General features: G+C 57.5%; 57 protein-coding genes, 1 tRNA gene and 1 pseudogene (1 of these 59 running past the window's edge). 16 read left to right on the top strand and 43 right to left on the bottom strand.

Features of this window, described 5'->3' with window-relative positions:
- The 7 genes and pseudogenes from THS5294_RS03215 to THS5294_RS03190 form a co-directional block, all read right to left on the bottom strand.
- A partial coding sequence (locus THS5294_RS03215; RefSeq protein ID WP_233486391.1) for an IS5 family transposase occupies positions 1–810 on the bottom strand: 810 nt, incomplete at its 3' end.
- 83 nt (positions 811–893) lie between these two features.
- Positions 894–1,613, bottom strand: a complete 720-nt coding sequence (locus THS5294_RS03210) for a tyrosine-type recombinase/integrase (RefSeq protein ID WP_233486395.1) — start codon at positions 1,611–1,613, stop codon at positions 894–896.
- Between the two features lie 33 nt (positions 1,614–1,646).
- Positions 1,647–1,883, bottom strand: a pseudogene (locus tag THS5294_RS18785) (integrase arm-type DNA-binding domain-containing protein); the annotation flags it as partial.
- A 121-nt stretch (positions 1,884–2,004) separates the two neighbouring features.
- A tRNA-Arg gene (locus THS5294_RS03205) sits at positions 2,005–2,081 on the bottom strand.
- A gap of 47 nt (positions 2,082–2,128) precedes the next feature.
- Positions 2,129–3,523: a sensor histidine kinase gene (locus THS5294_RS03200; protein WP_058122583.1), complete on the bottom strand. Its 1,395-nt coding sequence runs from the start codon at positions 3,521–3,523 to the stop codon at positions 2,129–2,131.
- Between the two features lie 103 nt (positions 3,524–3,626).
- The gene (locus tag THS5294_RS03195; RefSeq protein WP_058122592.1) at positions 3,627–5,045 is read right to left on the bottom strand and encodes a dihydrolipoyl dehydrogenase family protein; all 1,419 of its coding nucleotides are present in this window, start codon (positions 5,043–5,045) and stop codon (positions 3,627–3,629) included.
- A gap of 47 nt (positions 5,046–5,092) precedes the next feature.
- Complete coding sequence (locus THS5294_RS03190) at positions 5,093–5,842, bottom strand: TVP38/TMEM64 family protein (RefSeq protein WP_058122582.1); 750 nt, start codon at positions 5,840–5,842, stop codon at positions 5,093–5,095.
- A gap of 317 nt (positions 5,843–6,159) precedes the next feature.
- Between THS5294_RS03190 and rpmH the strand changes: the two genes are divergently transcribed.
- The 8 genes from rpmH (at position 6,160) to yihA (ending at position 12,870) form a co-directional block, all read left to right on the top strand.
- The gene (gene rpmH, locus THS5294_RS03185) at positions 6,160–6,294 is read left to right on the top strand and encodes a 50S ribosomal protein L34 (protein WP_026757035.1); all 135 of its coding nucleotides are present in this window, start codon (positions 6,160–6,162) and stop codon (positions 6,292–6,294) included.
- Between the two features lie 13 nt (positions 6,295–6,307).
- Positions 6,308–6,691 (top strand): ribonuclease P protein component, encoded by a 384-nt coding sequence (rnpA, locus tag THS5294_RS03180; RefSeq protein WP_058122581.1) that lies wholly within the window; start codon positions 6,308–6,310, stop codon positions 6,689–6,691.
- Entirely contained in the window at positions 6,688–6,909 is a 222-nt protein-coding gene (gene yidD, locus THS5294_RS17880; protein WP_072936706.1) for a membrane protein insertion efficiency factor YidD, read from the top strand. The genes rnpA and yidD overlap by 4 nt, the downstream gene beginning before the upstream one ends.
- Before the next feature lie 111 nt (positions 6,910–7,020).
- On the top strand, positions 7,021–7,887 hold the full coding sequence (gene ttcA / locus THS5294_RS03175) for a tRNA 2-thiocytidine(32) synthetase TtcA (protein WP_058122580.1): 867 nt from the start codon (positions 7,021–7,023) through the stop codon (positions 7,885–7,887).
- A gap of 61 nt (positions 7,888–7,948) precedes the next feature.
- Positions 7,949–9,484 carry a GGDEF domain-containing phosphodiesterase gene (locus tag THS5294_RS03170; protein ID WP_058122579.1) on the top strand — a complete coding sequence of 512 codons (1,536 nt, stop codon included), beginning with the start codon at positions 7,949–7,951 and terminating at the stop codon, positions 9,482–9,484.
- 142 nt (positions 9,485–9,626) lie between these two features.
- Positions 9,627–11,474 (top strand): membrane protein insertase YidC, encoded by a 1,848-nt coding sequence (yidC, locus tag THS5294_RS03165; protein ID WP_058122578.1) that lies wholly within the window; start codon positions 9,627–9,629, stop codon positions 11,472–11,474.
- 2 nt (positions 11,475–11,476) lie between these two features.
- On the top strand, positions 11,477–12,217 hold the full coding sequence (locus tag THS5294_RS03160) for an MOSC domain-containing protein (RefSeq protein WP_058122577.1): 741 nt from the start codon (positions 11,477–11,479) through the stop codon (positions 12,215–12,217).
- Positions 12,217–12,870, top strand: a complete 654-nt coding sequence (gene yihA / locus THS5294_RS03155; protein WP_058122576.1) for a ribosome biogenesis GTP-binding protein YihA/YsxC — start codon at positions 12,217–12,219, stop codon at positions 12,868–12,870. The genes THS5294_RS03160 and yihA overlap by 1 nt, the downstream gene beginning before the upstream one ends.
- Here the strand turns inward: yihA and THS5294_RS03150 are convergent, their stop codons facing one another.
- Complete coding sequence (locus THS5294_RS03150; protein WP_038008575.1) at positions 12,871–13,599, bottom strand: SDR family NAD(P)-dependent oxidoreductase; 729 nt, start codon at positions 13,597–13,599, stop codon at positions 12,871–12,873.
- 112 nt (positions 13,600–13,711) lie between these two features.
- Here THS5294_RS03150 and argB point away from each other — a divergent pair, with 112 nt between their 5' ends.
- The 3 genes from argB (at position 13,712) to THS5294_RS03135 (ending at position 16,766) form a co-directional block, all read left to right on the top strand.
- Entirely contained in the window at positions 13,712–14,578 is an 867-nt protein-coding gene (gene argB, locus THS5294_RS03145) for an acetylglutamate kinase (protein WP_058122575.1), read from the top strand.
- A gap of 50 nt (positions 14,579–14,628) precedes the next feature.
- Positions 14,629–15,423, top strand: a complete 795-nt coding sequence (locus THS5294_RS03140; RefSeq protein ID WP_058122574.1) for a sterol desaturase family protein — start codon at positions 14,629–14,631, stop codon at positions 15,421–15,423.
- A gap of 872 nt (positions 15,424–16,295) precedes the next feature.
- Positions 16,296–16,766, top strand: coding sequence for a SixA phosphatase family protein (locus tag THS5294_RS03135; protein WP_072936705.1), 471 nt, complete (start codon positions 16,296–16,298; stop codon positions 16,764–16,766).
- 72 nt (positions 16,767–16,838) lie between these two features.
- Here the strand turns inward: THS5294_RS03135 and THS5294_RS03130 are convergent, their stop codons facing one another.
- From THS5294_RS03130 to THS5294_RS03080, 11 genes are all read right to left on the bottom strand, one after another.
- Entirely contained in the window at positions 16,839–17,618 is a 780-nt protein-coding gene (locus THS5294_RS03130; RefSeq protein ID WP_038008582.1) for an amino acid ABC transporter ATP-binding protein, read from the bottom strand.
- 12 nt (positions 17,619–17,630) lie between these two features.
- Positions 17,631–18,923 (bottom strand): amino acid ABC transporter permease, encoded by a 1,293-nt coding sequence (locus tag THS5294_RS03125; protein ID WP_058122572.1) that lies wholly within the window; start codon positions 18,921–18,923, stop codon positions 17,631–17,633.
- A 1-nt stretch (position 18,924) separates the two neighbouring features.
- Complete coding sequence (locus THS5294_RS03120; RefSeq protein WP_038008586.1) at positions 18,925–20,151, bottom strand: amino acid ABC transporter permease; 1,227 nt, start codon at positions 20,149–20,151, stop codon at positions 18,925–18,927.
- Between the two features lie 136 nt (positions 20,152–20,287).
- On the bottom strand, positions 20,288–21,295 hold the full coding sequence (locus THS5294_RS03115) for an amino acid ABC transporter substrate-binding protein (RefSeq protein WP_038008589.1): 1,008 nt from the start codon (positions 21,293–21,295) through the stop codon (positions 20,288–20,290).
- Between the two features lie 252 nt (positions 21,296–21,547).
- The gene (locus tag THS5294_RS03110; RefSeq protein WP_058122571.1) at positions 21,548–22,258 is read right to left on the bottom strand and encodes an ATP12 family chaperone protein; all 711 of its coding nucleotides are present in this window, start codon (positions 22,256–22,258) and stop codon (positions 21,548–21,550) included.
- Between the two features lie 40 nt (positions 22,259–22,298).
- Entirely contained in the window at positions 22,299–22,994 is a 696-nt protein-coding gene (locus tag THS5294_RS03105; RefSeq protein ID WP_233486390.1) for an HAD-IA family hydrolase, read from the bottom strand.
- Entirely contained in the window at positions 22,963–24,006 is a 1,044-nt protein-coding gene (locus tag THS5294_RS03100) for an RluA family pseudouridine synthase (RefSeq protein ID WP_038008593.1), read from the bottom strand. Before THS5294_RS03100 ends, THS5294_RS03105 begins: the two co-directional genes overlap by 32 nt.
- Complete coding sequence (gene crcB / locus THS5294_RS03095) at positions 24,003–24,392, bottom strand: fluoride efflux transporter CrcB (RefSeq protein WP_058122569.1); 390 nt, start codon at positions 24,390–24,392, stop codon at positions 24,003–24,005. The genes THS5294_RS03100 and crcB overlap by 4 nt, the downstream gene beginning before the upstream one ends.
- A 31-nt stretch (positions 24,393–24,423) precedes the next feature.
- Positions 24,424–25,746: a replication-associated recombination protein A gene (locus THS5294_RS03090; RefSeq protein ID WP_058122568.1), complete on the bottom strand. Its 1,323-nt coding sequence runs from the start codon at positions 25,744–25,746 to the stop codon at positions 24,424–24,426.
- Between the two features lie 42 nt (positions 25,747–25,788).
- Positions 25,789–26,376: an acyl-homoserine-lactone synthase gene (locus tag THS5294_RS03085; RefSeq protein ID WP_058122567.1), complete on the bottom strand. Its 588-nt coding sequence runs from the start codon at positions 26,374–26,376 to the stop codon at positions 25,789–25,791.
- A gap of 42 nt (positions 26,377–26,418) precedes the next feature.
- Complete coding sequence (locus THS5294_RS03080) at positions 26,419–27,033, bottom strand: helix-turn-helix transcriptional regulator (protein ID WP_058122566.1); 615 nt, start codon at positions 27,031–27,033, stop codon at positions 26,419–26,421.
- Between the two features lie 68 nt (positions 27,034–27,101).
- Here THS5294_RS03080 and THS5294_RS18310 point away from each other — a divergent pair, with 68 nt between their 5' ends.
- On the top strand, positions 27,102–27,275 hold the full coding sequence (locus tag THS5294_RS18310) for a hypothetical protein (RefSeq protein ID WP_158508573.1): 174 nt from the start codon (positions 27,102–27,104) through the stop codon (positions 27,273–27,275).
- 93 nt (positions 27,276–27,368) lie between these two features.
- On the opposite strand, the gene rplQ is transcribed toward THS5294_RS18310, so the two are convergent.
- The 7 genes from rplQ to rplO all read right to left on the bottom strand — a co-directional run bounded on the left by rplQ (position 27,369) and on the right by rplO (position 32,641).
- A complete protein-coding gene (gene rplQ / locus THS5294_RS03075) occupies positions 27,369–27,785 on the bottom strand; it encodes a 50S ribosomal protein L17 (RefSeq protein ID WP_038008600.1) in 417 nt (138 codons plus the stop codon).
- 140 nt (positions 27,786–27,925) lie between these two features.
- Complete coding sequence (locus THS5294_RS03070; protein ID WP_038008601.1) at positions 27,926–28,942, bottom strand: DNA-directed RNA polymerase subunit alpha; 1,017 nt, start codon at positions 28,940–28,942, stop codon at positions 27,926–27,928.
- A gap of 120 nt (positions 28,943–29,062) precedes the next feature.
- A complete protein-coding gene (rpsK, locus tag THS5294_RS03065; RefSeq protein WP_038008602.1) occupies positions 29,063–29,455 on the bottom strand; it encodes a 30S ribosomal protein S11 in 393 nt (130 codons plus the stop codon).
- A 15-nt stretch (positions 29,456–29,470) separates the two neighbouring features.
- Entirely contained in the window at positions 29,471–29,839 is a 369-nt protein-coding gene (rpsM, locus tag THS5294_RS03060) for a 30S ribosomal protein S13 (protein ID WP_038008604.1), read from the bottom strand.
- A 226-nt stretch (positions 29,840–30,065) separates the two neighbouring features.
- A complete protein-coding gene (locus THS5294_RS03055; protein WP_058122565.1) occupies positions 30,066–30,710 on the bottom strand; it encodes an adenylate kinase in 645 nt (214 codons plus the stop codon).
- Positions 30,707–32,065, bottom strand: a complete 1,359-nt coding sequence (secY, locus tag THS5294_RS03050; RefSeq protein WP_038008606.1) for a preprotein translocase subunit SecY — start codon at positions 32,063–32,065, stop codon at positions 30,707–30,709. The genes THS5294_RS03055 and secY overlap by 4 nt, the downstream gene beginning before the upstream one ends.
- Positions 32,066–32,173: 108 nt before the next feature.
- The gene (gene rplO / locus THS5294_RS03045; RefSeq protein WP_038008608.1) at positions 32,174–32,641 is read right to left on the bottom strand and encodes a 50S ribosomal protein L15; all 468 of its coding nucleotides are present in this window, start codon (positions 32,639–32,641) and stop codon (positions 32,174–32,176) included.
- 340 nt (positions 32,642–32,981) lie between these two features.
- Between rplO and THS5294_RS03040 the strand changes: the two genes are divergently transcribed.
- Positions 32,982–33,641, top strand: a complete 660-nt coding sequence (locus tag THS5294_RS03040) for a hypothetical protein (protein WP_038008609.1) — start codon at positions 32,982–32,984, stop codon at positions 33,639–33,641.
- Positions 33,642–33,729: 88 nt separating this feature from the next.
- On the opposite strand, the gene rpmD is transcribed toward THS5294_RS03040, so the two are convergent.
- The 11 genes from rpmD to rpmC all read right to left on the bottom strand — a co-directional run bounded on the left by rpmD (position 33,730) and on the right by rpmC (position 38,019).
- Entirely contained in the window at positions 33,730–33,915 is a 186-nt protein-coding gene (rpmD, locus tag THS5294_RS03035) for a 50S ribosomal protein L30 (RefSeq protein WP_038008610.1), read from the bottom strand.
- Between the two features lie 3 nt (positions 33,916–33,918).
- Entirely contained in the window at positions 33,919–34,503 is a 585-nt protein-coding gene (rpsE, locus tag THS5294_RS03030; RefSeq protein WP_038008611.1) for a 30S ribosomal protein S5, read from the bottom strand.
- Between the two features lie 104 nt (positions 34,504–34,607).
- Positions 34,608–34,967, bottom strand: a complete 360-nt coding sequence (gene rplR / locus THS5294_RS03025) for a 50S ribosomal protein L18 (protein WP_038008612.1) — start codon at positions 34,965–34,967, stop codon at positions 34,608–34,610.
- 11 nt (positions 34,968–34,978) lie between these two features.
- Entirely contained in the window at positions 34,979–35,512 is a 534-nt protein-coding gene (gene rplF / locus THS5294_RS03020; protein WP_038008614.1) for a 50S ribosomal protein L6, read from the bottom strand.
- Positions 35,513–35,524: 12 nt separating this feature from the next.
- Positions 35,525–35,917: a 30S ribosomal protein S8 gene (rpsH, locus tag THS5294_RS03015; protein ID WP_038008615.1), complete on the bottom strand. Its 393-nt coding sequence runs from the start codon at positions 35,915–35,917 to the stop codon at positions 35,525–35,527.
- Positions 35,918–35,932: 15 nt separating this feature from the next.
- Complete coding sequence (rpsN, locus tag THS5294_RS03010; protein WP_038008616.1) at positions 35,933–36,238, bottom strand: 30S ribosomal protein S14; 306 nt, start codon at positions 36,236–36,238, stop codon at positions 35,933–35,935.
- Between the two features lie 13 nt (positions 36,239–36,251).
- Entirely contained in the window at positions 36,252–36,815 is a 564-nt protein-coding gene (gene rplE / locus THS5294_RS03005) for a 50S ribosomal protein L5 (RefSeq protein WP_038008617.1), read from the bottom strand.
- Positions 36,815–37,120, bottom strand: coding sequence for a 50S ribosomal protein L24 (gene rplX, locus THS5294_RS03000; protein ID WP_058122564.1), 306 nt, complete (start codon positions 37,118–37,120; stop codon positions 36,815–36,817). The genes rplE and rplX overlap by 1 nt, the downstream gene beginning before the upstream one ends.
- Before the next feature lies 1 nt (position 37,121).
- Positions 37,122–37,490: a 50S ribosomal protein L14 gene (rplN, locus tag THS5294_RS02995; RefSeq protein ID WP_038008619.1), complete on the bottom strand. Its 369-nt coding sequence runs from the start codon at positions 37,488–37,490 to the stop codon at positions 37,122–37,124.
- Between the two features lie 78 nt (positions 37,491–37,568).
- The gene (gene rpsQ / locus THS5294_RS02990) at positions 37,569–37,799 is read right to left on the bottom strand and encodes a 30S ribosomal protein S17 (RefSeq protein WP_038008620.1); all 231 of its coding nucleotides are present in this window, start codon (positions 37,797–37,799) and stop codon (positions 37,569–37,571) included.
- A gap of 13 nt (positions 37,800–37,812) precedes the next feature.
- Positions 37,813–38,019 (bottom strand): 50S ribosomal protein L29, encoded by a 207-nt coding sequence (gene rpmC, locus THS5294_RS02985; RefSeq protein ID WP_058122563.1) that lies wholly within the window; start codon positions 38,017–38,019, stop codon positions 37,813–37,815.
- A 238-nt stretch (positions 38,020–38,257) separates the two neighbouring features.
- Here rpmC and THS5294_RS02980 point away from each other — a divergent pair, with 238 nt between their 5' ends.
- Positions 38,258–38,926, top strand: coding sequence for a hypothetical protein (locus tag THS5294_RS02980; protein ID WP_058122562.1), 669 nt, complete (start codon positions 38,258–38,260; stop codon positions 38,924–38,926).
- On the opposite strand, the gene rsgA is transcribed toward THS5294_RS02980, so the two are convergent.
- Positions 38,923–39,978, bottom strand: coding sequence for a ribosome small subunit-dependent GTPase A (gene rsgA / locus THS5294_RS02975; RefSeq protein WP_058122561.1), 1,056 nt, complete (start codon positions 39,976–39,978; stop codon positions 38,923–38,925). The genes THS5294_RS02980 and rsgA overlap by 4 nt on opposite strands.
- A 46-nt stretch (positions 39,979–40,024) precedes the next feature.
- Between rsgA and THS5294_RS02970 the strand changes: the two genes are divergently transcribed.
- Positions 40,025–40,645, top strand: a complete 621-nt coding sequence (locus tag THS5294_RS02970) for a 2OG-Fe(II) oxygenase family protein (protein ID WP_038008627.1) — start codon at positions 40,025–40,027, stop codon at positions 40,643–40,645.
- A 107-nt stretch (positions 40,646–40,752) separates the two neighbouring features.
- Complete coding sequence (locus tag THS5294_RS02965) at positions 40,753–41,247, top strand: NYN domain-containing protein (RefSeq protein WP_058122560.1); 495 nt, start codon at positions 40,753–40,755, stop codon at positions 41,245–41,247.
- An 80-nt stretch (positions 41,248–41,327) separates the two neighbouring features.
- Here THS5294_RS02965 and rplP read toward each other — a convergent pair whose 3' ends face one another.
- The 5 genes in view from rplP to rplB are tightly spaced (at most 12 nt apart) and all read right to left on the bottom strand, a layout consistent with a single transcriptional unit that may run on beyond the window.
- Positions 41,328–41,741: a 50S ribosomal protein L16 gene (rplP, locus tag THS5294_RS02960; protein ID WP_038008631.1), complete on the bottom strand. Its 414-nt coding sequence runs from the start codon at positions 41,739–41,741 to the stop codon at positions 41,328–41,330.
- A 12-nt stretch (positions 41,742–41,753) separates the two neighbouring features.
- On the bottom strand, positions 41,754–42,464 hold the full coding sequence (rpsC, locus tag THS5294_RS02955; protein ID WP_038008632.1) for a 30S ribosomal protein S3: 711 nt from the start codon (positions 42,462–42,464) through the stop codon (positions 41,754–41,756).
- On the bottom strand, positions 42,464–42,844 hold the full coding sequence (gene rplV, locus THS5294_RS02950; RefSeq protein WP_038008633.1) for a 50S ribosomal protein L22: 381 nt from the start codon (positions 42,842–42,844) through the stop codon (positions 42,464–42,466). Before rplV ends, rpsC begins: the two co-directional genes overlap by 1 nt.
- Positions 42,845–42,847: 3 nt before the next feature.
- The gene (gene rpsS, locus THS5294_RS02945) at positions 42,848–43,129 is read right to left on the bottom strand and encodes a 30S ribosomal protein S19 (protein ID WP_038008635.1); all 282 of its coding nucleotides are present in this window, start codon (positions 43,127–43,129) and stop codon (positions 42,848–42,850) included.
- 3 nt (positions 43,130–43,132) lie between these two features.
- Positions 43,133–43,958, bottom strand: the 3' portion of a protein-coding gene (gene rplB / locus THS5294_RS02940; RefSeq protein ID WP_038008637.1) for a 50S ribosomal protein L2. The gene runs 17 nt beyond the window's last position; 826 of the gene's 843 nt are visible here — the last part of the coding sequence; its start codon lies beyond the right edge, outside the window; it ends in the stop codon at positions 43,133–43,135.

Below are 43,958 nucleotides of genomic sequence, written 5' to 3'. Positions count from 1 at the left end.
GATTTGAATCTCCGCGACTTGCCGGTCGAAGTCTCGAGCCATGAGGCTCTGGCCCAGTTGCTTCAGGCAATGCATCTTGGTTTCGACGCGGCCTCGGCGGTGGTATCCGCTCCAGCGCCGCCACGAAGTACGACCCAGGTATCGCTGCGCATTAACTGCTTCGTTTCGTGCAACAACTCCGGGGCTTGTTGGCTTCCAAGGCTTAGCATTCTTGCGTGGCGAGATCACTGCGTGGGCGTCTCTGGAGGAAATCGCCTCGTGACATTTGCGCGTGTCGTAGGCCCCATCGTCTGTCACTGATCCAATGTCCTGATCTGACGGAATTTGCTTCAGTAACTCAGGTAACATGGGCGCATCACCAGTGTTGCTGCTGGTGACCTCGACGGCCCTGACCTCCAGTGTTTCCTCGTCGATGCCTATGTGTATCTTGCGCCAAATACGCAGTTTAGGCCCGCCATGCTTGCGGGCGTTCCACTCGCCTTCGCCCTCGGCTTTGATGCCGGTGCTGTCAATTAGCAGATAGATAGGGCCAGTTCCCTCACGATAGGGTAAGCTCACGTTCAACACCTTCTGGTGGCGGCAAAGGGTGCTGAAATCGGGCACCGCCCAATCCGATCCGACCAGCTTCAGCAAGCTTTCTACAAAGCCTGTCGTCTGCCGAAGCGGCAGGCCAAACAACACCTTCATCGTCAGGCAAGTCTGGATTGCAGCGTCGCTGAACTGGGACTGTCGCCCACGCCTGCCGCTTGGTGGCGGTGTCCAAACCATCTCAGGATCAAACCAGAGTGAAAGCGATCCGCGACGCTTCAAAGCTTAATTGTGAGCCGACCAATTCTGGGTCTTGTATTTTGTAGGGGCCCAACTGCTCATGACCTCTAGCTATCATCATGGATTCACAAGATGAATCCCCTCAGGCCATTTGTGCAACAAAGCCTTCTACGGTCTAAAAGATCGCTTCTTGCATAGGCCCGCTCAACGTCGGACCCCACTTTATGAGATAGGCTCATTTCAGCAACTTCCCGTGGAGCTCCTGCAACCTCCCCTGCCCAATCGCGGAACGTCGAGCGAAAACCGTGAACGGTTACCCCTTCAACATTCATCCGACGCAACAACATCAGCATAGACATGTTAGACAGCGGCTTATTGCGCTTCTGTCCCTCGAACACATACTCAGACTGCATTGCGCGCAACGGCTCTATGATCGCCAGCATTTCATCTGTCAGAGGAACGCGATGCTCCTCGCCACCCTTCATCCGTTCTTCGGGGCAAAGCCAAAGCCGCTTTTCCAGATCAACCTCTTCCCAACGCATCCCCTTAGCTTTCGCGACATCCAGTACCGTCTTGATGCGTTGCGCCAGCCGCTTGGCAGTCTCATGCTTTTCCGTCCAGATCGGGCCAAGGCACATCATCACCTCAGCCTGATCAACGCTATCAATCGGCATGCGGCCAATTTTGGGAAACGCATAGTCGCGCAGTGTGTTGATCCATTGCTGGCCGTGCTTAGCGTTTTTCCAAGTGGGCATCCTATCAATGTGAACCTGTTTCGCCACATCTTCGAATGTTGGGATTTCGAGGGAGGCATTAAAGCGGGGGGTCAACCCTTGCTTTGCCATCCGCCGATATTCGAGCGCGCGTTCTCGGGCTTGGTTGAGCGTCACAACATCTGCACCGCCCAAACCAAAATCCGTGCGCAGCGGCGCTCCCTTCCTATTCTTCTGGCCTTTTACGACAACGCGCACAATCCACCTGCGCGCACCTGAGGGATCGACAACCAAATATAGGCCACCGCCGTCGCCATGACGCCCAGCGCCAAGGTTTTCGACCAGCTTTTTGTCAACTTGCCTGTTAGCGCCAATAGAAATACCACATTCTATACCACTCAAGGTACAGATATGGGTGCCATCGAAATAAATTCAATGCCACCTACGGACTACGACAAACCGCACAAAACGAAAGAGAAAAGCCGCCCAAAGCAACTAATTCAAATCAACCAGAAATAGTAAGTGGCGGACTGGGGAGGATTCGAACCCCCGACCCCTTGATTCGTAGTCAAGTACTCTATCCAACTGAGCTACCAATCCGCGTGTGGGTCGTTTAGCCCCCAGCTCCGACACGCGCAAGGGCTAAATCACACAATTTCGAGAATGCCATCGCGGGGCAAACAAATGCAAAAAGTGGTCCCGTTAGGCCCGGTCTCTTTTAGGGTCAAAGTCCCACCGTGCCCCTTGATCAACTCAGCCGCGATGGCGAGACCTAGCCCCGTGCCCCCCTTGCGCGCAGTGCCCTGAAACGGCTGAAATAAGTACTCTTGCGCGCGCGGTGGCAGACCCGGCCCTGTATCCACGATCTCAATCCACCATGCACGTGCATCCTCATGGGCGCACATCGTGATCGTGCCCGGTGTGCCTGTGGCCGCAATCACTTGGCGCGCATTCCGGACGAGGTTCCCCAACACTCGGTGCAATTGATCGGGGTCGGCCCGAACCTGCATACCCAACGGAATGTCCGTGCTGATGCTGACCACATCGGCAGCAACAGCCAATTGCTCAGATTCGGCAATGTCCTCAGCCAGCGTCGCAAGGTCGAACCGCGTAAGGGCCGGTGGGCTTTCCTCGGCCTTGCCAAAGGCCAGCGTCCCCTCGCACAGCGATACGGCTCGACTGATCGAGTTCACGATCTTCGGGCCCACACGTTTTACCGTTGGATCATCCACACTTTCGAGACGATCGCCCAGCAATGTCGCGGTTGTGAGAATATTGCGCAGATCATGGCTAATCTTGGCCACGGCACCGCCCAATTGCGCAAGACGCTCCTTTTGCTTGAGCGATTGGCTCAGCTGGCTCTGCATCGCCGACAATGCCTCTTCTGCGGCGCGCAGTTCCACCACCGAGGAGGCGGGCGTTACGATCCGGCGCGCATCCTCCGGGGCTTCGGCGAACCGGTCCATCTGATCCACAAGCTTACGGATTGGCATCACCAACACCCGACGCACCGCCATAAACAGCAGCACCGCCGTGATCGCAGAAATCATCAACGACAGCCAAAAGATGTTACGTCCATACTCAAGCAAAGCCGCATGAAGCGGTCGCGAGTCGAGCGCGAATTCGATCTGTATGCCGCCACCCATCACGGGCTGGCCCAGAACACGGATCACCTCGGGTTCGGGGTTAATCAAACGGCTCATCGCATCACGGATTAGGACCCACGCACGGTCATCGCGCAGATCAACCGTCTGCCCCACAGGAAACGGCAGAGGGCCCGAAAGCACCAATTCCCGCGCCACATCCCGGCGCAGAACGACGTTTAGAACGCCCGCGTTGCGCAACAGTTCTTGTTCAACCTCCGGCGCAATCATCTCACCCGCGGCCAAAAGGTTGAGAGACGCGATCTGCGCCCGCTCTAACCGAGCCAGCAAATATTCCTCTCGGAAGCGGGCAATCGAGGGCAGAAAAATCAGGATCTCCGCCACCATGACGAAAATCACGGTCAGAACAAGGAAGCGGCCAGAAAGTGTGTTGATCATCGGCTCTGCTGTGTTGGGTGTGCGGAGGGGCGCCCAATTGGACGCCCTCCCCTGTCATATATAATTGACACCACTCTGTCCAATATGGCGGCGCAAATTTCGCTTATGGTAGAACCTTTTGCACGAAACGCACGACCCGTTTGACCGTCGGATTATCGAACAGGCGCGGCACGTAATATTGCCCTGCGGCACGCTTGTTGATCTCAGCGAGCGTTGGGTAGGGCGCGATCATGGCAGCCACGGCTCCGATCTTGAGCTTGTTGGCCAATACAAGAGACCACGTCTGGATCAGCTCCCCCGCATGGGCCCCCGCAATGGAGGCCCCCACGGGTCGGCCCTTGACGATCATCACCTTGATCAGACCCTCCGTTTTGCCTTCGGCGATTGCGCGATCATTCTCGTGGTAGGGAAAGCGGACAACCTCCAACTTGTCGCTATACGCCTCACGCGCCTGCGCCTCCGTCAGCCCAACCTGAGCCAGCTCAGGGTCGGTGTAGGTGGCATAAGGAATATGATCCTCGCGGATTTTGGCGGGCAACCCAAACAGCATAGAGCGGATGATTGTGGCCCCGTGATAGCCCGCAACATGGGTGAACTGATGACGCCCCGCAGCATCCCCGATGGCGTAAACCTTGGAATTCGTGGTTTTCAGCGCCATGTCGGTTTTCACGCCGCGCCGATCATACTCAATCCCCGCCTTTTCCAGATCAAGCTTATCGACATTGGGCTGACGCCCCACCGCCATCAACAGGTGTGAACCCGCAAAGACCGAGCCATCCTTTGTATGGATCTCAATCGCGCCAGCACTGCCCGCGATCTTTTCGGCAATCTGCCCTTCCGCGATTTCAATCCCTTCGGCACGCAGCCGATTTAGGACAACCTCAGCCATCTCAGGATCATCCCGGCCCAGCGCCTTTGCGCCCTCCAGCACCGTCACCTTTGAGCCCAAACGCACATGCGCCTGCGCCATTTCCAGCCCGATGGGACCACCACCGATAATGATCAAATGCTCCGGCTGCTCACGCAGATCAAACAAGGTCTCGTTCGTCTCATAGGGGACGGTATCAAGGCCCGGGATCGGCGGCACAAAGGGGCGCGACCCGGTCGAGATTACAACACGGCGCGCCGTGATCTGATAAGGGCCGGCCTGCACAGTTTTGGCGTCAATAAATTTGCTAAACTCCCGGATCACCCGAACGCCCATTCCCTCAAACCGCTCTTGGCTATCAACGGGTGCGATCGTGTCGATCACCTTGTGCACATGATCCTTGGCCGCGGCATAGCTGACCTCGGGCATTACCGGGGTCACACCGAATTTGGCGCCATGGGACATCGCATGGGCCTGCTTGCCCGCCGCGATCAAAGCCTTGGACGGAACGCAGCCAAAGTTGAGGCAATCGCCGCCCATCTTGTGACCTTCCAGCAGCACCACATCGGCGCCCATCTGGCTGGCACCTGCGGCCACGGACAACCCGCCCGAGCCTGCGCCAATTATCAGGATATCTGTTTTAATCTTTTCCATGGGTTCGGTGCTTTCTTTGAGCATTGCGTCAGTGGTGTTCAGCGCGTTCATTGTGCCGAGCCTTTGCGGAACTTTTTGAGGATAATTGGCAGGACCGAGAGAGCAGCCAGCCCAAGAATGGGGCCCATGACATGGGGCTCAAAAATGATGCCAAGGTTAGGCGTCTCACCGCGAGCAAACACCTCACCAAGGCCCGCACCCACCCATGTGTAGACCAAGCCACCCGGTAGGATGCCGAAAAACGTTGTGAACACGTAGCGTTTAAGCGAAACCCCCATGAACGCGGGGATCAGGTTGGCCACAAAGAACGGCACGGCAGGGACAAGGCGCATTATGAAGAGGTAGGAAACCTCATCCTCTTTGATGCCGTCTTTGATTTTGCGCACGGCCCCTTCGGATGCGTCCAACTTGGCGGACATCTTGTCCCCTAAGCCTGACTTCGCCGCGAGGAAAATCGCCGTGGCGCCAATGGTCGCGGCCCCTGCGTTAAACAAAACGCCCGGAAACAGTCCGAACAAAAAACCGCCCGTCAGCGTGGCAATCGCCGCACCCGGCAGTGAAAAGCCCACGATCACAATATACGCCCCGACAAAGGCCAACGCGGTCAGCAGGTAATTTGCGTCCCGAAATCCGATAAGCGATTCGCGGTTGTCCGCAAGCGTTTGAAACGACAGCGTATCGCGCAGAGCATAGGCCCCAACGGCGGCGACGGTGAGAATAGCAATCAGCGGCAGGTTCTTTACCAGCGTGCTTTTCTTGGGCGTATCTTGTGGCATTTGTTGGTGTGTATCAGTCATCGGAATAATTTCCTTGGTAAATCTAAGATCGTGAGCCGAATTGGCTTTCGTTGCAGCCTTGATGCCTCATGCAAGGTGCGGGAGATAGCCAACCTCACGCGGGGGTGATGTCAGGTGATGGGATTCGGGGTCAAAACAGGGGTTTGTGACAAAGCGTGTCACCAAACCTTGGGCCAAACACGCAAATCAGCACAAAAGATGTAACATTCTACACCCGCACGCCGTTGACAGGTCCCCTCCCCACGCTTATGCAGCGGCTTCACGAGATTAACGCCTGTCGAATCCCATCCGGGCACCGACTTGATAGGAGCACCGACATGAAACGCACGTTTCAACCGTCCAACCGCGTTCGCAAAAACCGTCACGGCTTCCGTGCGCGCATGGCCACCAAAGCTGGTCGTAAGATTCTGAACGCACGCCGCGCACGCGGCCGGAAATCGCTGAGCGCCTAAGGGCCTCGTAGCGATGAGTGTTGAGCCGCCGGTGCCCCGGACCAAAGGGACACCGGCGGTTTCTTTATGCGTACTCAAAAAGCGTGCCGATTTTCTGCGCGCCGCCCGGGGCCACCGCGTGCCTGCCGGGTCATTTTTGTTGCAGGCGTACAATCGCCGCGATGAAGATGTCGCTTTGCGCGTCGGCTACACGTGTTCCAAAAAGGTCGGCAATGCCGTTGCTCGTAACCGCGCCAAGCGCCGCCTGCGGGAAGCCGCGCGTCTTATCCTGCTGCACCACGGACAGCCCGGCTGGGACTATGTCCTGATCGGCCGCGCCAACCAAACAGCGGCACGTGATTTCCAAGACCTGCTCTCGGACCTGCGGCGCGCGCTCAGCAAGGTACATGGCAAATGACGCCGCTTGCATGGGTCTTTTCCTTACCGGTTCGCGCGTACCGTGCAGTTTTCTCACCTATTGTGGGGTTCAACTGCCGCTACGATCCGACATGCTCGGCCTATGCGCTTGAAGCTCTGTCCAAGCACGGCGGGCTCAAAGGCGGGTGGCTCGCGTTTCGACGCATTCTGCGCTGTCACCCTTGGGGCGGGCATGGCGTGGATGACGTACCCGACTAATGCGCGGACATGCGAAATAGCGCGCCTACCGATGTCTTTCTTTTCCAAGCCCCGCATCTAGTGTAGCAGCGCGTCATATCCCGCAGACGGGCACGCACAGGAGCAACGATCATGCTTGACGACGACAGCGACATTCACCCGCTCTTTGCCGGGGCCCCGAAAACCACTGCCTTCAAGAAACTGCGTAAACGGCTGGTCCGCGACACACGCGAAGCGATTGAGCGGTATGGCATGATTGAGCCGGGCACGCGGTGGCTGGTCTGCTTGTCGGGTGGCAAGGATAGCTACACGCTGCTCGCCGTATTGGCTGAGCTGCAATGGCGCGGCCTGTTGCCCGTGGATATCTTGGCCTGCAACCTTGATCAGGGGCAGCCCGGCTTTCCGGCCACGGTCCTGCCTGCGTTTCTAGAGGAACGTGGCGTGCCGCACCGGATCGAATACCAAGACACCTATTCCATCGTCGTCGACAAAGTCCCGGCGGGCCGGACGTTTTGCGCGCTGTGTTCGCGGCTACGGCGCGGCAATCTTTACCGCGTTGCCCGCGAAGAAGGCTGTTCGGCCGTCGTGCTTGGCCATCATCGCGACGACATCCTTGAGACGTTCTTTTTGAACCTCTTTCATGGCGGCAAGCTGGCGACAATGCCGCCCAAGCTGTTGAATGATGACGGGGATTTGTTTGTCCTGCGGCCCTTGGCCCACGTGGCCGAGGCGGATTGCGACGCCTTTGCCAAGGCTTTGAACTATCCGATTATTCCCTGCGATCTGTGTGGTTCGCAAGATGGCCTGCAACGCCAAGTCATCAAAGCCATGCTCGACGGGTGGGAGGAAAAAATCCCCGGTCGCCGTGCAAAAATGTTCTCGGCGCTCATGCAGGCCCGTCCCTCGCATTTGCTGGACCCTGAGCTGTTTGATTTCGCCGGTCTCATGAGATCTGGCGAATTTGAGGGAAATGATAAACAGGTCCCCGAGCTGCGTTAAGCAAACGGTCAGCAACACGGGTTAACACTTGGCATCAGACTGCGAGCCCGAGGAGTGACCCATGCACCGAACATCTGCCCGACCCGCCCGATTGCGGGCGGCCCTACAACGCTGGGAAATAGCCGCGACGTTTCCCATCTTCGTGCTTTTGGGTGCGGTGGCGGTTGGCTTGACGGTAGGTGAAATCGCAGGGCTATCGGTGGCAGCTTTGGGCCTGCCCGCCCTATACTACTTGCGAAAGTGGGCCATAGCCTCAATGGCATCGCCCCCCGAGGCAGCACCTCAAACGGACCGCGACCTCTTTGTGGATGATGCAGATGCCCTGATGTCGTTTTGCGCGGGCACCAACACATCCACGGCTGTAATGCTCATCGAAGTGGATCCACACCTGATGGTTGGCGGTGAATGGCGCAGCAAGTTCACGGATGACGTATTTACCCGCGTGCAGAAACGATTGGCTTTGTGTGTCCGCGACACCGATATCGTGGCCCGTTGCGGCGACAACATTTTCGGGGTCTTGCTTCAACCCATCCCGCGCGCCGATCTTGATATTGTTCTGTCGATCGTCGAGCGGCTCCAATCATGCGTGAGCGAACCCATCGCACTTGAGGGGCAAACTCTCCATTTTCACAGCGCCATTGGCCTGTGCCTAGATGAACGAAGCCCCGCCCCCACAGGCGCAGCTATCGTAGCGGCCGCAGACTGCGCCTTGCGCGCGGCACACCGCGCAAACGATGGCGGCGTCCGCTCATTCACGAAACAAATGCAAAAAGACGTCGAGGTTGAGCATCAGCTGGCGGGACAAGTCCACGCGGCCCTCGCCACGGGTGCGATCCGGCCATGGTTTCAGCCGCAATTGTCAACCGACACAGGCATTCTCAGCGGGTTTGAGGCACTGGCACGCTGGCATCACCCGGAGTTGGGTATCTTGTCGCCAAAGCAATTTTTACCAGCCGTTGCAGCAAGCCATGCATTTTCGCAGCTTGGCGAAGTGATTTTGCTGCACAGCCTAAAAGCCCTAAAGTCATGGGACACCGCAGGCCTGCGGGTGCAAAGCGTGTCGATCAACCTTTCGGTAGAAGAACTGCGCGACCCGCGTCTTGCAGACCGGATCATCTGGCAAGTGGACCGCTTTGACCAAAACCCGGAACGTATCTGCATCGAAATCCTCGAAACAGTGACACTTCAGGATGGTGACGATGCCATTATCCGCAACTTGCGCACCTTGCGGGGGGCCGGATTTCGGATGGACTTGGATGACTTTGGAACAGGCCACGCCTCTATCTCGCACATCGCTCGGTTTGGCGTGGGGCGCATCAAGATCGACAAATCGTTTGTGGCAAACGTCGACACGGACCCAAACCAAAAGCGACTTGTGGCGGCGATCCTATCGATGGCCGAGCAGTTGCGCATCGAAACCCTCGCCGAAGGGGTCGAAACCCCGGGTGAACACAGCACACTCGCCCAACTTGGTTGCGCCCATGTGCAAGGCTACGGCATCGCAAAACCGATGCCCTTCGAGGACACCATCGGTTGGGTCAGCGCCCACAACGCCAAAATCACAAACACAAGGATTGGCAATCGCCGCTTAGGCTGATGCGAAACACAACCTGACCTCCCCACATTTTGATCGCCGAACATAGGCGTAGCGCCCTACCTGCGACGGGAAAGCGCTTGACCTTTGGCCCCTGCCGCTATTGAACACCGGGGACCAAATGACTGCCGGGGATGCGCACAGAATGGACGACCAAAACAAGAACCTCATCCTTGCCACCGCACTAAGCTTTTTGGTGATCTTGGTCTGGTTTGTCCTCTTCCCACCGGAAGAGCCCCAGGCCCAGGCACCGACTGTGACAACCGCCGCTGATGGCACCGCTGTCCTTCCACCTGCAGCTCAAGATACCGGCGTTGCAATCCCAAGCTTGGCGGTCACGCCTGAGCAATCACGCGCCCAAGCGCTTGGCTCGACCCAGCGCATCGACATCGAAACGCCCCGCCTCGAAGGTTCGATTTCCCTGACAGGCGGTCGCCTCGATGATCTGGCGCTCAAAGATTATAACGAGACCCTCGAAGACGACAGCCCGATTGTCACTCTGCTCTCGCCCGTGGGCGGCGCGGACGCGTATTATGCACTGTACGGCTGGGCCCCGGGCGGCGATCTCGGCTTTGACCAAGTCCCGGGCGCGGCCACAGCATGGCAGGTCGAGCGCGGCACGACGCTCACACCAACCTCACCCGTCACGATCCGCTGGGACAATGGCGCGGGCCTGATCTTCCGTCGCACGTTTGAAATCGACGAAGACTACATGTTCACCGTCTCACAAAGCGTTGAAAACACCGGCACCGTTGAGGCGCGTATGGCCCCCTACGGCATCGTTGCGCGGCACGGTCAGCCTGACACGGTTAACTTCTTCATCCTTCACGAAGGTGTGGTGCGCAAATCCGACGGCACCCTGTCCGAGGTCGACTACGACGACATGACCGACCTTGACGTGCTGCCCCGCGAAGGCGCTCAGGCCGATGTGCAAGAAGTCGCCGGCAACGGCTGGATCGGCTTTACAGATAAATACTGGATGACGACGCTAATCCCCGGTGATGGCCAGCCCTTCACCTCGGTGACCAAGTATGTCGCAAGCGCTGACATCTATCAGACTGAAGCCCGCCTGCCGACGATGTCCATCGCGCCGGGCACAAGTGCCGAGGTCAGCACCAAGCTCTTTGCCGGCGCCAAGGAATGGGAAGCCATCCGCAGCTACCAAAACGACAAAAACGTCGAAGGTTTTGTGGACAGCATCGACTGGGGTTGGTTCTATTTCCTGACCAAGCCGATTTTTGTGGCCCTGCACTGGCTCAACCTGATGATCGGCAACATGGGCTGGGCAATTATCGCACTGACCTTCGGGATCAAAGCGATCCTGCTGCCACTGGCGTTCAAATCCTACGTCTCCATGGCTAAGATGAAAGAACTTCAGCCTGAGATGGAAAAGATCAAGGAGCGCGCTGGCGACAACCGCGAAAAGCTCCAAAAAGAAATGATGGAACTGTACAAGACCGAAAAGGTGAACCCAGCCTCGGGTTGCCTGCCGATCTTGCTGCAAATCCCAATCTTCTTCTCGCTCTATAAGGTGATTTTCGTCACGATCGAATTGCGCCACGCCGCATGGTTCGGACCGTTCCGCGACCTTTCCGCACCCGATCCAACGTCCATCATCAACCTCTACGGCCTGTTGCCAAACGCAGCACCAAACCCAGAAAGCTTTATGGCGCTGATCTTTATCGGCATCCTACCACTCCTGCTTGGTATCTCGATGTGGTTCCAGCAAAAGCTGAACCCAGCACCAACAGACCCCACACAGCAAATGATTTTTGCGTGGCTGCCTTGGGTGTTCATGTTCATGCTTGGCGGTTTTGCATCGGGTCTGGTGGTGTACTGGATCGCGAACAACACGATCACATTCATGCAGCAGTACGCGATCATGCGCAGCCAAGGCTACACGCCGGACCTTTGGGGCAACATCAAGGGCGGTTTCAAGAAGACCCCCAAAGATGCCACGGCAAACGCCAACAAAAAACCAAAGGGTAAGTGACCATGCCGCATCTAGCTGAGATCTGGCGCCACCCGATCAAGGCTCATGGACGCGAAGCATTGGAACGGATCGTGGTACTCACCGGCGGCACCCTACCCGGGGATCGTCGGTGGGCTGTCACACATGAAGCCAGCAAACCGATCACCGGTTGGAGCCCTTGCGCCAACTTTTCACGCGGCGGCAAAGCCCCTGCATTAATGGCGATAAGCAGCGCGTGGGATGCCGAGGCAGGAACCATTACCCTGCACCACCCCGAGCGTCCCAGCATCACGTTTGATCCCGATGCCGACGCTGACGCGTTTATTGAATGGGTCGCTCCGTTGATGCCCACCGATCGCGCAGCCTCTACCGGGATTATCCGGGTTGAAAACCACAGCATGACGGACACTGACTACGCGTCCGTTTCGCTGTGCAATCCTGCCAGCAACCGCGCCGTAGGCCAAGCTGTTGGGCAGCCGTTGTCGCAGCAGCGGTGGCGTGGCAACCTGTGGGTCGATGGGCTGGCTCCGTGGGAAGAATTCGACTGGGTCGGCCACGATATTCGGATCGGCGGTGCACGCTTTCACGTGCAAGAGCCGATCACTCGGTGCAGAGCCACCATGGCCAACCCCGAAACTGGGCGCATCGACGCAAACACACTGGGTGCTCTGAATGACACCTGGGGGCACCAACATTTTGGCGTCTATTTGAAATGCATCCAAGGCGGTGAAATCGCTACGGGTGACACCGTTGAGGTACTTTGATGTCCACGCTCCCCTTCCCTGAGGCCCCCGAGCCTGATGCCGCCCTTCTTGAAAAAGGACGCATGCTGTTTGCGTCTGAGACTGAGTTTCTCAAGGGCGTTGTGGCCATGGACGGCTTGCCGCCTGCGGACCGGCTTGAGGTGTGTTTTGCGGGGCGATCCAACGTTGGGAAATCCAGCCTGATCAATGCTGTGACCGGCCGCAAGGCACTGGCGCGGACCTCCAACACCCCCGGCCGCACCCAAGAGATCAACTACTTCACTGTCTCGCCAGAGCTGTTCCTTGTGGACGTACCCGGCTACGGCTACGCCAATGCACCCGTCGCGGTTGTGCAAAAATGGCAACGTCTGCTTAAGAACTACCTGCAAGGACGCGTCACACTGCGTCGCGCCTTTGTCCTCATTGACGCGCGCCACGGCGTGAAACCTGTCGACGATGAGATCATGTCATTGCTCGACAGTGCCGCCGTAACATTTCAGGTCATCCTGACCAAGGCCGACAAGGTCAAAGAGGTGGATCGCACCAAGGTCCTGACACAAGTACGTGGCGCACTGACGAAACACCCTGCCGCCTACCCAGAACTGTTGGTGACCTCGTCCGAAAAAGGCTGGGGCATTGCCCACCTGCGCGCCCTGATCGCAGGGCTGGAATAGCTAGACGTGCTGGGCGCCGTTGATCTCAATCTCGGTGCCGGAAATATAGCTGCTTTCGTCAGAGCATAGGAAAAAGATCGCGGCGGCCACCTCGGAGGGTTGGCCAAGGCGGCGCATCGGCAATTGCTCCACAATCTTGTCGGTGCCCGGTGAGAGGATCGCGGTCTCCACCTCGCCCGGTGCGATTGCGTTCACGCGCACCCCCAATGGGCCAAAGTCGTGGGCCATTTCACGTGTCAAAGCCGCCAATGCAGCCTTAGATGTCGAATAGGCCGCCCCAGCGAAGGGATGCACGCGGCTACCAGCGATTGAGGTCACGTTCACGACCGATCCCTTGGCCGCCGCCAATTCATCCTTCAAACCACGGGCCAGCACGACAGACGCGAAAAAGTTAACGTGGAACACCTGACCCCATGTGCGCAGGTCCGTCTCAAGGGTGTTCAAACGCCCCCCGTCGGGTGCCTTGGGCGAGATGCCTGCGTTGTTTACCAGCGCATCTAAGCGGCCGTCCAAACGACTGCGGATATCGTCGATCGCCGCCATCGTGGCCTTGGGGTCGGCCAGATCAATCTGAACGTGGTTCTCCGCCCCAGACCCCCACGGACATTCATTCGGAAACGCATGACGAGAGCACGTCAGCACCCGCCAGCCTTCGTTGCTGAACCGTTGAACCGTGGCGTGGCCGATACCTCGGCTGGCTCCGGTCAACACCATAGTGCGTTGTGACATATCATAAACTCCTGCCCCACCCTTGCGCCTTTCGCAAGAGTCGCACAAGCCCCTTCCCCTTCCGCAGGGGCCGCGCTAGAACCTCTCCACCTTTTACCCAAGGCCGCGCCCTATGAAAAAGCAGACTGCCATGACCCGCGACTACATCGCCACCGCCCGCACACTAAACGAAGCGCTCCCCTATTTGCGCCGATACGATGAGGCGATTGTCGTAATCAAATTGGGCGGCCACGCGATGGGATCGGACGAAGGAATGGCCAGCTTTGCCCGCGACGTAGTGTTAATGCGCACCGTTGGTGTAAACCCTGTGATTGTGCATGGCGGCGGACCAATGATTAACGCGCTGCTAGACCGATTGGGCGTGCAGTCGACATTTGTACGCGGCAAACGCGTCACCGATGCAGAGACTGTCGAAGTCGTTGAGATGGTTTTGGCAGGCCAAGTGAACAAACGCATCGTAGCCGCGATCAATGCACAAGGCGGCAAGGCCGTGGGCCTATCCGGCAAAGACGCGGGCCTGATGACCTGCACGCAAACCGACCCCGAATTGGGCTTTGTCGGCACACCGTCCCATGTCGATCCAGGCCTGCTACAGCAGCTATTCCAAGCCGAGATGATCCCCGTAATCGCCCCCATCGGCGCCGGCGAGAACGGCGAGACCTTCAACATTAATGGCGACACCGCCGCTGGTGCCATCGCAGGCGCGCTCAAGGCTGATCGTCTAATGCTCCTCACGGACGTAGCAGGTGTAAAAGACGCAAGCGGCGAGGTCGTGACACAAATGACCTCTGCACAAGTGCGCGAGATGACCGCCGACGGGACCATCGCGGGCGGCATGATCCCCAAAACCGAGACGGCAATGGATGCGCTGGATCAAGGCGTGCGGGCCGTGGTTATCTTAGACGGACGTGTCCCCAATGCCGCCCTGCTTGAACTGTTCACAGATCACGGCGCAGGCTCGTTGATCCGCGCCGAATAGCTCACACAACCGTGGTTTGTGATCTGCGCACAACGCGCTAAAACAAGGTCATGGACAACGAAGTTATCATTCGCCTCAGCATTTTTCTGGGCCTTTTCGTCATCTTGGCAAGCGTAGAGTGGTACGCTCCGCGCCGTGCGCGCGTGCAATCACGGTCGGGCCGCTGGCTTACAAATTGGGGCATGACCATCGCCAACACCCTAGCACTAAGGGCGTTAGCCATAGCACTGCCGTTCCTAGCTGTCGGTGCGGCGATTGATGCAGAAGTGCAGGGCTATGGGCTGTTCAATATGCTGGAGCTTCCGCTCGCATTAAACCTTGTCCTGACCATTCTGATCTTCGACTTCGCGATCTGGTTGCAACACCTAATAACGCACAAAGTCCCGCTATTGTGGCGACTACACCAAGTACACCACTCAGATCGCGATCTAGACGTGACCTCTGCGATCCGGTTCCACCCCTTGGAAATCGCGTTCTCAATGTTGATCAAGATTGGTCTTGTCTATGCGCTCGGACCAGCAGCTTTGGCCGTTATCGCATTTGAAATCCTCCTGAACGCGACCGCAATGTTCAACCATGCCAATATCGCAATCCCGAAACGTGTCGACCGTTGGCTACGCATGTTCATCGTCACGCCCGATATGCACCGTGTTCACCACTCTGATCAGCGTTCCGAGCACGACAGCAACTACGGCTTTGCCCTTTCGATCTGGGATCGAGCCTTTGGAACCTACATTCCGCAGCCTGACAAAGGCCACGATGGGATGACCGTCGGCCTGCGTTGGCAAGACAGCCGAACCGCACGGTTAGACTGGGCACTACTACTCCCGTTCCGCAACCGGTGACCGTGCCAATATGAGTATTTAGGGAACAAAGGAGCGATTAACCTTCATCCCTCGTTAACTCGGCTCATGCGAAAATAAAGCGCGGTACAGGGAGGAGTCCCGATGGCCGTGAACGAAGGAGGCCCCCATCTCTCGCTCTATAATGGCGGCCGGATGGGGGCTGACGCGGTTCCTTTGTTCGACAAAATACTCCCACCGGAGGCTCCCACCTTTCCATCCCCTTGCGACCGCGGCACAGTGCGTCCCATGATATACGATACTCTTCAAACCGAAGCCCGGCAGCGTGGGCTAGTGCTGCTGGGCGGATTTCACCCGAACGCCGAAGACGCTTGCCCAACGGGCACGAAAACGCTTCTTCTGTTTGGCCCAGATCCCAAAGGCTTTTGGCCGATACTAAAATCGGCCCCTGAATTTCAGACAGCTGATGCGGTAGATTGTTGGTCCCGAAGAGTACTTGGCACTTGGGCCTGTGAATTAGGGGCCAAAGCTCTGTTCCCATTCGGCAACCCTTTGCGTCCATTTATTTCTTGGGCGCTCAGGTCCGGACGTTGCCACCTTAGCCCAGCCACTTTGTTGGTGCACGACACCTATGGGCTCATGGTATCGTTCAGAGGTGCTTTGGCCTTGAAAGAATATGTTGAGCTGCCACCGCCTCCCCCCTCGCCGTGTTCGGCATGTGTGGACAAGCCCTGCATAGCGGCCTGCCCAGTGGGTGCACTACGCTCGGGGTATGATACCGACAAATGCCATACACACCTCGACACCCCCGGAAACGACTGCATGGCCAAGGGATGCCGCGCGCGGCGTGCTTGCCCTATTTCTCCCCAACGACCAGATGCGCAATCGGCGCACCATATGCGGTATTTTCACCAATGAAGTTGATCCTCTTGCGCCATGCAAAATCGAGCTGGACCGACCCCCTACAATCGGATCATGAGCGGCCGCTGAACGCACGTGGGGTCACGAGCGCCGCAGCAATTGGAGATTGGTTGCGGGCGAAAGGTCATCTCCCCACCCAAATCCTATGTTCCAGCGCCGCTCGCACGCGCGAGACATGCGACCTGATCCGTTTTGAAAGTGTGCCGACCGAATTCTCCGATGCACTTTATCTTGCAAGCGAGGGCGTCCTCAGCCGCATCATCGAGCAAGCCCACGACGCAGAATGTTTGATGGTGATCGGGCATAACCCCGGCCTTGGGGCGCTTGCCCTCCAACTTGCGGGTCCAACGTTTCAAGACGACGCGCTCTATGCGTTTCCAACTGGGGCCTGCCTTGTAATGGAGGACGGTGCCGTCACGGGCTTTACGGTGCCTCGCCGCCTTCTTGGGACCTCTAAGCTCTAACCAACGCAAAAGGGGCCCCCGAAGGCGCCCCTTTTCAAAACATGTCGTGCCGAGCGCCCAAAGGGCGGCGGCTCAATGACCGAGAATTTGGCTCAGGAACAACTGCGTCCGCTCATTCTGCGGATTGGTAAAGAACGGCTCCGGCGCGTTTTGCTCAACGATCTGGCCTGCATCCATAAAGATCACACGGTTCGCGACCTGACGGGCAAAGCCCATCTCGTGGGTCACGCACAGCATGGTCATGCCTTCTTCGGCAAGCTGGATCATCGTGTCCAGAACCTCTTTGATCATTTCGGGATCAAGCGCCGAGGTCGGTTCATCGAACAGCATGATACGTGGGCGCATGCACAGCGAGCGGGCGATCGCCACACGTTGCTGCTGCCCCCCCGAAAGCTGACCGGGATACTTGTTCGCTTGGTCCGGGATCTTCACCTTCTCAAGGAAATACATCGCCGTTTCTTCGGCTTCTTTCTTGGGTGTTTTACGCACCCAAATCGGTGCCAGCGTGCAATTCTCAAGGATCGTCAGGTGCGGAAACAGGTTGAAGTGCTGAAAGCACATGCCAACCTCTGACCGGATCTTATCGATGTTCTTGAGGTCCGAGGAAAGCAGCGTGCCATCCACGCTGATCGAGCCTTGTTGATGCTCTTCCAACGCGTTGATGCAGCGGATCAGCGTCGATTTACCTGAACCCGAAGGCCCACAAATCACGATCCGTTCGCCGCGCTGGACCGTCAGGTCAATGTCGCGGAGCACGTGGAACGTCCCATACCATTTATTCATATTCTGAATGGAAATGGCGACCTCATCCGAGATTTGCATCTGGGAAGTGTTTACTGCGGTATCAGTCATAATGACGTCTCCTTAATGACGGTCTGTGCGCAGCTGGCCTTCTAGCCACTGCGAATATTTCGAAATGCCGAAGCAGACGACGAAGAACAGGATGCAGGCAAAGGCCCATGTTTCCCAATAAACGCCCGCCCAGTCGGTTGAACTGAGAATTGGCCCGCGGATCATACCCACAAGGTCGAACATCGAGATCACCGACACCAGCGTTGTGTCTTTGAACAACCCAACGGCCACGTTCACGATACCAGGGATCGAGATCTTGAGCGCTTGGGGCAGGATGATCAGCCGCATGGCCTGAGCATAGTTCAAGCCAAGGCTATCGGCCGCTTCATACTGGCCAGTCGGCAGGGCCGCGAGGCCACCCCGGATCACCTCAGCGATATAGGCCGCTGAGAACATGGTGATCATGATGATCACACGCAGGATCAGGTCGATGTTGCTATCGGGCGGAAAGAAGTACGCTAGCACCACGTTGGCCACGAACAGCAGGGTGATTAACGGCACGCCGCGTACGAACTCAATGAACACAACGCAGACGATCTTGATCAACGGCATCGAAGATTGCCGCCCCAGTGCCAGCACAATCCCTAGCGGGATCGACAGCGACACACACACAACGCCGAGGATCATGTTCAGCATAAAGCCACCCATGTTCCGGCTTTCCACCGCCTCAAGCGCGATGAAGCCGGGCATACCGCCCGCGATCATCCCGAAGGCCTGCCAAACAACCCAAGCTCCGACGACACCGCCGCCAAGAGCAGCCGCAAAGCCATATTTGTCGAGCTTGGTAAAGGCGTAGTAGCCCACCATCACGCCCGCCAGAGCACCGATTGGCGTCAGGATCGTACCACCCCAGATGAGCCAGAAGGCCACAAAGGGGTACAAGCCCGTCGCGATCAGCATCCACCGTGGCAGATACATCGGGAACAAAGCGGGCGGCACCGCAAAAAACAGCAGCGCAAAGGCTAAGGACGGACGCCAGTAGAACTCAGACGGGTATTCGAACCCAAAGAGCATCTGGGCGTACCGCTCCGTCAGGACCGAGAAACAGCCGCCGCCGCTGCCGGCGAGGACCTCACGACATTCGCGGATGTTGTTGGTGACCCATGTGCCATTTACGATCCAAGGGATCAGGCCCGACAGCAGCCAGTAGACGACATAGATGCCGACGGCTGTTGCAATGGCGTTGGGCACGCTCGAAATGAGGTTCGTCTTGATCCAATGCACCGCACCTGTTTCCCCCGGTGGTGGGGGGGCTGGTGGGATTTCTTGGGTACGGACGAAGGCGGTGGAATGATCTTGGGCCATATTACCGCTCCTTCAATTTAACAGAATTGTTGTACCAGTTCATGAACAGCGAAATCAGAAGGCTGATCGTGAGGTAAAACAGCATCAACAACAGCACGCATTCGATGGCACGACCCGTCTGGTTGAGCGTGATGCCCCCCAGAGTACCGGTCAGGTCCATATACCCCACGGCAATCGCCAGCGATGAGTTCTTGGTGATATTCAGATACTGCGAGATCAGCGGCGGGATAATCACCCGCAGCGCCTGTGGCAGCACCACCAGCGACATGATCCGGCCCGGACGAATGCCCAGCGCGGCAGCAGCCTCAGTCTGCCCCTTGGAAATCGCAAGAATACCGGCGCGCACGTTTTCCGCGATGAAAGCACCGGTATAGATGCTCAGCGCGAACCACAGTGCAATGAATGAGGTGCGAAGTTGCAGTCCACCCTCAAACCGGAAGCGTCCCATTTCGGGCAATTGCACCCCCACTGGACGGCCAAGGACTAGGTACATCACCAGCGTCGGGACAACCAAAATCGCCAGTGCGGGCAGCCAAAATGGCAGTTCCTTACCGGTCGCGAACAGGTGTTTTTTGACGTAGCTCTTGTAGACAAATATCCCGATAATCGAGGCGATGAACGTCCAAAAGACAAACATGCCACCCGCATCAAAGGTCAGCCGTGGTACGAACACACCTTGGTTCGTAAAGGCCATCACCCCAAAGATCAGCGTTCGCGCAGGGTCGGAGCCGTCACGCGGAATGCGAAACTCTGCGATGGGCGCAAACACGTTGGCGGTGATCGTAAAGATAATAATCAGCCAGATCAGCACAGGAATGTTACGGAAAATCTCGACGTAAACGGACATCAACTTAGAGATGATCCAGTTGTTCGACAGTCGCAGCACGCCGGCAATAACGCCGAAAATTGTCGCCGTGACGCAGGCCAAGAAAGCCACGATCAGCGTGTTCATCGCACCTACGACAGTGGCGCGAAGGTGCGTATCCTGACTGTTATAGGGGATTGGCTGCTGGTTAATATCGTAGCCCGCGGGCGCGCCAAGGAATTCGTAGCTCAGGTCTTGACCGAGACGGTCAAGGTTAGCGAGCAAGTTGCTCACCAAATAACTGACGGAAAGAATAATAGCCATTAGGGCAATAAACTGGAAGGTGTAAGAGCGGTACCGCGTATCGCTCAGCAGCATTCCGATGCGGAAATCACTTTTGGGTGGATCACTCAACGTGGTCATAAGTCTGTCCCCGGTTCCCCTGGGTCTGGCCAGTTTGGCGGTAGCGCGTGTGTCGCGCTATCCCTGCCCTAGGGTGTGTGGTGGTCTGTAAAGGAAAAGGGCGCAACCTTGGTTGCGCCCCTTCCCGTATCGGATCTTAGCGGAAGGGGGGGCTGTACAGCAGGCCGCCGTCTTTCCACTGAGCGTTCAGCCCGCGTGCCAGACCGATCGGTGTTTCGGAACCGATGTTGGACGCGAAGATTTCGCCGTAGTTACCACCAACTGCCAGAGCGCGCTTGGCCCACTCTGCGTCGAGGCCGATCATTGCACCCAGATCGCCTTCGCGACCCAGCAGACGGTTAACCTCAGGGTTGCCGGACTCGGCGTCGAGGTTTGCAGATGTCACACCCAGCTCTTCGGCTGTGATGAGCGCGTTGAGCGTCCAGCGTGCGATATCGCCCCACTCGTTGTCGCCGTGACGTACCAGCGGGCCGAGTGGCTCTTTGGATACGACGTCGGGCAGCAGAACGTGTGCGTCGGGTGTTTCGAAGTTAGCGCGCTGAGCGGCCAGAGCGGAACGGTCCGTTGTGTACACGTCACATGCGCCAGCAAGGTACTGCTGAACAGCTTCGGAACCGGTTTCGATTGGCACGGGCTCGTAGCTGATGTTGTTGGAGCGGAAGAAGTCAGCAAGGTTCAGCTCGGTTGTTGTACCGGTCTGGATGCAGACAGTCGCGCCATCAAGCTCAGTCGCGGAGGACACGCCGAGGTCTTTGGGGACCATGAAGCCCTGACCATCGTAGTAGTTCACGCCAACGAATTCGAACTTGAGGTCCGTATCGCGGGAGAATGTCCACGTTGTGTTACGTGCCAGCAGATCGATTTCGCCGGAAGCGAGCGCGGTGAAGCGTGTTTTGCCGGTGGTCGGGACGAAAGTCACGGCATTGCCGTCACCCAGTACAGCCGCTGCCACGGCGCGGCACACAGCCACGTCGAAACCTTGCCACACGCCGTTTGCGTCGGGCTCAGCGAAACCGGGAACGCCTGTGGTCACACCACAGTTCAGCGTGCCGCGGGCTTTGACTTCATCAAGTGTGGACGCGAATGCGCCGGATGCTGCCAGCGTTGTCGCAGCCAAAGCACCCAAAAACAGAGTCTTTTTCATATTTACCTCTTCCTGATCCACCGCCCCTGTTGCCGGAGCGGCCTCTTTTTAGCACGCCCTTAAGCGCGCCAATGATAGCTGTGAGGAAACTCTACCCCCCTCACTGGCGTGTAGGGTGGGCAAAACTTCGCCAATTGGCAAGATAGGTTTGCCGACAAACCTTGCAAGTTTCGCTTGACGCAGCGGAAGGTAAACCATTCCAGCCGCATTCAAAAAACCTCTAAATTTGGGAAGCGCATGCAAAACAGGCGCTTACGTTCGCGTAAGCGTCAAAAACGCAGCACCTTGCAAAAACGCAGTTTTTTTGGCCGCGGCCGAAGCGGTGGCTTCTTCATCCTCGCCCCACTGCTCTTCTTGCCAAAGCTCATCGATTCGGGCCGCCTGCCAGAGGTCTTCCATGCTCCAAGCCTCTTTTAGTGCTGCTAAACCAATGACCAAAGACCCCGAGATCGTGACAAACTCATGGAACGCGGTCAGGTGAAATGGATCAAGTTCATGCACCTGAGCCCGCAACGCATCCGTGGCCGACGCGGGCTGCGCCACAGGGATAACACCATGTGTTGTGTTCAACCGAGCGCCAAAGGTATCCGCCGCCCAATCCAACAGCGGGTCCCAGGCGGCCTTTTGCCGAGCAATCAGGCTATCTGGGTGCGTGGCGCGATAGCACAGCAGGTCCGAGCCGCCGTATTCCGCCAACATATCAGCCACCTCAGTGCGCTGAGGGATGACCTTATCAAGGGTCGCATTGACCGCACGCGTGATCGGCATCGACAGCGGATCAATCTGCTCTTCTTGTGCATCCCACTCAACTGCCATCGCATCGGCCATAGCGCGGGTTGGCACGACCAGCGGCGTCTTGAGCGGACTTTTCACCGGACGTCCATCAAGTGTCACGCCAAAGCCTGTGTCCAATTCAGTAACCGATGCTGTTTTCCAGAACCGTTTTGCCGCCCATTCCGTCATGGCCTGCCCTCTCTTGTCTGTCTCTTACTGACGACCTGCGTTACGCGCTCAACAGGGCGTGAAGGTCTTCAAAATCTGATGCGATACTCTGCGCCCCGGCCTCAAGCAGGACCTCGGGCATATGATAGCCCCAGTTCACGCCAATACCGCGCACATTTGCCGACTGAGCCATCTGCATGTCATAGCTGGTGTCGCCTATCATCACCGTCTGCGCGGGTGTCACGCCCGCCTCGGCCATCGCCGCCAATAGCATCGAAGGATGCGGCTTGGCCGGATGGTCATCCGACAGCTGTTGCGTATGGAACATGTCGCCCAGCCCTAGGGCTTCGACCATCCGATCATATCCGCGCCGGGACTTGCCCGAGGCGACCCCCAAAAGGGTCTTGTCCTCGGCCGCAAGCACCCGCAGCAAATCAAGAGCACCGTCAAACAAGTCTGAGGCTTCACCCCGTGGGATGCGCAAGGCGCTGGCACGGAATTCTTCCCTATAGCTTTGGGCGACTTGATCAACCGTGTACGCTGAAAGGCCGGGTTTGATCCCGTGGATCATATCCTCGACCGCTAGGCCGATACCGTTGCGGACCTTATCGGGCGCGGGGCTGGGCAGATTGGCAGCATGAAACGCATGTTCCATCGCCGCCATAATCTGCGCATAGCTGTCCAGCAGGGTCCCGTCGATATCAAAGACGATCAACCGTGTCCGGTCAGCCATCGTCATCGCCATAGAACGGATCATTGGGCACATCCGCCGGGGACCACCCCATGAGATCCCATGTGTCTTGCATATGCGACGACAGCGGCGCGGTCAGCGAAAGCTGCGCCTTGGATGTCGGATGCTCAATCACCAGTGAGCGGGCATGCAAATGCAACCCACGCGACACATCACCACCGATACCAGCGCCCCAACCATCGCCAAGGTTTTCCTGCCCCGAGCCGCCATATTTACCATCCCCAAGGATCGGATGCCCGATCTCGGCCATGTGCGCGCGCAGCTGGTGGGTGCGGCCTGTGATCGGCACAAGGGCCGCCCAAGACATCCGCCCGCCCGCAGTTTCCAGCACGGCGTAATCGGTATGCGCGCGTTTCGCGCCCTCAGTTTCGGCAATGGCGCGGGGGTGGACGCAGTGCATCTTTTCCCCTTCGCCAGCGGCACCACGGCCCCCGGCCTTTACCAGACCGAATTTAATGGTACCCTTGCGCGGTAAAGGCGAGCCGGCAACCGCCGCCCAATAGATTTTGCGTGTTTCCCGGTGGCGGAAGCTTGCCGTCAGTGCGGCCGCAGCGGGGCGTGTGCGTGCCAGCACCAAAACCCCAGAGGTATCTTTGTCCAACCGGTGGACCAACCGTGGGGGTTCATCGCGTTCGTACATCAACGCTGAGGCCAAGCCATCAACATGCCGTGCCTGACCAGAACCGCCCTGCACTGCAAGCCCACTGGGTTTGTTCAAAACAATCACATCCGCATCGCGGTAGATCACGCACGACTGGATCATCTCCGCATCGGCACGACTGACCTGACGGGTGTACTGCGGCGCGGGTGCATCGGGCAGCGGCGGTATCCGCACGACTTGCCCAACGTCTAGCCGCGTGTTGGCTTTCACCCGCCCCTTGTCCACGCGCAGATCACCCTTGCGGCACATCTTTTCGATCTGGCCTTGGCTCACCTGTGGGAAAATGCGGCGCAGCCAGCGGTCCAGCCGCTGATCACCATCCTCATCACCGACTGTGATATGTTGTACACCGCTCATGCCATTGCTCCCCGAGCCACTGCCACGCCAAGCGCAAGCCCAGCGATCGAGACCGTCACCGACAACAGAACATACAGTCCCGCCGCGCCGATCTCGCCTTTTTCAAACATAGTATAGGCTTCGAGCGAAAAGGCCGAAAACGTCGTAAAGCCCCCCAGCACACCCGCCATCAAGAACGGCGCCCACTGCCCAAGGTCGTGTTTTGTGAGGGCCACGACACACAGCCCCATCAAGAACGAGCCCACAACATTGACCGATAGGATCGCCACAGGAAAACCATCGGACCACATGCGATGGATCCAAAAGGCCGCAAGATACCGCAGCGATGCGCCGATTGCGCCGCCCAAGGCAACATAAGGTAGAGCGACATAAGGTAAGGAATTCATGAGGGGGCTTTGCGCCTCACACGGTTAGAAGTCAACCACCCCGCTTGGCGCGCAATTGGGAAAAATAGCCCAAACGCCGCGTCATCTCACGCTCAAAGCCGCGCTCAACGGGGGTGTAATAGGTCGGGCGGTCCATGCCTTCGGGAAAGTAGTTTTGTCCCGAAAACCCATCCTCGGCGTCATGATCATAGTCGTAGCCGGAACCATAGCCCTCATTCTTCATCAACTGCGTCGGCGCGTTCAGGATATGTTTCGGCGGCGGGTGCGAGCCTGTCTGCTCTGCACTACGCATCGCAGCTTTGTAAGCAACGTAGGCGGCGTTCGATTTCGGCGCGAGCGCTAGATAGGTCACCGCCTGCGCCAAGGCCAACTCCCCTTCTGGGGAGCCAAGCCGTTCATAGGTCTCCCAACATTGCAGGCACACCGACTGCGCCTGCGGGTCCGCAAGTCCGATATCCTCAACCGCCATACGGGTAATCCGACGCGCCAGATACCGAGGGTCTTCGCCGCCCTTCAACATCCGCGCGAACCAATAAAGCGCGGCATCCGGGTCCGAGCCGCGCACGGATTTATGCAAGGCGGAGATAAGGTTATAATGCGCATCACCGGACTTATCATATTGGGCAGCGCGCCGCGACAACCGCTGCCCCAAAGCCTGCGCATCCAACGGCGTGCTCAACCGCCAAGCGGCGACTTGCTCCACAAGGTTCAAGAGCGCACGCCCATCGCCATCCGCCATTTCTTGCAATTGAACGCGGGCATTGTGTTCTAACGGTAGGGTCCCACCCAACTCCGCCTCGGCGCGTTGGGTCAAAAGCTCTAGCTCAGGCAGCGCAAGACGTTCGAGCACCATGACCTGACAGCGGCTCATGACAGCGGCGTTCAACTCAAAGGATGGGTTCTCGGTGGTGGCACCCACCAGCGTGATCGTCCCGTCCTCCATATGCGGCAAAAACCCGTCCTGCTGGGCCTTGTTGAAGCGATGGATCTCATCCACGAACAGCAGCGTGCCGCGGCCCTGTTCCCGGCGCAGACGCGCGGCCTCAAACACTTTGCGCAACTCAGGCACACCGGTGAAAATTGCGGAAATTTGGTGGAAATGCAGGTCCGTTTCCTGCGCCAAAAGGCGAGCGATCGTCGTCTTGCCCACGCCCGGCGGCCCCCAGAACACGATGGATGACAACGTGCCCGAGGCCAGCATCACCGACAGTGGGCCCTCGGGGTTCAATAGATGCGTCTGCCCAATCACCTCCGACAGGGATTGGGGGCGCAACCGATCCGCAAGAGGTCGGGGCGCACCGGAGGCAAAGGCGTTGTCCGCGCCCGGCGATGATGTGTCAAATAAATCGGCCATGGGGCTAGCCTATCCCGCCCCCTTCGGCGGGAAAAGCCTGCATCAGTGCATCTTGGTGGCCAACGCAATATTTACGCAAACGCAATCCACCCCATCGAAATCCATAATCGGACCCGCTGGATCACACACAATGCCGAACCGACGCGACAACCGCCGCGATGCATCCGGCACGATCCCCAGCAGCGAGGTCGCGCCCACTTCGCGGGCCGCATTCACCATTTCACAGCCTAGCTTCATTTGGACGATCATCCGTTCGCGGGCGGGCACATGGCGGGACACGAAAACTCGACTGCTTTCCCAAATATGCGGCCCAATGGGGGCGGTCTCCCACAACAGGTTGGTTGGGATTGTCTCTAGCAGACCGTCTTGGGCGTCTTTGATCATGTAGGAGTAAATGCCACAGCGATGCGTGGTTGGCGTCAAGCGCACACCGGCCATCACCTGACCGTTATAATGGACAGCGACCCAACGGCTAGCGGGCGTGTCGTATTGATCAAACTCCATCCCGTCGGCTTGGGGCAGGTCCCACTGATTGCGGGTAATAAAATTTTCATGCCGCGCGCGTAAAACGTTGGAAAAGAGCGCGCCATGTTCGTGGATATTCGAAAAAGATAGTGTCGTGACTTCCATAATGCCCTCCCAGGCGATTAAAGCCTACGACCACCCGTTCTGTCAGGAGAGGAACCCATACTCCCTTGCCTTTCGGACGGCTTCGGCGGTGGTCCGAGCGTCCAGACGGGTACGCGCGGAAGACAGGCGTGCCTTTAAGGCACTCTCTGAAATCCCCAGCTCAGCAGCAGCTGCTGTGTGTCGGTAACCTTGCCCCATCAAGATCAAGGCCGACAGCATCGCGGGGGTCAGCTCTTGTGGCGGCGCGGCGAGTTCATGCATTCGCTGCAAAATCCTCATCGCCTCCGCTATCTCAGAGTCCGAACATTCCCGATCATCACGCGCTATTCCCATCAGCGACCGTGACGTAATCTTGCCAAAGGACCCGACCGCCCCGTAAATTAGGCCGTGTCCTTTCGCTTTTCCGAGAATGTCGAAGGGATCAGGCATTGCGATCTCGCTCCAGCGCGCACTGCCTAAAACCCCTACCCCCCAAAACACCAACGGGTCACGTAACCCATAGGCATTTTCGTCGTAAATAGTCTGCCAAGCCTCTGGATAGGTCGAAAACTTATACAGCGGAGAGGCAAACCGAATATGCAAAGCAACCGCACAGCCCTTTGGAGCCAGAGTGTCGAGTTCATCGACCAGATCCAAAAGAGGGCTTCGCTCATGCATAGCTTTTTAGACAGGTTGCCCGAAACAGGGTCAAGAGTATCCTTACGACAACGGAAGGAGTGATACCCATGGGCACCCCACTTAAGCCGACCGACTTTGCGCGGGTCATGATGTTATCCACAGCAGCACGCGCCGACCTGTTGGAGTTTTTCGGCAGCACACTCGTTCAACCATCAGAAATAAATCAGTTAATCGCACAGATGTCGCCTGAGCATTCTCTCAGCGCACCGCGGCAGAATTAACCGGTATTTAACTAGAATCAGCAGCGCTTCACGCCAAAAAAAACCGCCCAAATGGGCGGTTTTTTGTTTGCTTAGGTCTCAGTGGGCGGAAACTTACTCGTCCGCAGCCTCTGCTTCGACCCGTGCGCGGTCAGCAGCGCCTTTGGCGTCTACGTCGCGCTCAACAAATTCGATAATCGCCATGGGCGCCATGTCACCGTAGCGGAAACCCGCTTTCATGACACGCACGTAGCCACCTTGGCGGTCTTTGTAGCGTGGCCCGAGGATGTCCATCAGCTTGGTGACGTAAGCATCCTGCTTGAGCTTCGAACCCAGCTGGCGACGTGCGTGCAGATCGCCACGTTTCGCAAGCGTGATCATCTTTTCGATGATCGGGCGAAGTTCTTTTGCTTTTGGCAGGGTCGTCTTGATCTGCTCGTGCTCGATCAAGCTTCCGGCCATGTTGGAGAAGAGCGCCTTGCGGTGCTCATGGGTGCGGTTCAGGCGGCGATAGCCCCGTGCGTGACGCATGATGTCATTCCTTCAGTTACATTTTGCTTTGTCAGGGGCCCGGTGCGTGCCGAACCCTCACCTATTGGGGCATGAGTGCCCATATAATCCCCGGCAAACCCGGGCATTGTAGAGGGCGGGTTTGACCCCGCCCCAATCGCTTAGAAGTTGTCTTCGAACTTTTTCGCGAGATCTTCGATGTTATCAGGTGGCCAATCCACAATGTCCATCCCGAGGTGCAAGCCCATGCCCGAAAGCACTTCTTTGATCTCGTTGAGGGACTTCCGACCGAAGTTTGGAGTGCGGAGCATCTCGGCTTCGGTTTTCTGGATCAGGTCGCCGATGTAAACGATGTTGTCGTTCTTCAGGCAGTTTGCCGAACGTACGGACAGTTCCAGCTCATCCACTTTCTTCAGCAGAAGCGGGTTGAACTCGAGATCGTCTTCATCGTCCTGCGCACGTGCGGCTTCTGGCTCATCGAAGTTAACGAAGATGCCCAGTTGGTCCTGCAGGATGCGCGCCGCGTAAGCCACGGCGTCGTCCGGCGTGATGGACCCATCTGTTTCCAGCTTCAGCGTCAGCTTGTCATAGTCCAGCACTTGACCCTCACGGGTTGGCTGCACGTCGTAGGAGACTTTTTTGACGGGCGAGTAGATCGCGTCGATTGGGATCAGACCAATAGGCGCATCTTCTGGCTTGTTTTTGTCAGCAGAGACATAGCCTTTACCGGTGTTCACAGTCAGTTCCATGAACAGGTCGGCGCCGTCATCAAGGTGACAGATCACGTGATCACGGTTCAGGACTTCAATGCCTGTCGTCTCAGAAATGTCGCCGGCGGTCACAATCTGTGGACCTTTGGCAGAAATCGAAACGCGCTTGGGGCCTTCGACGTCCATGCGGATCGACACACCCTTGAGGTTCAGGATGACGTCTGTGACGTCTTCGCGAACGCCAGGCACCGAGGAAAACTCGTGCAGTACGTTATCGATTTGAACGCTCGTGATTGCTGCACCTTGCAGCGAGGACATGAGAACACGACGCAGCGCGTTGCCCATTGTCAGGCCAAAACCGCGCTCAAGCGGTTCAGCCACAACTGTGGCTTGGCGTGCGGGATCATTGCCCGGCTTGATGTCCAATTGTTGTGGACGAATTAGCTCTTGCCAATTTTTGTGGATCATCTGGATGTCGCCTCCATGCTCGTCACGATCGGGGACCCGTCGGCCATGACACTCGAGGTTAATAATGACAGTCCCGGCCCAGCGGAGGGTCCGCGCAGGCCGGGGGCAGTTCGAAATATCTTAAACGCGGCGGCGCTTAGGAGGGCGGCAGCCGTTGTGCGCCATAGGCGTTACGTCGCGGATCGATGTGACCTGCAGGCCGACAGCAGCCAGCGCACGCAGTGCACTTTCACGGCCCGAACCTGGGCCCTGAACTTCAACCTCAAGTGTCTTGAGGCCGTGCTCTTGTGCCTTTTTGGCGGCGTCTTCTGCAGCCATCTGAGCAGCATAGGGTGTCGACTTACGCGAACCCTTGAAACCCATTGTACCAGCGGACGACCACGAAATGGCGTTGCCCTGTACGTCGGAAATAAGGATTTTTGTGTTGTTGAAGGAAGAATTGATGTGGGCAACGCCCGCTGCAATGTTCTTCCGCTCTTTGCGCTTAGCGCTGCGCTTTGTATCACGTGCCATGTTTCAGAGCCTCCCTTACTTCTTCTTGCCTGCGATGGCCTTTGCGGGGCCTTTGCGGGTACGAGCGTTGGTGTGTGTACGCTGACCGCGCACGGGGAGGTTACGGCGATGGCGCAGACCGCGGTAGCAGCCAAGGTCCATCAGACGTTTGATGTTCATCTGTGTGTCGCGGCGCAGGTCGCCTTCGACAGTGTAGGTGGCGTCGATGTGCTCACGGATCGCGAGGACCTCAGCATCGGACAGCTCATTTACGCGGCGTGTTGGGTCGATACCAACAGCTTCACAAATGGCGGCTGCGGAGGTGTGGCCAATGCCAGTGACATACGTCAGGGCGATTGGAACGCGCTTCCCTGTGGGGATGTTAACGCCAGAAATACGGGCCAAAATGGTCTTCCTTTTGGTTGCGGGTCCGTTGTGCCAGACCCTTTTTTCACAACAACAGGCCCGAGCGATAAATGCAGCGGGCCTGCGGAGAGGTACTCATACGCCGAATCGAAACGCGGCGCGGTTCCCGAACGGGACGTTGCCAACTAGGATCAATCCATGGGTGCGTCAAGGCCAGAAACGCAACAACGTCGCATAACCGGCACTTGGGCGTAGAATGAGGTGCTTAGCGGTCGAGAACCGCACCGATTTCCGCAGCGACTGCGTCAATCTCTGCCAAACCGTCGACGGCAAAATGATCCCCCAAGGCGTAGTAGTAGCCGATTAGCGGGGAGGTCTTTTTGTAGTATTCCATCAGCCGGGTCTTGAGGCTTTCTTCGTTGTCATCCGCGCGACGCTTGAACTCGGTACTACCGCAGTTCGAGCATTTGCCGTCATCCGGAATTGGCTTCGTGATGTCGTTATAGACCTCACCGCAGCCACCACAGGTCGAGCGCGCGGTGATCCGTTGGACCAGGGCCTCATCGTCAACGCGCATCTCGATGACAGCATCTAGATGGGTGGCGTGCTTCATCATCAAATCGCGCAAAGCATCCGCCTGCCCCAGCGTCCGTGGGAACCCGTCAAAGATAAACCCACCGCCGTGATCACCGCGGAGCTTTTCTTCGATCAGGCCGATCACGATCTCATCGGTCACAAGTTGCCCTGCGTCCATGATCGCGGCGACCTTCTGGCCCATTTCGGTTCCGGACGACCGTGCGTCGCGCAACATGTCACCGGTGGAAAGCTGGATCATGCCCCGCTCTTCGACAAGGCGCCGCGCTTGCGTGCCTTTACCTGCGCCCGGAGGCCCTAGAAGGATAATATTCATCTACGTGCTGGTCCCTTTTTGCCACCACGTTTCTTTCCGCGCAGTTGGCTCTTCTCAATCAGCCCTTCATATTGATGGGCGAGCAGATGAGACTGGATTTGCTGCACAGTGTCCATACCCACGGACACAATAATCAGGATGGATGTCCCGCCGAAGTAGGCGGTGATCGCCAATTCGTGGCGCACCATTTCAGGGATCAAGCACACAAGCGCCAGATAACCCGCACCCAAAACCAAGACACGGTCCGTGACATAGGTCAGGTACTGTGCCGTCTTCGCGCCGGGCCGAATACCGGGAATAAATCCGTTCTGGTTTTTGAGGTTATCTGCCACGTCTTCAGTTTTGAACGCCACGTTGTGCGTGTAGAAGTACGTGAAGAAGACGATCATCACAGCAAAGAACAGCAGATATAGCGGCTGACCGGGGCCGAAGTAGGCCAAGATCGTCGCCATGATCGGGCTTGTTTGCTGGCCCGAGAACGTGCCGATTGTTGTGGGCAACAACAGGAGGGACGATGCAAAGATCGCTGGGATCACACCGGCCGGGTTTACTTTGATGGGCAAGTGGCTGTTTCCGCCGTCATAGACCTTCATCCCCACCTGACGGCGCGGATACTGGATGTGTATCTTACGAAGCGATCGCTCCATAAAGACCACGAACGTCAGGGTCACCAACAGCATGGCCACGACACCAAAGATGGCAGCAGTGGACAGCGCGCCGGTCCGACCGCTCTCAAAGAACTGAGCAAGGGCGGAGGGCAGCTCAGCAATAATGCCGACAAAGATGATAAGGGAGATACCGTTGCCGATGCCGCGCGCGGTGATCTGCTCACCCAGCCACATCAGGAACATGGTACCGCCCACAAGGGTAATCACACATGCCGCACGGAAAAACAGGCCCGGATCGGTCACGAGACCGCCAGCCTCAAGGCTCACAGCGATACCGTAGGCCTGCACCGTCGCAAGGACCACGGTGCCGTAGCGCGTGTATTGGTTGATCTTCTTACGCCCCTGCTCACCCTCTTTCTTGAGTTGCTCAAGCTGAGGAACCATCGCAGTCATCAACTGAACGATGATCGAGGCCGAAATGTAGGGCATGATCCCAAGGGCAAAGACGCCCATCCGGGAAATCGCACCGCCGGTGAACATGTTGAGCACGCCCCCCAAGCCAGCTGCGGCTTGGTCAAAGAATGCGCGCAGTTCTTGTGCGTCGATACCGGGGACAGGGATATACGTCCCGACACGGTAGATGATCAACAATCCGATCGTGAACACGATGCGTTGGCGAAGCTCTTTGGCTTTGCCAAATGCGCTCCAGCTCATGTTCGCCGCCATTTGCTCTGCAGCAGATGCCATGCGGGCCCCTCTTTTTTAATAGTTACGCCGCAGGAAGGTCGTCCCTACCCGCGGCGTCAGTAAAACGTCACTTTTGATGTAGGGGCCAGAGGCCCCGCTCACAAGCGCTTATTCTGCCGCAGGTGCCGCAACGGTGAGCGACCCACCAGCTTTTGCAACAGCTTCGATCGCAGACTTGGACGCGCCAGTCACTGTGATCGTGGCTTTCGCGGTCAATTCGCCCTTAGCGAGAACGCGGATACCGTCCAGCTTACGACGGACCAGACCCGAAGCGATCAGCGTATCTTCGGTGATATCGCCAGCTTCCAGTTTCTTGTCGTCGATGAATTTCTGGATCAGGCCCAGGTTTACAACAGCGAATGCTTTGCGGTTTGGCTTGTTGAAGCCACGCTTTGGCAGACGTTGGTAGAGAGGCATCTGGCCGCCCTCATACCCTTTGATCGCCACACCCGAACGAGATTTCTGACCTTTAATACCGCGGCCACCCATTTTACCGGTGCCGGAACCGGGACCACGGCCAACGCGTTTGCGTGCTTTTGTGGCGCCTGGGTTGTCGCGCAGTTCATTGAGTTTCATATCGCTTCTCCTATGCCGGACGCGCCCCCGAAGCGAATTGGGCGGACACGGCGTTCATGGTTGATCTTGTGCGGTCAGAGAGTCGCCCCTCACCACCGGCTGCGTATAGGACGGCTACTGGCTGAACTCAACACCCATTTAACCCGGACCCAACCTGTCAAGAAAAACCATCGGAACCGAAGCAAAAGGTAAGGAATTCCTTGGGTCAGTTTTCCCTTACTTACCTGCGCTTTGGATACAGTGCTACGAAAACGAATACGCTGATGAGCGTGCGGGCGTCCGGTGACACCCCAAAGTTTCAGGTAACGAGTATCGCCCCTCGGGCGAGTAAGGATGCAGTATGGCGGTCGGTGCTTTGCCCGCTCCGGTTCTGTGCGGTTTGATCGCAGGACTTTTGAGCCTTTATGGGTACATCCCCTACATCTACGACACGCTGCGCGGGCGCTGCCGCCCCCAACGCTCCAGCTGGCTGATCTGGTCAGTTCCGAGTTGTGTGTTCTTCTACACCCACGTGACCGAGGGCGCTGGCGCTTCGTTGTTTTTTGCTGCGGTACAATGTGTCTGCACGGTGATCGTATTTCTGACGTCGCTGCGGTGGGGGATGGGCAGCTTTCTGAGGGCACCCGATGTCTGCGCTATCGGCGTAGCCTGCATCGGACTAGCCCTATGGTACTGGACGCACGATCCGCTAATCGCTCTTGGCCTGTCGATCCTCGTGGGGATGAGCGGCGGCGTCATGACAGTGATCAAGGCCTATAAACGGCCGCATACCGAATCCTTTGGACCATGGGTTATCGCGGCGATCGCCTCCACCCTATCGCTTGTCGCGGTAGGTGAAATGAACTGGGTCTTGCTCGCCTACCCCGCCTACTTGTGGACCCTTCGTGTGATCATCGTCGGCGCGATGGTTCTATCGCCTTACCGTAGTCCTCCAGAGGTAACATGGGGCGGTGAGTTCGTGCATGCCCCCGAGGGTCACTTGCGCCACCCAGCGGCCTAGCCCCGCCAAGCTCTCCCCTACGAACGCAAAACGCCCCGCTGTTAAGCGAGGCGTAAAGTTTTGGCTAAGCGGGTTTCCCCGACAGGCCTTATTCTTTGACTTCGATGATCTCAACAAGATGCGGGATCTTGTTGACCATGCCGCGAACGGAAGGAGTGTCTTCCAGCTCACGGGTTTTGTGCATCTTGTTCAGGCCCAGACCGATAAGCGTTTCACGCTGTTTGGCGGGGCGACGGATCGGCGAGCCGATCTGTTTGACGACGATAGTACCCATGACTTAGGCCTCCTCAGCGACTTGAGCGGATGCCTCGGGCGCTTCGTCACGCTTGGGCAGGATGTCAGCCACTTTTTTACCGCGACGCGCAGCAACCGAGCGGGGGCTCGCTTCTTTGCGCAGGCCGTCGATGGTGGCGCGGATCATGTTGTAGGGGTTCTGCGAACCTTGGCTCTTGGCCACAACGTCCTTGATGCCTAGCATCTCGAACACAGCACGCATTGGACCACCAGCAATGATCCCGGTACCCTCGGGGGCTGTCCGCATGATCACTTTACCGGCGCCGTGGCGGCCTTCCATGTCGTGGTGCAGCGTACGACCGTCGCGCAGAGGCACGCGGATCATTTGACGCTTAGCTTGCTCGGTGGCTTTACGGATGGCCTCAGGGACCTCCTTCGCCTTACCTTTGCCGAAGCCCACACGACCGCGTTGGTCACCAACGACTACAAGCGCGGCGAAGCCAAAACGCTTACCACCCTTAACGGTCTTGGAGACGCGGTTGATCGCGACAAGGCGATCTGCGAATTCCGGAGTTTCTTCTTCACGGTTGCGGCCGCGGCCACGACCTCTTTGTTCACGTTCAGCCATGTGGCGTCCCTTTATCTAGTGGGCAATCGGCCCAATTGGATCGATCCTAGTGGCCAATGGCCCCGGATCATCGAGGGCGCCCCACCGGAGCGCCCTACAAGTCTTTAGAACTTCAGACCGCCTTCACGTGCAGCCTCGGCCAGAGCCTTGACTTTACCGTGAAAGAGGAAGCCGCCGCGGTCGAAATAGCAGGCTTCGACACCAGCTTTTTTCGCACGTTCCGCGATTGCAGCACCCACTTTGGTCGCAGCTTCTACGTTGTTCACGTTGACGCAGCCCAGATCCTTCTCAAGCGAGGAGGCCGAAGCGAGTGTCACACCGTTTACATCGTCGATCAGCTGCACACTGATGTTCTTGTTCGAGCGGTGGACGGAGAGGCGCGCGCGCCCGTCTGCCAGTTTCCGCAGTTTGTTCCGAACGCGCAGGCGGCGCTTCAAGAACAGGTCTCTTTTGCTGTTTGCCATTTGTCCGGTCCTTACTTCTTCTTACCTTCCTTGCGGAAGATATACTCGTCTTTGTACCGGATCCCTTTGCCTTTGTAGGGCTCGGGACGGCGCCATTCGCGGATGTTAGCCGCAACCTGACCGACGAGTTGTTCATCAATGCCCTCGACGCTGATTTCGGTGGGCTTGGCAGCTGTCACAGTGACGCCAGCAGGCACATCGAAGTTCACATCGTGGGAGTAGCCGAGCGACAGCTTCAGGGTGTTGCCCTGCATCTGAGCCCGGTAACCAACACCAGAGATTTCAAGATCTTTCTTGAAACCAGCGGTCACACCAGTGACGAGGTTACCGATCATTGTCCGCGACATACCCCATTGCTGACGTGCGCGCTTGGACTTGCCACGCGGCTCGACAGAAATGACGTTGCCGTCAACAGTGATGGTCACATCATCGGTGGCGGTGAAGCTACGAGTGCCCTTCGGACCCTTAACTTCGACCGTCTGGCCGGAGAGTTTCGCCTCGACGCCCGAAGGCATCTCAATAGGCTTTTTACCAATACGAGACATTTATACCGCTCCTTAGAATACGGTGCACAACACTTCACCGCCAACATTGGCGCTGCGTGCAGATGCATCCGACATCACGCCGCGAGGCGTGGAGACAATGGAAACGCCCAGACCCTGACGCACGGACGGGATGTCCTTGACGCCGAGGTAGACGCGACGGCCCGGCTTGGACACGCGCTTAAGCTCGCGGATAACCGGGGTGCCTTCGTAGTACTTGAGGCTGATTTCGATGGCCGGGTGGCCGTCTTTGTCCGTGGTGTGTTCGTAGCCACGGATGTAGCCTTCGTCCGCCAACACGTCGAGCACCCAAGCCCGCAGCTTCGACGCAGGTGTCGAAACAGTGGATTTGCCGCGCATTTGCGAGTTACGGATACGGGTCAGCATATCGCCGAGAGGATCATTCATTTTTCTATTCTCCCCTTACCAGCTCGACTTGACCATGCCGGGGATCTGACCATTGGAGGCCAGTTCGCGCAGCATGATCCGCGAGACTTTCAGCTTGCGGTAATACGCCTTAGGGCGACCGGTCAGCTGGCAACGGTTATGCAAACGAGTGGCGGAGGAGTTCCGGGGCAGTTCGGCCAGTTTCAGCCGCGCCTTGAAACGCTCTTCCATCGATTTGCTCTCATCATTCGCGATCTCTTTAAGAGCGGCACGCTTGGTAGCATATTGCTTCACCAGCTTGGCCCGCTTCTTTTCGCGTTCGATCATGGATTTCTTAGCCATTCTTGATCGTCCTTTAGCTGTTGAAGGGCATGTTGAAAGCTTTCAACAATGCTTTTGCCTCTGCGTCCGTGTGAGCGGTGGTGCAGATGATGATGTCCATACCCCAGACTTCGTCGACTTTGTCGAAGTTGATCTCGGGGAACACGATATGCTCTTTCATACCCATGGCGTAGTTGCCACGACCATCAAAAGAGGTGCCCTTCACGCCACGGAAGTCACGGACCCGTGGCAATGCGATAGTGATCAGACGATCCAGAAATTCGTACATCCGGTCGCCGCGCAGCGTCACCTTGGTACCAAGAGGCATACCTTCACGGACCCGGAAGCCAGCGATGGATTTCTTGGCAGTGGTGATAACAGCTTTTTGGCCGGCAATCGCGGTCAGGTCGTCCTGAGCGGATTTGGCTTTTTTGCTGTCACGCACGGACTCAGCACCGGCGCCGATGTTCAGAACGATTTTATCCAGACGCGGGATCTGCATTTCGTTCTTGTAGGAAAACTCTTCCTTCATCGTCGCACGAATGGTGTCTTTGTAGACGCCCTTCAGACGGGGGGTGTAGTTTGCTGTATCTAGCATTAGATCACATCTCCCGTGGTTTTGGCGAAACGGACTTTCTTGCCGTCTTCTTCGCGGAAGCCGACGCGTGTGGCTTTGCCGTTTGCGTCCAGAACCGAAAGGTTCGACAGGTCAACCGGCATCGCCTTGGGGATGCGGCCGCCTTGGCTTGCTTGCGACTGACGTGTGTGGCGGATGGCCATGTTTACGCCTTCCACAACAGCTTTGCCCGCAGCAGGATCAACAGACAGGATATCGCCCTGCTTGCCTTTGTCCTTGCCAGCCAGCACGACAACGGTGTCGCCTTTTTTCAACTTAGCAGCCATCTCACAGCACCTCCGGTGCGAGCGAAATGATCTTCATGAAGTTCTTCGCGCGCAACTCACGAACCACTGGCCCAAAAATACGGGTGCCCATTGGCTCGTTGTTGTTGTTGAGGATAACGGCCGCGTTGCGGTCGAAGCGGATGGCGGTGCCGTCTTCACGACGGACTTCTTTGGCGGTGCGTACAACGACTGCCTTGCGGACGTCGCCTTTTTTCACGCGACCGCGCGGGATGGCTTCCTTAACCGAGACGACGATGATGTCACCTACGGATGCGTAACGACGCTTGGAACCACCCAGGACCTTGATGCACTGAACTCGGCGTGCGCCGGAGTTGTCAGCGACATCCAGATTGGTCTGCATCTGGATCATTGGTTTCTCCTGACCTTTGGGGGAGCGTGAGACCCGCCCATGTCCCCATGGTTTCGATTAATGTTGATGGTAGTCGCCTTACTCGGCGATCACTTCCCAACGCTTGGTCTTCGACTTCGGCGGGCATTCTTGGATACGAACAGCATCGCCAACGTTGAATTGGTTGTTCTCGTCGTGAGCCCGGTACTTCTTGGACTTACGAACGGTCTTTTGCAGCAGAGGGTGCTTGAAGCGACGCTCAACGGACACAGTCACGGTTTGTGCGTTCTGGTTAGAGGTCACAACACCGGAGAGGATTCTTTTAGGCATATCTCAGGCTCCCTTATTCAGCAGCGGCCGCAGACGCGGCCTTTTCGTTCAGAATGGTCATCACACGGGCAACGTCACGACGAACGGTACGCACGCGTGCGGTGTTTTCCATCTGGGAAGTCGCAGCTTGGAAGCGGAGGTTGAAGGCCTCTTTCTTGAGGTCTTTCAGCATATCACGCAGCTGATCGGGCGTTTTATCACGCAATTCGGTGGCGGTCACAGGCCTTTTCCTTTTTTCAACATCACTGGGGGGCCCCATTAGCGGGTGACCCTGATTCCAGTGGAGTTCGGGAGTGAGCGTGCCGGATACGACCAATTGGCCCGTCGCGCAAGCCCTTTAGGCCAAGTTTCTCTGCCATTCAGGCGCCACAGTCTTTCCCAGCAATTGCCTTGGGTCGGTCTCTGTCTTGCCCCGCCCAACATTAAGGTTGTGTTAATCAATTCGCAACGAGGCCGATATGAACTTCTTCACTTCCCTTGCCCAACTGCGCCACGGATTTGGCGGTGGGGCCAAACCGCCAGCCCCCGAAACCTTTGACGAGTTGGCACACGACATCGCCCCGAGTTTTAAGGCGACGTTTGACCAGGACCCGCCTGCCCCGATTTTGGACGACGCTGCCATCATGGCGCGCGCGGCACTGGCCGCAGGCCACGTCGCCAGAGCCGCCGAGGTGGAATACGCGAAACACTCCGCCTCTCCCGCGGATTGGCCCTCAATCAACACCGCAAAAGACTTGGACGTGGAAATGGCCGAAGACGACCCCGAGATAGACCTTGATGCCGAACTGTGGAACCACGCCTTTCCCGAGCCCCCGGTTTTGGACACGGGCCTTGAGGTCCTGTTCACCACCGACGGCCCCGCACCTATACGCGTCATCGAAGGCTTTGATCCTGACGTGGAGGCACTAGAGGTCGAGATCCAACGCGAACCCGGCGACGACCGCCCCGTAGAGGGCACTGATCTGGCATGGTTCTTGGACGATGACGGCTCCTACGGCGCCTCGGTCACTTTGCGGCTCGGTGCAACGGACAAAGCCCCTGCTGCCCGCACGATCCTGCGGCTGAGCGGTGCCGACGATATCGAACTGGAAAAGGTCTCGATCAAGGTTACGAACCCAACGGCCTAACGCGCTTTGCCCCGAATGGACTTGTTTACCATCCGGCTAAAGCCTTTCTCACGTTTGCGCCGTTGCGCAACACTCTCGGAGTTCACGCGATCCTCAGCGACCAGCTTTTGCCAGCGCGCGAGCCGCTCAGGCTCAATCGTGCCCGCCGCGATACCCGCTTGCACCTTGCAGCCCGGCTCACCGCCGTGGGCGCAGTCGCGAAATTTGCATTGGCTGGCGATCTCTTCAAGGTCCGAAAAGACTTCTCCAACGCCACTGGCCGCTTCGGTCAACTGCAATTCACGCATACCCGGGGTGTCCAGAATAGCGGGACCGTCGGGCACAAAGAACAACTGTCGCCGCGTGGTCGTATGCCGCCCGCGCGCATCATCTGTCCGAATGTCACCAGTCGCCACACTCAGATTACCAATCGCATTCGTCAGCGTGGACTTACCCACACCAGACATACCCAAGAACCCAACCGTCTGACCCGGCATACACCACGGCGCAAGGACGCTGCGGACTTCGTCACCCTTGGCATTGACCGCAATCACTGCGGCGTCCGTCATTGCTTGGGTCTGCGCCACGTAGTCCTGCCAATCAGGCGCTTGATCCTTTTTGGTCAGGACCACGACAGGCGTCACGCCAGCCTCTAGCACCACCGCGAGGAACCTCTCGAGCCGAGCGACGTTGAAATCAGCGTTGCAGGAGGACACGATGAATGCGGTATCTAGATTTGCAGCGATCATCTGCACATCGCGCCCCGGTCCAGCCGCGCGGCGCTTGATCTCTGTGGAGCGGGTCAACACGCGGCTTGCGGTGGGCAACTCCCGGTTCAGCATCAGCCAGTCACCAACCGTTGTGGCCGCGACCCAAGGAAGGCTTTGATCAATCCCGTCGCCCACAACATGGATGGAACTGCGATGGACCTCTGTCACCCGCACGGGCGGATGCGCCAACAGTTCATCCGCATCGACCTGATTGGCGAAAAACGGCCGCCATCCAAGCGCAGCTAGGGGCGACGCCGCAGGCGCCTCCGTCTTTCCAAGAAATTCACCGTAGTCACGGACCATTGCGCACCCTCTCGCCTGCTGGGGCTTAATACGCTAAGACGCGGCCATGACCCAGATAAAATCCCTCTTCGTGACCCGCCTTTACCAATCATCGCTCACCACCTTTGGTGACGCCATCGATCCAGAAGAATTTTTGGACAGCTGCATCTCAATCGCCGAGGACGATGAAGCAGGCCAAGAGTGGTGCGAAGCCAATGGATACGCCGGATACACCAGCTACGCCTCGCTGAGCGATTTGCCGTGGCGGTTCCCGATCTTTGCCGATGTGGTCAAAGCGTTGGACAAGCACGTCGCGGAATTTGCCAAGGACCTCGCATTCGATCTAGGCGATAAAAAGCTGGTACTGGAAGACATCTGGATCAACATCCTGCCCGAAGGCGGCATCCACACAAGCCACATCCACCCCCATTCAGTCATCTCCGGCACGACCTATGTGCAAATGCCCCAAGGGACATCCGCCCTCAAACTAGAGGACCCGCGGTCCCAGATGATGATGGCCGCCCCGGTCCGAGCAAAAGACGCGCCCGAAGAATTGCGGACATTTGTATACGCCAAGCCAGAGGTTGGTGAGCTGTTGCTGTGGGAGAGCTGGCTTCGACACGAGGTCCCCATGAACATGGCAGAAGAGGAACGCATCAGCGTTTCGTTCAACTACAAGTGGGAATGAATGCCGACGCGCTAACAATCTCGTTTTCGGCAAGACGTCCTTATTGGGGACACACTTCGGTTTCAGAAGAAGGCTCTTAACAGACAGTCGGCAGGACACAGATCACGATGACGCAAGCCCTATTCGATTCGACCGACATCACCGCCATTGTCGTCATGTTGGTGGTTTTTGCGGCTCTGCTGTTCCGCATTTTTCGGCGCAAGAAACGTTGGGTTATTCTGGACGGCTCTAACGTCATGCATTGGCGCGAAGGCAAACCCGAAATCCAATCGGTGATCGCAGTCATTACCTATCTGGAGCAACGCGGTTACACGCCCAGCGTCGTGTTTGATGCGAATGCTGGCTATTTACTGATAGGGAAGTATCAGCACGACAAGGCGCTTGCCCGCGTGCTGGGTTTGCCGACAGATCGCGTAATGGTCGTGCCCAAGGGCACTCCCGCCGACCCAATGATCCTGCGCGCCGCACGCGACTATGGCGCCCCGGTAGTCACCAATGACCGGTTCAAGGATTGGGCAAAAGACTTCCCGGAGGTCAAAACCAAAGGCCACCTCATTACAGGTCGCCTAGAACCCAAGCGCGTCGTTCTTGATCTGCCCTAAAAGAAAAACCCCCACCGGTCTCTCGGCGGGGGTTCTTTATTTGGGACCGGTGTGGCGCCATCAGACGCCACGACCAAGGCTTACCAATCTTCGCGAACAACAGTCCGTGTTTTGATTGGCAGTTTCATCGCAGCAAGGCGCAGAGCCTCACGAGCAACGTCCTCGGATACACCGTCGATCTCGAACATCACACGGCCGGGCTTAACTTTGCACGCCCAGTAATCCACGGAACCTTTACCTTTACCCATCCGTACTTCGACGGGCTTCGAGGTCACGGGCAGATCGGGGAAAATCCGGATCCAGACACGGCCTTGACGTTTCATGTGACGCGTCATGGCACGACGAGCAGCTTCGATCTGACGCGCAGTGATACGCTCAGGCTGAAGAGCCTTCAGACCGTAAGTCCCGAAGTTCAGATCGGACCCGCCTTTTGCCTCACCGCGGATGCGGCCTTTGTGCATTTTGCGGAATTTAGTACGCTTTGGTTGAAGCATCTGTTTCTCTCCCTAGCGACGACCGCCACCTGCACCGCGAGGTGCTGGGCCGTCTTGGAGTTCCTGGGCCTTACGGTCACGTGCCGCAGGATCGTGCTCCATGATCTCACCTTTGAAGATCCAGACCTTGATCCCGATGATCCCGTAAGCAGTGGAACCTTCGGCGTGAGCGTAGTCGATGTCCGCACGCAGTGTGTGCAAGGGCACGCGGCCCTCACGGTACCATTCAGTCCGTGCGATTTCGGCGCCACCGAGACGGCCCGCAACGTTCACACGAATGCCGAGGGCACCCATACGCATTGCGTTCTGTACGGCGCGCTTCATGGCACGACGGAAGGACACACGACGCTCGAGCTGCTGCGCGATGCTTTCGGCCACGAGGGCAGCGTCAAGCTCAGGCTTGCGCACTTCAACAACGTTGAGGTGCAGCTCGCTGTCGGTCATCGCAGCAAGTTTGCGACGCAGGGTTTCAATGTCTGCGCCTTTCTTGCCGATGATGACGCCAGGGCGCGCAGTGTGCACGGTAACGCGGCACTTTTTGTGAGGACGTTCGATGATGACGCGGCTGATGCCGGCCTGAACGCACTCTTTTTCAATGAACGCGCGGATCGCGAGATCCTCAAGAAGCAGATCACCGTAGTCTTTGGTGTCGGCGTACCAGCGGCTGTCCCAGGTGCGGTTCACCTGCAGGCGCATGCCAATCGGATTAACCTTCTGACCCATTATGCTTGCTCCTCGACTTGACGGACGACGATTGTCAGCTCTGCGAAGGGCTTAACGATCTTGCCGAAACGACCACGTGCCCGCGGGCGACCGCGCTTCATGGTCAGGTTCTTGCCGACATAGGCTTCCGCCACGATCAGCTCATCGACATCCAGGTTGTGGTTGTTTTCACCGTTCGCGATAGCGGACTGAAGGCATTTCTTCACGTCAATCGCGATACGCTTTTTGGAGAAAGTGAGGTCGGACAGAGCCTTGTCCACTTTCTTGCCACGGATCAGACCAGCGACGAGGTTCAGCTTCTGGGGAGAAGTACGCAGCATGCGGACTTTCGCCATAGCCTCATTGTCGGCCACGCGGCGGGCGTTTTTTTCCTTACCCATGGCTTACTTCCTCTTTGCTTTTTTATCGGCGGCGTGACCGTAGTAGGTACGCGTCGGCGAGTATTCCCCGAACTTCTGGCCGATCATCTCTTCGGTGATGTTCACGGGCACGTGCTTGTGGCCGTTGTACACACCAAAGGTGAGGCCCACGAACTGGGGCAGAATTGTAGAGCGGCGCGACCAAATTTTGATCACGTCGTTCAGACGACCGCTGTCGCGGGCTTTCTCGGCCTTTTTGAGGACATAAGCGTCGACAAAAGGACCCTTCCAAACAGAGCGAGACATGGATTACCGCCCCTTCTTCTTGGCGTGCCGCGAGCGGATGATCAGCTTGCTGGACGCTTTGTTTTTGTTACGGGTACGAGCACCTTTGGTGGGCTTACCCCATGGTGTCACTGGGTGACGACCACCGGATGTCCGACCTTCACCACCACCGTGAGGGTGATCGATCGGGTTCATGACCACACCACGCACAGAGGGACGGATGCCCTTGTGACGGTTGCGACCAGCCTTACCGAAGTTCTGGTTGGAGTTATCGGGGTTCGAGACCGCACCAACCGTTGCCATGCACTCCTGACGCACGAGACGCAGCTCGCCGGAGGACAGACGGATCTGAGCGTAGGAACCATCACGACCAACGAATTGGGCGTAGGTACCAGCGGCACGAGCGATCTGGCCGCCTTTGCCTGGCTTCAGCTCAACGTTGTGCACAATCGTACCGATGGGCATGCCGGAGAAAGGCATCGCGTTACCGGGCTTGATGTCGGCCTTAGCGGACGAAACAACCTGATCGCCAATGCTCAGACGCTGAGGCGCCAGGATGTAGGCTTGCTCATTGTCGGCATACCGTACGAGCGCGATGAACGCAGTCCGGTTGGGGTCATATTCGATGCGTTCGACCGTGGCCGTTACATCCATTTTTGTACGTTTGAAATCGACGATACGATAGAGACGCTTGGCGCCCCCGCCTTTGCGGCGCATCGTGATCCGTCCGGTGTTGTTGCGGCCACCATTTTTGGTGAGGCCTTGGGTCAGCGCCTTTACAGGGCGACCTTTCCACAGCTCCGAACGGTCGATCAGAACCAGCCCGCGCTGGCCCGGCGTCGTCGGCTTA

Source organism: Thalassobacter stenotrophicus (genome assembly GCF_001458315.1).
In the GTDB taxonomy this organism is placed as follows: domain Bacteria; phylum Pseudomonadota; class Alphaproteobacteria; order Rhodobacterales; family Rhodobacteraceae; genus Thalassobacter; species Thalassobacter stenotrophicus.
The sequence above is the reverse complement of the archived record's forward strand: the minus strand, read 5'-3'. Positions and strand labels throughout refer to the sequence as shown.

Bases quoted from the DNA above. Each gene is read 5' to 3' on its own strand.
- THS5294_RS03170 (WP_058122579.1), top strand. From the start codon at position 7,949: ATGCACCGAACATCTGCCCGACCCGCCCGATTGCGGGCGGCCCTACAA.
- rpsK (WP_038008602.1), bottom strand. From the start codon at position 29,455: ATGGCACGTGATACAAAGCGCAGCGCTAAGCGCAAAGAGCGGAAGAAC.
- THS5294_RS03055 (WP_058122565.1), bottom strand. From the start codon at position 30,710: ATGAATATTATCCTTCTAGGGCCTCCGGGCGCAGGTAAAGGCACGCAA.
- THS5294_RS03140 (WP_058122574.1), top strand. From the start codon at position 14,629: ATGGACAACGAAGTTATCATTCGCCTCAGCATTTTTCTGGGCCTTTTC.
- rpsN (WP_038008616.1), bottom strand. From the start codon at position 36,238: ATGGCTAAGAAATCCATGATCGAACGCGAAAAGAAGCGGGCCAAGCTG.
- yidC (WP_058122578.1), top strand. From the start codon at position 9,627: ATGGACGACCAAAACAAGAACCTCATCCTTGCCACCGCACTAAGCTTT.
- rplE (WP_038008617.1), bottom strand. From the start codon at position 36,815: ATGCTAGATACAGCAAACTACACCCCCCGTCTGAAGGGCGTCTACAAA.
- rpsE (WP_038008611.1), bottom strand. From the start codon at position 34,503: ATGGCTGAACGTGAACAAAGAGGTCGTGGCCGCGGCCGCAACCGTGAA.
- THS5294_RS03070 (WP_038008601.1), bottom strand. From the start codon at position 28,942: ATGATCCACAAAAATTGGCAAGAGCTAATTCGTCCACAACAATTGGAC.
- rplQ (WP_038008600.1), bottom strand. From the start codon at position 27,785: ATGCGTCACGCACGGGGCTATCGCCGCCTGAACCGCACCCATGAGCAC.
- THS5294_RS03125 (WP_058122572.1), bottom strand. From the start codon at position 18,923: ATGGCCCAAGATCATTCCACCGCCTTCGTCCGTACCCAAGAAATCCCA.
- THS5294_RS02970 (WP_038008627.1), top strand. From the start codon at position 40,025: ATGACCCAGATAAAATCCCTCTTCGTGACCCGCCTTTACCAATCATCG.
- THS5294_RS02965 (WP_058122560.1), top strand. From the start codon at position 40,753: ATGACGCAAGCCCTATTCGATTCGACCGACATCACCGCCATTGTCGTC.
- THS5294_RS03085 (WP_058122567.1), bottom strand. From the start codon at position 26,376: ATGGAAGTCACGACACTATCTTTTTCGAATATCCACGAACATGGCGCG.
- rpsH (WP_038008615.1), bottom strand. From the start codon at position 35,917: ATGAATGATCCTCTCGGCGATATGCTGACCCGTATCCGTAACTCGCAA.
- THS5294_RS03105 (WP_233486390.1), bottom strand. From the start codon at position 22,994: ATGATCCGTTCTATGGCGATGACGATGGCTGACCGGACACGGTTGATC.
- THS5294_RS03110 (WP_058122571.1), bottom strand. From the start codon at position 22,258: ATGACGGAATGGGCGGCAAAACGGTTCTGGAAAACAGCATCGGTTACT.
- THS5294_RS18310 (WP_158508573.1), top strand. From the start codon at position 27,102: ATGGGCACCCCACTTAAGCCGACCGACTTTGCGCGGGTCATGATGTTA.
- THS5294_RS03040 (WP_038008609.1), top strand. From the start codon at position 32,982: ATGGCGGTCGGTGCTTTGCCCGCTCCGGTTCTGTGCGGTTTGATCGCA.
- crcB (WP_058122569.1), bottom strand. From the start codon at position 24,392: ATGAATTCCTTACCTTATGTCGCTCTACCTTATGTTGCCTTGGGCGGC.
- THS5294_RS03090 (WP_058122568.1), bottom strand. From the start codon at position 25,746: ATGGCCGATTTATTTGACACATCATCGCCGGGCGCGGACAACGCCTTT.
- THS5294_RS03200 (WP_058122583.1), bottom strand. From the start codon at position 3,523: ATGATCAACACACTTTCTGGCCGCTTCCTTGTTCTGACCGTGATTTTC.
- rnpA (WP_058122581.1), top strand. From the start codon at position 6,308: ATGAGTGTTGAGCCGCCGGTGCCCCGGACCAAAGGGACACCGGCGGTT.
- rplR (WP_038008612.1), bottom strand. From the start codon at position 34,967: ATGGCAAACAGCAAAAGAGACCTGTTCTTGAAGCGCCGCCTGCGCGTT.
- rpsC (WP_038008632.1), bottom strand. From the start codon at position 42,464: ATGGGTCAGAAGGTTAATCCGATTGGCATGCGCCTGCAGGTGAACCGC.
- THS5294_RS03210 (WP_233486395.1), bottom strand. From the start codon at position 1,613: ATGGCAAAGCAAGGGTTGACCCCCCGCTTTAATGCCTCCCTCGAAATC.
- rpmD (WP_038008610.1), bottom strand. From the start codon at position 33,915: ATGGGTACTATCGTCGTCAAACAGATCGGCTCGCCGATCCGTCGCCCC.
- yihA (WP_058122576.1), top strand. From the start codon at position 12,217: ATGTCCACGCTCCCCTTCCCTGAGGCCCCCGAGCCTGATGCCGCCCTT.
- rplX (WP_058122564.1), bottom strand. From the start codon at position 37,120: ATGGCTGCTAAGTTGAAAAAAGGCGACACCGTTGTCGTGCTGGCTGGC.
- THS5294_RS03190 (WP_058122582.1), bottom strand. From the start codon at position 5,842: ATGACTGATACACACCAACAAATGCCACAAGATACGCCCAAGAAAAGC.
- argB (WP_058122575.1), top strand. From the start codon at position 13,712: ATGAAAAAGCAGACTGCCATGACCCGCGACTACATCGCCACCGCCCGC.
- THS5294_RS03195 (WP_058122592.1), bottom strand. From the start codon at position 5,045: ATGGAAAAGATTAAAACAGATATCCTGATAATTGGCGCAGGCTCGGGC.
- rsgA (WP_058122561.1), bottom strand. From the start codon at position 39,978: ATGGTCCGTGACTACGGTGAATTTCTTGGAAAGACGGAGGCGCCTGCG.
- yidD (WP_072936706.1), top strand. From the start codon at position 6,688: ATGACGCCGCTTGCATGGGTCTTTTCCTTACCGGTTCGCGCGTACCGT.
- THS5294_RS03150 (WP_038008575.1), bottom strand. From the start codon at position 13,599: ATGTCACAACGCACTATGGTGTTGACCGGAGCCAGCCGAGGTATCGGC.
- rplP (WP_038008631.1), bottom strand. From the start codon at position 41,741: ATGCTTCAACCAAAGCGTACTAAATTCCGCAAAATGCACAAAGGCCGC.
- rplO (WP_038008608.1), bottom strand. From the start codon at position 32,641: ATGAAACTCAATGAACTGCGCGACAACCCAGGCGCCACAAAAGCACGC.
- ttcA (WP_058122580.1), top strand. From the start codon at position 7,021: ATGCTTGACGACGACAGCGACATTCACCCGCTCTTTGCCGGGGCCCCG.
- rpmH (WP_026757035.1), top strand. From the start codon at position 6,160: ATGAAACGCACGTTTCAACCGTCCAACCGCGTTCGCAAAAACCGTCAC.
- THS5294_RS03115 (WP_038008589.1), bottom strand. From the start codon at position 21,295: ATGAAAAAGACTCTGTTTTTGGGTGCTTTGGCTGCGACAACGCTGGCA.
- THS5294_RS03135 (WP_072936705.1), top strand. From the start codon at position 16,296: ATGAAGTTGATCCTCTTGCGCCATGCAAAATCGAGCTGGACCGACCCC.
- secY (WP_038008606.1), bottom strand. From the start codon at position 32,065: ATGGCATCTGCTGCAGAGCAAATGGCGGCGAACATGAGCTGGAGCGCA.
- rpsQ (WP_038008620.1), bottom strand. From the start codon at position 37,799: ATGCCTAAAAGAATCCTCTCCGGTGTTGTGACCTCTAACCAGAACGCA.
- rplN (WP_038008619.1), bottom strand. From the start codon at position 37,490: ATGATCCAGATGCAGACCAATCTGGATGTCGCTGACAACTCCGGCGCA.
- THS5294_RS03130 (WP_038008582.1), bottom strand. From the start codon at position 17,618: ATGACTGATACCGCAGTAAACACTTCCCAGATGCAAATCTCGGATGAG.
- rplF (WP_038008614.1), bottom strand. From the start codon at position 35,512: ATGTCTCGTATTGGTAAAAAGCCTATTGAGATGCCTTCGGGCGTCGAG.
- rplV (WP_038008633.1), bottom strand. From the start codon at position 42,844: ATGGGTAAGGAAAAAAACGCCCGCCGCGTGGCCGACAATGAGGCTATG.
- THS5294_RS03120 (WP_038008586.1), bottom strand. From the start codon at position 20,151: ATGACCACGTTGAGTGATCCACCCAAAAGTGATTTCCGCATCGGAATG.
- THS5294_RS03160 (WP_058122577.1), top strand. From the start codon at position 11,477: ATGCCGCATCTAGCTGAGATCTGGCGCCACCCGATCAAGGCTCATGGA.
- THS5294_RS02980 (WP_058122562.1), top strand. From the start codon at position 38,258: ATGAACTTCTTCACTTCCCTTGCCCAACTGCGCCACGGATTTGGCGGT.
- rpsS (WP_038008635.1), bottom strand. From the start codon at position 43,129: ATGTCTCGCTCTGTTTGGAAGGGTCCTTTTGTCGACGCTTATGTCCTC.
- THS5294_RS03080 (WP_058122566.1), bottom strand. From the start codon at position 27,033: ATGCATGAGCGAAGCCCTCTTTTGGATCTGGTCGATGAACTCGACACT.
- THS5294_RS03100 (WP_038008593.1), bottom strand. From the start codon at position 24,006: ATGAGCGGTGTACAACATATCACAGTCGGTGATGAGGATGGTGATCAG.